The sequence below is a fragment of the Hyphomonas sp. J20-32 genome, assembly GCF_055808555.1.
Genome location: NZ_CM147873.1, coordinates 836,566 through 891,467, shown reverse-complemented (window position 1 = coordinate 891,467; position 54,902 = coordinate 836,566). Strand labels below are relative to the sequence as shown.

At 63.0% G+C, this 54,902-nt stretch carries 59 protein-coding genes (2 of these 59 only partly in view); 33 read left to right on the top strand and 26 right to left on the bottom strand.

All coding sequences use genetic code 11. From position 1 onward, the window contains the following. On the bottom strand, nt 1-533 hold the start of the coding sequence (locus tag AC0L7I_RS04345; RefSeq protein WP_473398319.1) for an aromatic ring-hydroxylating oxygenase subunit alpha. 607 nt of this gene lie to the left of the window's left edge; the window shows 533 of its 1,140 coding nt (coding positions 1-533); its start codon is at nt 531-533; its stop codon lies beyond the left edge, outside the window. A gap of 127 nt (nt 534-660) precedes the next feature. On the opposite strand from AC0L7I_RS04345, the gene AC0L7I_RS04340 reads away from it, so the two are divergent. From AC0L7I_RS04340 to AC0L7I_RS04305, 8 genes are all read left to right on the top strand, one after another. Beyond that, nucleotides 661-855 carry a hypothetical protein gene (locus tag AC0L7I_RS04340; RefSeq protein WP_473398318.1) on the top strand — a complete coding sequence of 65 codons (195 nt, stop codon included), beginning with the start codon at nt 661-663 and terminating at the stop codon, nt 853-855. Beyond that, nucleotides 852-1,712 (top strand): fatty acid desaturase, encoded by an 861-nt coding sequence (locus AC0L7I_RS04335; RefSeq protein WP_473398317.1) that lies wholly within the window; start codon nt 852-854, stop codon nt 1,710-1,712. Before AC0L7I_RS04340 ends, AC0L7I_RS04335 begins: the two co-directional genes overlap by 4 nt. A gap of 106 nt (nt 1,713-1,818) precedes the next feature. After that, complete coding sequence (locus AC0L7I_RS04330) at nt 1,819-2,619, top strand: DUF547 domain-containing protein (protein ID WP_473398316.1); 801 nt, start codon at nt 1,819-1,821, stop codon at nt 2,617-2,619. After that, entirely contained in the window at nt 2,606-3,355 is a 750-nt protein-coding gene (locus tag AC0L7I_RS04325; protein ID WP_473398315.1) for a TVP38/TMEM64 family protein, read from the top strand. Before AC0L7I_RS04330 ends, AC0L7I_RS04325 begins: the two co-directional genes overlap by 14 nt. Then, nucleotides 3,355-4,800 (top strand): dihydrolipoyl dehydrogenase family protein, encoded by a 1,446-nt coding sequence (locus AC0L7I_RS04320; RefSeq protein ID WP_473398314.1) that lies wholly within the window; start codon nt 3,355-3,357, stop codon nt 4,798-4,800. The genes AC0L7I_RS04325 and AC0L7I_RS04320 overlap by 1 nt, the downstream gene beginning before the upstream one ends. A gap of 15 nt (nt 4,801-4,815) precedes the next feature. After that, the gene (locus AC0L7I_RS04315) at nt 4,816-6,246 is read left to right on the top strand and encodes a sensor histidine kinase (RefSeq protein ID WP_473398313.1); all 1,431 of its coding nucleotides are present in this window, start codon (nt 4,816-4,818) and stop codon (nt 6,244-6,246) included. Next, nucleotides 6,243-6,890: a pseudouridine synthase gene (locus AC0L7I_RS04310; RefSeq protein WP_473398312.1), complete on the top strand. Its 648-nt coding sequence runs from the start codon at nt 6,243-6,245 to the stop codon at nt 6,888-6,890. The genes AC0L7I_RS04315 and AC0L7I_RS04310 overlap by 4 nt, the downstream gene beginning before the upstream one ends. A gap of 66 nt (nt 6,891-6,956) precedes the next feature. Continuing rightward, nucleotides 6,957-7,385, top strand: coding sequence for a hypothetical protein (locus AC0L7I_RS04305; protein WP_473398311.1), 429 nt, complete (start codon nt 6,957-6,959; stop codon nt 7,383-7,385). Here the strand turns inward: AC0L7I_RS04305 and hrpB are convergent. Next, the gene (hrpB, locus tag AC0L7I_RS04300; protein WP_473398310.1) at nt 7,378-9,822 is read right to left on the bottom strand and encodes an ATP-dependent helicase HrpB; all 2,445 of its coding nucleotides are present in this window, start codon (nt 9,820-9,822) and stop codon (nt 7,378-7,380) included. The two genes, AC0L7I_RS04305 and hrpB, sit on opposite strands and share 8 nt — an antisense overlap. Before the next feature lie 149 nt (nt 9,823-9,971). Between hrpB and AC0L7I_RS04295 the strand changes: the two genes are divergently transcribed. The 4 genes from AC0L7I_RS04295 to AC0L7I_RS04280 all read left to right on the top strand — a co-directional run bounded on the left by AC0L7I_RS04295 (nt 9,972) and on the right by AC0L7I_RS04280 (nt 14,056). Beyond that, entirely contained in the window at nt 9,972-11,273 is a 1,302-nt protein-coding gene (locus AC0L7I_RS04295) for a dicarboxylate/amino acid:cation symporter (protein WP_473398309.1), read from the top strand. A 78-nt stretch (nt 11,274-11,351) separates the two neighbouring features. Further along, nucleotides 11,352-11,996 carry a DUF937 domain-containing protein gene (locus AC0L7I_RS04290; RefSeq protein ID WP_473398308.1) on the top strand — a complete coding sequence of 215 codons (645 nt, stop codon included), beginning with the start codon at nt 11,352-11,354 and terminating at the stop codon, nt 11,994-11,996. Continuing rightward, nucleotides 11,996-12,739 (top strand): phosphatase PAP2 family protein, encoded by a 744-nt coding sequence (locus tag AC0L7I_RS04285; protein ID WP_473398307.1) that lies wholly within the window; start codon nt 11,996-11,998, stop codon nt 12,737-12,739. The genes AC0L7I_RS04290 and AC0L7I_RS04285 overlap by 1 nt, the downstream gene beginning before the upstream one ends. A gap of 12 nt (nt 12,740-12,751) precedes the next feature. Continuing rightward, nucleotides 12,752-14,056 carry an MATE family efflux transporter gene (locus tag AC0L7I_RS04280; protein WP_473398306.1) on the top strand — a complete coding sequence of 435 codons (1,305 nt, stop codon included), beginning with the start codon at nt 12,752-12,754 and terminating at the stop codon, nt 14,054-14,056. Here the strand turns inward: AC0L7I_RS04280 and AC0L7I_RS04275 are convergent. After that, nucleotides 14,019-15,071 carry a quinone-dependent dihydroorotate dehydrogenase gene (locus AC0L7I_RS04275; RefSeq protein WP_473398305.1) on the bottom strand — a complete coding sequence of 351 codons (1,053 nt, stop codon included), beginning with the start codon at nt 15,069-15,071 and terminating at the stop codon, nt 14,019-14,021. The two genes, AC0L7I_RS04280 and AC0L7I_RS04275, sit on opposite strands and share 38 nt — an antisense overlap. Next, nucleotides 15,072-15,413 carry a DUF952 domain-containing protein gene (locus tag AC0L7I_RS04270; RefSeq protein ID WP_473398304.1) on the bottom strand — a complete coding sequence of 114 codons (342 nt, stop codon included), beginning with the start codon at nt 15,411-15,413 and terminating at the stop codon, nt 15,072-15,074. It lies immediately after the preceding gene. A gap of 101 nt (nt 15,414-15,514) precedes the next feature. On the opposite strand from AC0L7I_RS04270, the gene AC0L7I_RS04265 reads away from it, so the two are divergent. Next, nucleotides 15,515-15,940, top strand: a complete 426-nt coding sequence (locus AC0L7I_RS04265) for a DUF4112 domain-containing protein (protein ID WP_473398303.1) — start codon at nt 15,515-15,517, stop codon at nt 15,938-15,940. Between the two features lie 2 nt (nt 15,941-15,942). Here the strand turns inward: AC0L7I_RS04265 and AC0L7I_RS04260 are convergent, their stop codons facing one another. Next, a complete protein-coding gene (locus tag AC0L7I_RS04260; RefSeq protein WP_473398302.1) occupies nt 15,943-17,706 on the bottom strand; it encodes a hypothetical protein in 1,764 nt (587 codons plus the stop codon). 172 nt (nt 17,707-17,878) lie between these two features. Between AC0L7I_RS04260 and AC0L7I_RS04255 the strand changes: the two genes are divergently transcribed. Beyond that, nucleotides 17,879-19,117: an argininosuccinate synthase gene (locus tag AC0L7I_RS04255; RefSeq protein WP_473398301.1), complete on the top strand. Its 1,239-nt coding sequence runs from the start codon at nt 17,879-17,881 to the stop codon at nt 19,115-19,117. 726 nt (nt 19,118-19,843) lie between these two features. On the opposite strand, the gene AC0L7I_RS04250 is transcribed toward AC0L7I_RS04255, so the two are convergent. Next, nucleotides 19,844-20,008: a hypothetical protein gene (locus AC0L7I_RS04250; RefSeq protein WP_473398300.1), complete on the bottom strand. Its 165-nt coding sequence runs from the start codon at nt 20,006-20,008 to the stop codon at nt 19,844-19,846. A 17-nt stretch (nt 20,009-20,025) separates the two neighbouring features. After that, nucleotides 20,026-20,823: a hypothetical protein gene (locus AC0L7I_RS04245; RefSeq protein WP_473398299.1), complete on the bottom strand. Its 798-nt coding sequence runs from the start codon at nt 20,821-20,823 to the stop codon at nt 20,026-20,028. A gap of 511 nt (nt 20,824-21,334) precedes the next feature. Here AC0L7I_RS04245 and AC0L7I_RS04240 point away from each other — a divergent pair. Beyond that, complete coding sequence (locus AC0L7I_RS04240) at nt 21,335-21,742, top strand: hypothetical protein (protein ID WP_473398298.1); 408 nt, start codon at nt 21,335-21,337, stop codon at nt 21,740-21,742. A 21-nt stretch (nt 21,743-21,763) separates the two neighbouring features. Here AC0L7I_RS04240 and AC0L7I_RS04235 read toward each other — a convergent pair whose 3' ends face one another. From AC0L7I_RS04235 to cobS, 5 genes are all read right to left on the bottom strand, one after another. Then, nucleotides 21,764-23,548: an alpha/beta hydrolase gene (locus AC0L7I_RS04235; protein WP_473398297.1), complete on the bottom strand. Its 1,785-nt coding sequence runs from the start codon at nt 23,546-23,548 to the stop codon at nt 21,764-21,766. A gap of 68 nt (nt 23,549-23,616) precedes the next feature. Then, nucleotides 23,617-25,611 (bottom strand): cobaltochelatase subunit CobT, encoded by a 1,995-nt coding sequence (gene cobT, locus AC0L7I_RS04230; protein ID WP_473398296.1) that lies wholly within the window; start codon nt 25,609-25,611, stop codon nt 23,617-23,619. A gap of 59 nt (nt 25,612-25,670) precedes the next feature. Next, complete coding sequence (locus AC0L7I_RS04225) at nt 25,671-26,513, bottom strand: sterol desaturase family protein (RefSeq protein ID WP_473398295.1); 843 nt, start codon at nt 26,511-26,513, stop codon at nt 25,671-25,673. A gap of 105 nt (nt 26,514-26,618) precedes the next feature. Then, nucleotides 26,619-27,290, bottom strand: a complete 672-nt coding sequence (locus AC0L7I_RS04220) for a dienelactone hydrolase family protein (RefSeq protein WP_473398294.1) — start codon at nt 27,288-27,290, stop codon at nt 26,619-26,621. An 11-nt stretch (nt 27,291-27,301) separates the two neighbouring features. Further along, nucleotides 27,302-28,285: a cobaltochelatase subunit CobS gene (gene cobS, locus AC0L7I_RS04215; protein WP_473398293.1), complete on the bottom strand. Its 984-nt coding sequence runs from the start codon at nt 28,283-28,285 to the stop codon at nt 27,302-27,304. Nucleotides 28,286-28,439: 154 nt separating this feature from the next. Between cobS and AC0L7I_RS04210 the strand changes: the two genes are divergently transcribed. Beyond that, nucleotides 28,440-29,075: a glutathione S-transferase family protein gene (locus tag AC0L7I_RS04210; protein WP_473398292.1), complete on the top strand. Its 636-nt coding sequence runs from the start codon at nt 28,440-28,442 to the stop codon at nt 29,073-29,075. On the opposite strand, the gene AC0L7I_RS04205 is transcribed toward AC0L7I_RS04210, so the two are convergent. From AC0L7I_RS04205 to rpmB, 4 genes are all read right to left on the bottom strand, one after another. Further along, nucleotides 29,072-30,733, bottom strand: coding sequence for an amidohydrolase (locus AC0L7I_RS04205; protein ID WP_473398291.1), 1,662 nt, complete (start codon nt 30,731-30,733; stop codon nt 29,072-29,074). The two genes, AC0L7I_RS04210 and AC0L7I_RS04205, sit on opposite strands and share 4 nt — an antisense overlap. 59 nt (nt 30,734-30,792) lie before the next feature. Beyond that, a complete protein-coding gene (locus tag AC0L7I_RS04200) occupies nt 30,793-31,005 on the bottom strand; it encodes a helix-turn-helix transcriptional regulator (protein ID WP_473398290.1) in 213 nt (70 codons plus the stop codon). 2 nt (nt 31,006-31,007) lie between these two features. After that, complete coding sequence (locus tag AC0L7I_RS04195) at nt 31,008-31,481, bottom strand: hypothetical protein (protein ID WP_473398289.1); 474 nt, start codon at nt 31,479-31,481, stop codon at nt 31,008-31,010. Between the two features lie 163 nt (nt 31,482-31,644). Next, nucleotides 31,645-31,938: a 50S ribosomal protein L28 gene (gene rpmB / locus AC0L7I_RS04190; protein WP_473398288.1), complete on the bottom strand. Its 294-nt coding sequence runs from the start codon at nt 31,936-31,938 to the stop codon at nt 31,645-31,647. Nucleotides 31,939-32,187: 249 nt separating this feature from the next. Between rpmB and AC0L7I_RS04185 the strand changes: the two genes are divergently transcribed. Next, nucleotides 32,188-33,081, top strand: coding sequence for a DUF3108 domain-containing protein (locus tag AC0L7I_RS04185; protein WP_473398287.1), 894 nt, complete (start codon nt 32,188-32,190; stop codon nt 33,079-33,081). A gap of 1 nt (nt 33,082) precedes the next feature. On the opposite strand, the gene AC0L7I_RS04180 is transcribed toward AC0L7I_RS04185, so the two are convergent. Then, a complete protein-coding gene (locus tag AC0L7I_RS04180; protein WP_473398286.1) occupies nt 33,083-34,108 on the bottom strand; it encodes an RluA family pseudouridine synthase in 1,026 nt (341 codons plus the stop codon). 89 nt (nt 34,109-34,197) lie between these two features. Between AC0L7I_RS04180 and AC0L7I_RS04175 the strand changes: the two genes are divergently transcribed. Next, nucleotides 34,198-35,907 (top strand): alkaline phosphatase D family protein, encoded by a 1,710-nt coding sequence (locus AC0L7I_RS04175; RefSeq protein ID WP_473398285.1) that lies wholly within the window; start codon nt 34,198-34,200, stop codon nt 35,905-35,907. A 6-nt stretch (nt 35,908-35,913) separates the two neighbouring features. Here AC0L7I_RS04175 and AC0L7I_RS04170 read toward each other — a convergent pair whose 3' ends face one another. From AC0L7I_RS04170 to AC0L7I_RS04155, 4 genes are all read right to left on the bottom strand, one after another. Continuing rightward, nucleotides 35,914-36,672 (bottom strand): SDR family NAD(P)-dependent oxidoreductase, encoded by a 759-nt coding sequence (locus tag AC0L7I_RS04170; protein WP_473398284.1) that lies wholly within the window; start codon nt 36,670-36,672, stop codon nt 35,914-35,916. A gap of 5 nt (nt 36,673-36,677) precedes the next feature. After that, nucleotides 36,678-37,004, bottom strand: coding sequence for a hypothetical protein (locus tag AC0L7I_RS04165; protein ID WP_473398283.1), 327 nt, complete (start codon nt 37,002-37,004; stop codon nt 36,678-36,680). A gap of 72 nt (nt 37,005-37,076) precedes the next feature. After that, nucleotides 37,077-37,244 (bottom strand): YdcH family protein, encoded by a 168-nt coding sequence (locus tag AC0L7I_RS04160; protein WP_473398282.1) that lies wholly within the window; start codon nt 37,242-37,244, stop codon nt 37,077-37,079. Nucleotides 37,245-37,358: 114 nt separating this feature from the next. Then, nucleotides 37,359-38,045: a GGDEF domain-containing protein gene (locus AC0L7I_RS04155; protein WP_473398281.1), complete on the bottom strand. Its 687-nt coding sequence runs from the start codon at nt 38,043-38,045 to the stop codon at nt 37,359-37,361. A gap of 142 nt (nt 38,046-38,187) precedes the next feature. Here AC0L7I_RS04155 and purE point away from each other — a divergent pair, with 142 nt between their 5' ends. The 8 genes from purE (at nt 38,188) to AC0L7I_RS04115 (ending at nt 45,040) form a co-directional block, all read left to right on the top strand. Continuing rightward, nucleotides 38,188-38,676: a 5-(carboxyamino)imidazole ribonucleotide mutase gene (gene purE, locus AC0L7I_RS04150; RefSeq protein WP_473398280.1), complete on the top strand. Its 489-nt coding sequence runs from the start codon at nt 38,188-38,190 to the stop codon at nt 38,674-38,676. Further along, a complete protein-coding gene (locus AC0L7I_RS04145; protein WP_473398279.1) occupies nt 38,673-39,752 on the top strand; it encodes a 5-(carboxyamino)imidazole ribonucleotide synthase in 1,080 nt (359 codons plus the stop codon). Before purE ends, AC0L7I_RS04145 begins: the two co-directional genes overlap by 4 nt. Nucleotides 39,753-39,756: 4 nt before the next feature. Further along, entirely contained in the window at nt 39,757-40,512 is a 756-nt protein-coding gene (locus tag AC0L7I_RS04140) for a creatininase family protein (protein ID WP_473398278.1), read from the top strand. Nucleotides 40,513-40,604: 92 nt separating this feature from the next. Continuing rightward, a complete protein-coding gene (locus tag AC0L7I_RS04135; protein WP_473398277.1) occupies nt 40,605-41,336 on the top strand; it encodes an ABC transporter ATP-binding protein in 732 nt (243 codons plus the stop codon). Continuing rightward, on the top strand, nt 41,333-42,091 hold the full coding sequence (locus tag AC0L7I_RS04130; RefSeq protein ID WP_473398276.1) for an ABC transporter permease subunit: 759 nt from the start codon (nt 41,333-41,335) through the stop codon (nt 42,089-42,091). The genes AC0L7I_RS04135 and AC0L7I_RS04130 overlap by 4 nt, the downstream gene beginning before the upstream one ends. Before the next feature lie 3 nt (nt 42,092-42,094). Further along, the gene (locus AC0L7I_RS04125; RefSeq protein ID WP_473398275.1) at nt 42,095-42,730 is read left to right on the top strand and encodes a GldG family protein; all 636 of its coding nucleotides are present in this window, start codon (nt 42,095-42,097) and stop codon (nt 42,728-42,730) included. Beyond that, entirely contained in the window at nt 42,651-43,994 is a 1,344-nt protein-coding gene (locus tag AC0L7I_RS04120; RefSeq protein ID WP_473398274.1) for a Gldg family protein, read from the top strand. The genes AC0L7I_RS04125 and AC0L7I_RS04120 overlap by 80 nt, the downstream gene beginning before the upstream one ends. Then, nucleotides 43,991-45,040: a DUF4340 domain-containing protein gene (locus AC0L7I_RS04115; protein ID WP_473398273.1), complete on the top strand. Its 1,050-nt coding sequence runs from the start codon at nt 43,991-43,993 to the stop codon at nt 45,038-45,040. Before AC0L7I_RS04120 ends, AC0L7I_RS04115 begins: the two co-directional genes overlap by 4 nt. A gap of 3 nt (nt 45,041-45,043) precedes the next feature. Here the strand turns inward: AC0L7I_RS04115 and AC0L7I_RS04110 are convergent, their stop codons facing one another. Together AC0L7I_RS04110 and acnA are read right to left on the bottom strand one after the other, a co-directional pair. Continuing rightward, nucleotides 45,044-45,718 carry a DUF1223 domain-containing protein gene (locus tag AC0L7I_RS04110; RefSeq protein WP_473398272.1) on the bottom strand — a complete coding sequence of 225 codons (675 nt, stop codon included), beginning with the start codon at nt 45,716-45,718 and terminating at the stop codon, nt 45,044-45,046. A gap of 123 nt (nt 45,719-45,841) precedes the next feature. Then, on the bottom strand, nt 45,842-48,529 hold the full coding sequence (gene acnA, locus AC0L7I_RS04105) for an aconitate hydratase AcnA (RefSeq protein WP_473398271.1): 2,688 nt from the start codon (nt 48,527-48,529) through the stop codon (nt 45,842-45,844). A gap of 85 nt (nt 48,530-48,614) precedes the next feature. Here acnA and ccmA point away from each other — a divergent pair, with 85 nt between their 5' ends. The 5 genes from ccmA to AC0L7I_RS04080 are packed head-to-tail and all read left to right on the top strand — an operon-like array spanning nt 48,615 to nt 51,313. Beyond that, the gene (ccmA, locus tag AC0L7I_RS04100) at nt 48,615-49,217 is read left to right on the top strand and encodes a heme ABC exporter ATP-binding protein CcmA (RefSeq protein WP_473398270.1); all 603 of its coding nucleotides are present in this window, start codon (nt 48,615-48,617) and stop codon (nt 49,215-49,217) included. After that, nucleotides 49,214-49,879 carry a heme exporter protein CcmB gene (gene ccmB, locus AC0L7I_RS04095; protein ID WP_473398269.1) on the top strand — a complete coding sequence of 222 codons (666 nt, stop codon included), beginning with the start codon at nt 49,214-49,216 and terminating at the stop codon, nt 49,877-49,879. The genes ccmA and ccmB overlap by 4 nt, the downstream gene beginning before the upstream one ends. A gap of 14 nt (nt 49,880-49,893) precedes the next feature. Continuing rightward, complete coding sequence (ccmC, locus tag AC0L7I_RS04090; RefSeq protein WP_473398268.1) at nt 49,894-50,631, top strand: heme ABC transporter permease CcmC; 738 nt, start codon at nt 49,894-49,896, stop codon at nt 50,629-50,631. Next, on the top strand, nt 50,628-50,795 hold the full coding sequence (ccmD, locus tag AC0L7I_RS04085; RefSeq protein WP_473398267.1) for a heme exporter protein CcmD: 168 nt from the start codon (nt 50,628-50,630) through the stop codon (nt 50,793-50,795). The genes ccmC and ccmD overlap by 4 nt, the downstream gene beginning before the upstream one ends. After that, a complete protein-coding gene (locus AC0L7I_RS04080) occupies nt 50,792-51,313 on the top strand; it encodes a redoxin family protein (protein ID WP_473398266.1) in 522 nt (173 codons plus the stop codon). Before ccmD ends, AC0L7I_RS04080 begins: the two co-directional genes overlap by 4 nt. Nucleotides 51,314-51,323: 10 nt before the next feature. Here the strand turns inward: AC0L7I_RS04080 and AC0L7I_RS04075 are convergent, their stop codons facing one another. Then, nucleotides 51,324-51,971: a MarR family winged helix-turn-helix transcriptional regulator gene (locus AC0L7I_RS04075; protein ID WP_473398265.1), complete on the bottom strand. Its 648-nt coding sequence runs from the start codon at nt 51,969-51,971 to the stop codon at nt 51,324-51,326. 125 nt (nt 51,972-52,096) lie between these two features. Here AC0L7I_RS04075 and AC0L7I_RS04070 point away from each other — a divergent pair, with 125 nt between their 5' ends. Further along, nucleotides 52,097-52,648: an NUDIX hydrolase gene (locus AC0L7I_RS04070; RefSeq protein ID WP_473398264.1), complete on the top strand. Its 552-nt coding sequence runs from the start codon at nt 52,097-52,099 to the stop codon at nt 52,646-52,648. On the opposite strand, the gene AC0L7I_RS04065 is transcribed toward AC0L7I_RS04070, so the two are convergent. Further along, nucleotides 52,645-53,283 (bottom strand): inner membrane-spanning protein YciB, encoded by a 639-nt coding sequence (locus tag AC0L7I_RS04065; RefSeq protein WP_473398263.1) that lies wholly within the window; start codon nt 53,281-53,283, stop codon nt 52,645-52,647. The two genes, AC0L7I_RS04070 and AC0L7I_RS04065, sit on opposite strands and share 4 nt — an antisense overlap. A gap of 79 nt (nt 53,284-53,362) precedes the next feature. Next, on the bottom strand, nt 53,363-54,223 hold the full coding sequence (locus tag AC0L7I_RS04060; RefSeq protein WP_473398262.1) for an EamA family transporter: 861 nt from the start codon (nt 54,221-54,223) through the stop codon (nt 53,363-53,365). A gap of 112 nt (nt 54,224-54,335) precedes the next feature. Here AC0L7I_RS04060 and AC0L7I_RS04055 point away from each other — a divergent pair, with 112 nt between their 5' ends. Further along, nucleotides 54,336-54,902: the start of an N-acyl-D-amino-acid deacylase family protein gene (locus AC0L7I_RS04055; RefSeq protein WP_473398261.1), read on the top strand. The gene runs 1,173 nt beyond the window's last position; only the first 567 of its 1,740 coding nucleotides appear in the window; its start codon is at nt 54,336-54,338; its stop codon lies off the right edge, out of view.

The following is a 54,902-nucleotide window of genomic DNA, read 5'->3' as shown; positions in this document are numbered from 1 at the left end:
TTCTCGAAATAGGTCTCGAACGTCTTGACCTGCGGGGCGAAGGGCGCGGCATCCGGGTCGAAATTGGCGAGGATGAAACCTTTCCATATCTCGGTACGCACCTGCGGCAGGCGGCAATCCGCTTCCGCGAAGTCGTCCGCACCATCCATCAGGGGAGCGCGAACGAGCTGGCCTGCCGTGTCATAGCTCCAGGCATGATAGGGGCAGGTGAAGAGCTTCCGGTTACCGTTGCCCTCGGCAACCTGCGCAGCGCGATGCAGGCAAGTGCGTGACATGACCCGGACCTCGCCATCCTGACCGTGCACGATCATGATCGGCTGGCCCATCAGGTCCATCGACAGATAATCGCCCGGCTGCGCTACCTGGTCGATACGTGCAAGCGGCAGCCAGCTCTTGCGAAAGATCCGGTCCGTTTCCCGTTCGAAGACGTCGTCCCGGATGTAAGCGTTGGGTGGGAGCGTGAATGCCTGCTCCAGAGGCAATCCCACGCGTTCCAGTTCATCGGCCGTGAGGCCCGCCAGCATATCTGTCATGTTGATCCTCCCGCGACAAAAATGACACATGCGTCAACTTTTGTCGAATGCAGGGCCGGAACTAGCGTACATCCTCGACAAAAGGTGACGCATGTGTCACCTTTTTGCCGCGACGGGAGGATCCGGAATGACATTCATCTTGAAGACCATCTTCCAGTATGGCGCGCTTGTATTTGCGTTCGGCTTCATCGCGCCCCTGACAATGCAGATCATCACGCGCGCCGGGATTGACCTGCCCTTCGGACTGACGCCGCTTGTGGCCGGCCTCAGTCTGGCCGTTGTCTGGGGCGGGATCGCCCAGTACCGGGGTCGCTGGGTATGACTGACATGCCGCTAGGCAATTCCGACGCCGACCTGATGCGCCGCGAACGCGAGATCGCCCGGCGGCATATTGGCAAGTTCCCCTGGCTGTCCGTCACCTGGGCCCTTCTAAACCTTGCGGTCTGGCTGTCGCTGTGGCCACTCGTTCTCACCGGCACGCTATCGGTCTGGATCGCGTTCCCGATTGCCACGCTGAACGTGATGCTGTGCTACCTGCCCTCGCACGAGGCCCAGCACGACATCATCGCCCGGCCTGGCGACCGCCTGCGCTGGCTCAATGAACTGGTCGGCCATGTCTCGACCATTCCGCTCGTATTGCCCTACCGGGTCGCCCGCCTGACCCATCTGGAGCATCACAAGCACACCAATGACCCGGACCTCGACCCGGACTATGGCACGCACGCCTCCGGCCCGCTCGCCGCGATCTGGAACAGTCTCCAGGCCCGCCAGCCCGGCGTCCAGAATGCCTATGGCGAAACCCTTCAGCGGATCGGGCGACCGGACGTCATGCTGGACGCGGCGCTGGCGACACTCGCTTACTATACCATCCTGTTTGCGATGGCCTGGAGCGGTCATGCGATCGAGGCCGCGCTCCTGTGGTGGCTGCCCCGGCATATCGGGCAGACCTATATCGTCTACTATCTCAGCTGGGCCCCGCATCATCCCGCCAAGGAAACGGGGCGTTACCGCAACACGCGCGGCTTCCGGGCCGCTTTCGGGAATATCGCTTCGATGGGCATGCAATATCATATTGTCCACCACCTGCACCCGCGCATCCCGCTGATCCGCACGCCGCGTGCCTTCCACGAGATGCGCGACGTGCTGGAGGCCCGCGACTGCCGCCTCGAAAACATCTAGGGTCACACAGCCGATCACGGGCGTTTGATCGCGCCTGCCACAAGCGTTACAGGCAAAGGTCGCGCTGACAGGATATATCTCGGTCTTCAATCGAAGGCCCGAATCCATGCCGCTATCCCGAGTCCTGCTTGCCGCCGCGCTGATGGCGATGCCGCTTGCCTTGCCGGCGCAGGCAAGGGATCTAGCGTCCGGCATCAAGGAAGACCCAAGCATGGCCAAGGCCCAGCACGCCCAATGGACGCGCCTCCTGGCGAAGTACGTCCACACGTCTGACAATGGCGCTAATCGGATCGACTATGGCGCCCTGAAAGCCAATGCGGCCGACCGCGCAGCGCTCGACGCCTATATCGACCGCTTCGCGGAGATGGACCTCTCCGGCACGAATGACGCCGCCTTCGCCGCGTGGGCCAATCTCTACAATGCCGTGACGGTCCGCTACGTCGTCGAGAAATACCCGCTCGGCTCGATCAAGGACGGATATTTCTTCGGCGGCCCGTGGAAAAAGATCATGGTCACCGTCGGCGGCGGGAAAGTCTCCCTCGACGATATCGAGCACAAGATCCTGCGACCGAAATTCCATGAGCCGCGCGTTCACTATGCCATCAATTGCGCCGCCATCAGCTGCCCGAACCTGATGGCAAAAGCCTGGGAGCCGGCGACGCTGGATACCGATCTCGACGCAGCGGCCCGCGCTTATGTCAACGATCCGCGCGGCGTGAACGTGACCGACAGGGGCCTCGTCGTCTCATCCATCTATGACTGGTTTGCCGCCGATTTCGGCGGTTCGAAACAAGCTGTCATCGACCATTTGCTGAAATACGCCGATACTGGCCTCGCCAAGCAGATCCGCGCCAACCCGAAGATCCGCTCCTTTGATTATGACTGGTCCCTCAATGACTCCGAATGACGCCCCGGCGCCCAAGCCGACCCCGCTCGCGATCCGTCTCTGGCCGCTCTACGTGATCGGCGCCGGCATTCTTGCCGCATGGGCCTTCGGCCTGTTCGACTATCTTTCGCTCGAAACCCTGCGCACCCGGCAGGACGCCTTGCGTGGTTTCGTCAGCGACCATCTCTTCGTGGCCGTCGCCGCCTATGTCCTGATCTACGCCGCCGCGACCCTGTTCATGGTCCCGGGCGCGCTCTGGATCACGATCGCAGGCGGCTTCCTGTTCGGCCTGATTGGCGGCACGCCTGCGACGATTGCGGGCGCGACCCTCGGCGCAAGTCTCCTTTTCTTTGCCGCACGCACGTCGCTAGGTGCAGCGCTGCACGAACGGGCCGGGCCCTTTGTCAAAAAGATGGAGCGCGGCTTCCAGGAGGATGCGCTTTCCTACATGTTCGCCTTGCGTTTCCTGCCGATCGTCCCGTTCCCGGTCGCCAATATCGCGCCCGCAATCCTTGGAGCAAAGTATCGCGAGTATGCGATCACGACCGCACTCGGCATCATTCCCGGCGTCCTCGCCTATACGTGGATCGGCGCGGGCCTCGGCGCGACCTTTGCCGCCGGCGAGGACCCCAACATTGCCAGTATCGCAAGAAACATGGCGCCAGCCGTTGTCGTCCTGGGCGTGGTGTCGCTGCTCCCGGTCGCCTACAAGAAACTCTTCTCAAAGAAAGCCGCCAGGCTCGAAGGGACAAACTGATGCACGATACGAAACTTGCGGTGACAGATGACAAGGCCGACCTCGTCGTCATCGGCGCCGGGTCCGGCGGCCTCTCCGCCGCAGCCGGTGCGGCCATGTTCGGCCTCAAGGTCGTGCTCTACGAAAAGCACGAAATGGGCGGCGATTGCCTGAACTATGGCTGTGTTCCATCCAAGGCCCTGCTCAGCGCCGCGAAGGCCGCCCAATCGGCCCGTGACGCCGGCAAGTTGGGCGTCAATGTCTCCGCACCAACGACTGACTGGGCAGCGGTGAAGGCTCATGTCCGTCACGCGATTGATACGATTGCCCCGGTCGACAGCCAGGAACGGTTCGAAGGCCTCGGCGTCACCGTCATCCGCGAAGCGGCCAGCTTCGCCGACCCGCGCACGATCACCTCCGCCACGACCCGCACCCGCGCCCGCCGAATCGTCATCGCCACCGGGTCGACCGCCTTCATCCCACCCATCGAAGGGCTCGCATCGGCGCCCTACCTCACCAACGAAACCATCTTCGCGATGCCGGACTTCCCGGAGCATCTGGTCATCCTGGGCGGAGGTCCCATCGGCATGGAAATGGCGCAGGCCTTTACCCGGCTAGGCGCGAAAACCACCGTGATTGAAATGGGCCGCGCGCTCGGCAAGTCCGATCCCGCGCATGCGGCCGTAGCCCTCGGCGCCCTGCGCGAGGAGGGCGTGACCGTTCTCGAAGGCCACAAGGCCGTACGCGTCTCTTCCGAAGACGGACATATCAGGGTGCATGCAGAACATGAAGGTGTCACCAGAACGATCGAAGGCAGCCACCTGCTCGTCGCCGTCGGCCGGCGAACCATGCTGGACGGTCTCAATCTCGACGCCGGTCGGGTCGATCATGACCGCAAGGGCGTCATTGTCGGCGACAATCTCCGTTCGCGCAGCAATCCGCGTGTCTGGGCCCTTGGCGATGCGGCAGGCCGTGAGCAATTCACCCATGTTGCCGGCTGGCACGCCTCGGTCTTCGCCCGCCGGGCCTTCTTCAAGCAGGGCACCAAGGCCAGCAGCCTGCCAATCCCAGCAGTGACCTATACGTCGCCGGAAGTCGCCCAGATCGGCCTGACCGAAGCGGAAGCCCGCGAGAAGTTCGGCGACAGTGTCGCAACTTCGTCGTTTGCATTCCACGAGAACGACCGCGCGATCGCCGAAGGCAAGACGCTGGGCGAAACCAAGCTCGTGATTCGCAAGGGTGCGCTTCTGGGTGCCTCCATTGTCGGGGAAGGTGCGGGCGACATCCTGCAGCTCATCAGCGTCGCCATGTCCAACGGGCTCAAGGTGCAAGACCTCACCAATTTCATCTCGCCTTATCCGACACGGGCCGAAATCGTGAAGCGCGCGGCCTCGGCCCACTTCACCGAAGCCCTCACCGGCAAGTCAGCCCGGCGCCTTGTCGGCTTGCTCCAGCGCATCCCGTAAGCTAGTTCAGCGCGGGTGAGCGACGAGACCCGGACCGCCCTTTCACGCGACCTGCCCGCACCTGCGCTCTCGCGCTGGTTCGAAAGCCTGTCCTTTCGCCTGTTCGCGCTGACAATCGCCTCGATCCTTCTGGTCGAAGGCCTGATCTTCGTGCCGAGCGCGTCGGGCTTTCGCAATGCCTGGCTGCAGGAACGCGTGCAGGCCGCCCGAACAGCCGCCCTGGCGCTGGATGCCGCACCCTCGCGCAGCGTGTCGGACGAACTCTCCGACGAACTCCTGATGAGCGCCGAAGTGCTCGCTGTGACAGAAATCGAAGACGACATGCGCGTGCAGCTCCTGCCGGCGCAGCAGGCGATCACTGGCCAGATGCACGGGCTTGACCTGCGCGGCTCGACCATGGTCAGCCGTTCGTTCTCCGCGATGGGTGCCTTCTTTGCGCCTGACGACCGCATCCTGGTCATCCTCGCCGACGGCTCGGCGCCGGGCCGCGTCATGGAGATCGTTGTGCCCCAGGCACCCCTCAAGGCCGCAATGCTGGCTTATGCCCGCCGGATCGCCGCGCTCTCGCTCCTGATCGCCTTTGTCGCGGCCACCATCATCTATGTCATGCTCCACTTCCTCGTCGTCCGGCCCATGCGCCGTGTCACGCTAAGCGCGGAACAGTTCCGCGACGACCCGGGCGCCTGGACCCGGCGCCTGCCGCCCACCCGCCGCCGCGACGAGATCGGACGGGCACAGAATGCCCTCGCCGACATGGAAGAAACCGTAGCGACAAGTTTCCGCAACCGGGCCCACCTCGCCGAACTCGGCGCGGCCGTCGCCAAGATCAATCATGACCTGCGCAATTCACTGGCTTCGGCGCAACTCGTCTCCGATGTCCTCGCCCGCTCGGAAGACCCGCGCGTGCAGAAGGCCGCGCCGCGCCTTGAGCGCGCACTCGAACGGGCGATCAGCCTTGCCACGCAAACGCTCGATTATGGCAAGGCCACACCGCAGGCTGCGCGACTGGAACCGGTCGCGCTCCATGCGGTGCTCGACGAATCCGCCGCCGAGGCGCTGGCCACACATCCAGGCGTCGACTGGGGCAACGAGGTGCCGGCGACCGTCAAGGTGAACGCCGACCCGGACCACCTTCACCGGATCGCAAGCAACCTCATCCGCAACGCCGCCGAAGCCATGGCGGCACAAAACGAGGGCGGATCGCGCATCACCGCCTCCCTGTCTCCGCTCGGGCTTGAACTGGCCGACACCGGACCGGGCCTGCCGGACTCGGCCCGCGCGAACCTGTTCAAGCCCTTTGCCGGAAGTTCGCGCAGCAGCGGCACCGGCCTCGGCCTCGTGATTGCCCGCGAACTCGCGCAAGGCATGGGCGGCGACCTGGTGCTGGCCACTACGGGTCCAGACGGTACGGTGTTCCGGCTCAGCCTGCCTGGGCTCGGCGCGTGAGCGGTTACGCGCCGCCTCAAGGCAAGCCCAGCTACATCCATATCGACCCCGACCTTGTCGTCATCGACAAGCCTGCCGAACTGCTCTCCGTACCCGGACGGGGCCCGGAAAAGGCCGACTGCGCGATATCTCGCGTTCAAGCCGACTACCCCGAAGCGCTGACCGTCCACCGTCTCGACATGTCGACCAGCGGGCTGCTTGTGTTTGCGCGGTCGAAACAGGCCCAACGGCGGCTGTCGATCCAGTTCGAAAAAGGCGTGATCGCGAAATCCTATGTCGCAGAAGTCTGGGGCGCGCCCGTTCCGGATTCCGGCGTCATCGACTTGCCGCTCGGACAGGACTGGCCCAACCGTCCGCGCCAGAAGGTCGATCATGCCAAAGGCAAACCCAGCCAGACTCAATACCAGGCAATTGGCACGCATGATCATGGCGCCCGCCTCGCGCTGACCCCGCTTACCGGCCGCACTCACCAGCTGCGCCTTCACCTGGCGGCCATCGGCCACCCCATTCTCGGCGACGATATCTATGCCCATGCCGACGCGCTGGCAGCAGCGCCCCGGCTGCACCTGCACGCTACGCGGCTTGAACTCATGCACCCCACCAGCAATGATCGCCTCCGGTTTGAATGTGTGTGCCCGTTCTGAATCCCATGCGCCCTTGACCTCACCCGTCTTTTTGTATATCGTTTTTCGATAATAGAGGGCCACGCCATGCACGCTGAAATCGTCCGCCTGTCGCTTCATCATGTCGATATCAAGATCGTGTCGGGCGATCGCATGCACGTCCTGCAATGGCGCCGGAACCTGCTCTGGGATGAAGTCCTGCTGAACGGCACTCGACAAGCGGCCAGCCACGGCCTCTGGGGCCGCGAGAACGTCTACGGACTGGTATTTGGCCGCGACCTTGACGGGTCCGGCGGCGAACAGGTGATGCTGCTGATCGATCCCGGTGTCGGCTATTCCAGCTGGACGACCAGCGAGCAGCGCCTGAAAGGCGTCCGCCTTGAAGGCAAGGACGGCCCGCTCGTCTCCTATGGCACGCTTGATCCCAAATCGCTCGAAAAGCCCGCGACCTTCTCCGACTGGATGAAGAAGACGATGGGCATCGACTGGGGCATGGGCACAGACCGCCCTAACTGAGCCTTTTCTTTGTTCGGCCTTCATGCGCACGCGCCGTCGCTGGCGCGTCCGGCCAGTCATGCTTGGGATAGCGCCCGCGCATGTCCTTCGCCATGTCGCGATAGCCATTCTCCCAGAAGCGCGGCAGGTCCTGCGTTGTCGCGGCGGGCTTCATGCCCGGCGACAGCAATTCCACCGTCACCGGCACCCGGCCCGATGCAACCGATGGATGGGTGCTGAGCCCGTAAAAGGCCTGGGCCCGCGCCGAAACCAGCGGGGCGCGCGGATCGACATAGTCGACCGACGCCGTCTGGCCCGAGGGTAGCGTCAGCGACCGCGGCGCATGCAGGCGCAGTGCATCCTGCAACTGCCAGTCAAGGGAATCGACAAGCGCGTCGCGCACATTGCCGTCGCTTGGCACACGAGCGCCCTGGCGTTTCAGCAATGGCATCAGCCAATGCTCGGCAGTCTCCTGCAAGCTCGCTTTCGTCAGGCCTGCTGGCTCGACGAGGCCTGCACGCTCGAGCACGCCCAGCCGCCCCAGCGTCTCGTCCACGACATGGCCCGCGCCAATCGCGCCAAAGCCTTCCGCCAACACGGCCTCCAGCATCGCCCTTGCGGCAACTTTTGGGGCCGGCTTCGGCAAGGGTGCTTCCGACAGGACGATTGCCCCCATTGCCTTCACACGGCGCGCCGTAAACCGCGCCGTTTTCGAATCGAACTCTGCACGTTCTTCGGTTGTTACCTTGCCCAGGGCCAGTACGTCCGTTTCGCTGAGCGGCGCGGCCAGCGTGATCCGCGCCTGCCCGCTCGCACCGCCAAGGTCTGCGACGACAAGCCACTCGGATTTGGCGAGGCCGTCCGTTTCCGGCAAGCTGGCGGCCCGGCCCGAGGCCATCAGGTAGACGCCCGCACTGCCGGGCCGTGCCCGCGCAATCTGGTCAGGCCAGGCCTTGGCCAAAAGGTGGGCGATGTCGCCCTGCGGGGCGGCGCCCTTTCCCCAGCTCCTTGCCTGCTGCTGCAGGGTCCGCGCGCGCGGAGACCTGTCCGCCCGGAACCGCGCCAGCCGGTCGCGTATGTCGGCAGAATTCCCGCCAATGCCGCGCTCCCCTGCCAGCGCTGCAATTTCGGCCGCCAGCGCACGTTCCCCCGCCGATCCGGCCCCGGCCACCAGTGCGGCCAGGCGTGGCGACAAGGGCAGCCCCGCCATCTCGGCCCCGAGCGGGGTCAGCCCCCCGCTGTCATCCAGCGCGCCGAGCTGCACCAGCATGTCGGTTGCCGCTCTCACTTTCCCGGCTGGCGGCACATCAAGCCAGGTGAGATTGCCTGCGTCGCGCTCGCCCCATTCGGCCAGCGCCAGCACGAGGCCGGACAGGTCACTGCTGAGAATTTCCGGTTGCGGCGCCGCAACCAGACCGCGCGTCGCCGCCTCGTCCCACAAGCGATAGCAGACGCCTGGCGCCGTACGCCCTGCCCTGCCCCGCCGCTGGTCAACGGATGCGCGCGAGGCCTTCACCGTGGTCAGGCGCTGGCCAAGGCCACCTGCATCGTCTTCGGCAACCCGCGCGAGCCCGCTGTCGATCACGATGGTCACGCCTTCGATGGTCAGCGCGCTTTCGGCTATGTCGGTGGCCAGCACGATCTTGCGCGTGCCCGCCGGTGCCGGGGAGACTGCCGCGTCCTGCTCGGCGGGAGACAAGGCGCCGAATAGCGGCGCCACCACACAATCTGCAGGCAAGTCTCCGAGCCGTTCGGCGACCCGGGATATCTCACGCGCACCGGGCAGGAATGCCAGCACGGATCCTTTCTCCTCCCGCAGCGCCCGGCGGACTGCTGCTGCCATCCGGTCCTCGGTCCTGTCAGTCGACCGCCCGAGATACCGGGTCTCGACCTCGAACTGGCGCCCGGCGCTCTCGATTACAGGCGCGTCAATCGCAGCGGCGACCCGGCCCGTGTCCAGCGTCGCCGACATGACCAGTATCCGCAGGTCCTCGCTGAGCACGCCTTGGGCTTCCAGCGCCAATGCCAGGCCCAGATCGGCATTGAGGCGCCGCTCGTGGAATTCATCGAAGATCACGGCCCCGACACCCTTCAGCTCAGGATCGGACAGGATACGCCTTGTGAACAGGCCATCCGTGATGACCTCGATGCGCGTGGCGGCTGAAACCTTGCGGTCCACCCGCGTTGTCAGGCCGACAGTCTGGCCCAATTGCTCGCCAAGGCTCTGGGCCATGCGCATCGCGGCCATCCGGGCCGCCACCCGGCGCGGTTCCAGCAGCAGGATACGCCCGGTGACGGTTTCCGGCATGCCGATCAGCCCCGCGAGCGCAAGCGGCACGCGCGTGGTCTTGCCCGCGCCCGGCGGAGCGGCCAGTACAAGGCGCCGCCCATCGCGCAGCGCCGAACAGACTTCGGCCAGCACGTCGTCGATGGGCAGGGGGGCGATATCGGCGCTCATGCGGCGCAGACATACGGTGCCACACGCAACAAGGGCAACGACTATTGCATGGGCAGCCTGCCGCCGGGCAAGGCAATCGCTGTCTCGGCATTTGCGTTCCCCGCAAAGCCAACCTACCGTCCCCGCTTCAGAATCGATGGGAGTGTCGAATGGGCTGGTGGTTTCAGATAGATTTGTGGAAGCGCGTCATCTCGGCGCTTGTCCTTGGCCTGGTTATCGGACTGGGAATGCGGGCCAGTTTGGGCGCCGATACGGCCAGCGCCATCGCCAATGACAATATCAAATGGATCGGAGACCTGTTCCTGCGCCTGATCCGCATGCTCATCGTGCCGCTGGTCTTTTTCACCCTCGTTTCCGGTGTGATTGCCATGGGCGATCCGAAGCGGCTCGGCTCCCTCGGCATCAAGACTCTCGGGCTCTATTTCGGAACCACGGCAATTGCAGTGACGCTCGGCCTGATCATGGGGACGATTTTCCAACCCGGCGCCAGCCTGAATGCCGAGTCCTTTGCCAGCATCGATACCAGCTTCATGGAGCAGGCCACCGACAAGGCCGAATCGGCAGGCGGGATCATTGACCGCCTGCTCCAGATCGTGCCGACAAATCCGATCCAGGGCCTCGCCGAAGGCGATATCCTGCAGATCATCTTCTTCGCCATCCTTTTCGGAATCGGGATCCTTCTGGCCGGAGAGGCAGGCAAGCCTGTGGCAAACTTCTTCGATAGCGCCTCCGAGGTAATGACCAAGGTGACCGAGTTTGTCATGGAGACAGCTCCTGTCGGCGTGCTTGCCCTGATGATCTGGATCATGGCAACGCAAGGCCTTGGTGTACTGCAGAGCCTCGGCACGCTGACCATTGCGCTCTATCTCACATGTGTCATCCACATTGTGGTCACCTATGGCGGCATCATCAAGGGGCTGTTGCGCCTGCCGCTGATCCCGTTTTTCCGGGGCATCACAGATGCGCAGGCCGTGGCCTATTCGACGGCGTCCTCCAGTGCCACCCTGCCGGTCACGATCACCTGCGCCGAGGAAAACCTTGGCATCGACAAGGCGGTTGCCGCCTCCGTCCTGCCGCTCGGAGCGACGATCAACATGGACGGAACAGCGGTTTATATCGGCATGGTGGCCCTGTTCGGGGCACAGGCGCTCGGCGTGGATGTGACACTTGGCCAGTATGTACTCGTCGCGCTGATGGCGACGCTGGTTTCAATTGGCGCAGCAGGCATTCCCAGCGCCGGCCTCATTCTTTCGGGCGCAGCCCTTGAACAGGTCGGCATCCCCCAAGCCATGGCCTGGGCGATCATCGGCTTCATCCTGCCTTTCGACCGGCTGCTCGACATGATGCGCACGTTGACCAACGTTTCCGGCGATACGGCCGTCGCAACTGCTGTCGCCAAATGGGAGGGCGAGCTCGACGAAGTCGTCTTCCGTGCCCGCGACCGTTTCTGAGTCGTCTACCTCTGGTCATGCTGCGTTCACCTCAAGGATGGTTTTACGCCGTTCAAGCAAAAACGGGAGACTAGAACGATGGCTGGAACCAACCTTTTCGACATGCTCACACAGGCCAGCGGCGGGGCTGCTGTTCAGCAAGTCAGCAAGCAAACGGGCCTCGCGCCTGACCAGACCCAGATGGCAATCAAGGCATTGTTGCCTGCCATCGCGGCAGGACTGCAACGCAATGTCGGCCAAAAGGGCGGACTGGAATCGCTGCTCGGCGCCCTTCAAAACGGCCAGCATGCGCAGTATCTCGACCAGCCTGATTCCCTTTCACGGCCCGAAGCCATCACGGATGGCAACGCCATTCTCGGTCACCTGCTCGGCTCCAAGGAAACCAGTCGCGCTGTGGCGGGTCAGGCTGCCCAGAAAACCGGGATCTCCCCGGATGTCCTGAAAATGGTCCTTCCCATGGTCGCCTCGATGGCGATGGCCTCGCTGTCGAAACAGGCCAAGAAGCCTGACGTCATGTCGGCCTTTGCAGGCATGCTCGGCGGCGCCCAGCCACAACCGGCACAGGCCGGACTTGGTGGCCTGCTGGGCGGGTTGCTCGGCGGTGAAAAGAAGCAACAGGCCGCGCCACAAGGCGCGCTTGGCATGTTGGGTGGCCTGCTGGACGCCGACGGCGACGGCAGCCCGATGGATGACATTTTCCAGATGGTCATGAAACGGAAGTAATGCCCTTGGTGGACCGCGCCGCAACTCGTTACCTTGCGTTCGGCGCGGCCTGCCTTTTCCTGTTTGCGGCGATGGCCCTTGGCGTGGCCGGCGCCTGGGACGTCATCACGCTTGATCTGGCCATAGCCGATTGGGTGGCAGGCTGGCGCAACCCGGCACTGACCGACGCCATGCTCGCCATCACATCGCTCGGCGATGGCGCCTATCTCAAACCCATGGGCGTACTCGTGGTGATCGCCCAGACCACGCAACGGGCTTGGCGCCCGGCTGCGGCCACCGCGACCGCATTCCTGTTGCTGCCCCTGCTGGTCAATCTCATCAAGTCCGGCGCGGCACGCTCCCGTCCGACAATCGATCTCTATGCCGGAGCCGATGGATTCAGCTTTCCCAGCGGACATGCGGCAAACGCCACCTTGATCTATGGCGCCCTGGCCTTGCTGGTGTTCCGGTCGCTGAAGGGCCCCACGCGATGGATCGCGACGGCGGTGCTTGCACTGCTCGCCGTCCTGGTCGCCGCCTCGCGCGTCTATGTCGGCGCACACTGGCCAAGTGACGCGCTGTCCGGGCTTGCCCTTGGCGGGCTGTTCTTGACCGGACTTGCCTGGGTCCTGGCACACCCGTCCCACCCCCCTGCCACTCCCCGCACCACACACCTCGTACTGGCCTGTTTCGCTCTTACCGCCCCCCTCTATGCATGGTACGCACTGCCCTTTGCGCACACGTTTTACGAGGCGCTCTCCTAGGCCCGGAACGCGATGCTAACCCGCCGGAAAATTCTCTCCCTCGCGATTCCCATCGTGCTGGCCCAGGCCGCTACAGCGACGACCGGTATTGTCGATACTGCCGCCATGGGCCGGTTCGGCGACAAGGCAGACCTCGCCGCCGTCGCCATCGCTGCCGTCGCATACAGCTTTATCTATTGGGGTTTCGGCTTCCTGCGCATGTCGACCACGGGCCTCTCGGCACAGGCCAATGGCCGCGGTGACAGGCCCGAAGTCCGCGCCATCCTGCTGCGCGCCCTGCTCCTCGGCGGCGCGATCGGGGCGGGCCTTTTCCTGCTGTCACCCTTGCTCAGGTGGCTCACATTCGCAGCCTTTGCAGGAACAACCGAAGTCGAATCGCTGGCCGCCGGCTATTTCAACGCCCGCATCTTCGGCGCCCCCGCCTATCTCATGGGCCTCGCCATATCCGGCTGGCTGCTGGGCACTGGAAAGACCGGACAGATGCTCGCCATGCAGGTCGTGCTTAACAGCGTGAACGTCGTACTGGACGTTTGGTTCGTCGCCGTTCTGGACCTTGGCCCGACAGGGATCGGCGCAGGCACGGCGATTGCCGAATGGACCGCGCTCGTGTTCGGCCTTGTCCTTGTGCGCAAGGGCTTCCGGTCACCCGCGCGCCTTGCCGATCCGGCCAAGCTGTCCGCGCTCTTTTCTGCCAATCGCGACATCATGATCCGCACACTGGCGCTGGTGTTCTGTTTCGGCTGGTTCGTGCGCTCCGGTACGCTGATCAGCACGGCCGCCACGGCGGGGAATGAAGTCCTGCTGCAATTCATCACGGTTGCCGCCTTCGTGCTCGACGGATTTGCCTTCGTTGCCGAGAAGGAAGCGGGCGAAGCCTATGGCGCGTCCGACGGCAAACGGCTGGCGCGGGCCATGCGGCTGACGTCTGAATTTGCATTCGGCTTCGGCGCCGTGTTTGCCCTTGCCTATTTCATCGGTGGCGGCTGGGTGATCGAAGCGTTCATCGCCGATCCTGAGGCGCGCCAGGCGGCCCTGGATTTCCTGCCCTATTGCGCCGCCGTTCCCCTGCTGGGCGTCACCGCTTGGCAACTGGACGGATTGTTCCTCGGCACCACGCAAGGCAAGGCGCTGCGCACGGCGGGTGTCATCTCGGCCCTGCTTTACCTTGCGACGGACATGATGCTGCGTCCTGCCTTCGGCAATGCGGGCGTCTGGGCGGCGTTCCTGACGATGTATGTCTATCGCGCTGCGGCGCTCGGCTGGTTCGTGCCGGGCCTGTTCAGAGGTCTTGCCCGACCGCCTGTTCCAGCGACGTAAAGCCATCCGCCTTCAGCAAGGCGGCCAGCTCACTGTGGATATCCGCCACGAGGCCGGGGCCGGAATAGACGAGCGCCGAGTAGAGCTGCACGGCATTCGCGCCGGCACGGATTTTCGCATAGGCGTCGGCCGCACTGGAAATACCGCCTGCGCCAATCAGGTCGAATTCACCCTTCAGCGCCTTCGCGAAGGCTTTCAGTATGTCTGTCGACGGACCCATCAGCGGGGCGCCCGACAGGCCGCCGGCCTGACCACGGTGGCGGCTTGTCAGGCTGTCAGGCCGGGCGAGCGTCGTGTTTGACACGATCAGGCCGGACAGCCAGGCGCCCTCCTTGCGCACCACGCCGGTAATGTCGCGAATGGCCTCTGCATCAAGATCCGGCGCAACCTTGAGAAAGACCGGCTTGCCGGATCGGTCGGCCGCGCCGCAGGCAGACAGCAGCGCCTGAAGCGAGGCCTTGTCCTGCAGGCCCCGCAATCCGGGCGTATTGGGCGACGAGATATTCACCGTGACGTAAGCGGCATGTGGCGCAACGGCCTCGATGCCCTTCACATAGTCGGCGATACGGTCCGTGCTGTCCTTGTTGGCGCCGACATTGGCGCCGAGCGGCACGGGCGCGCGATATTTCGACAGGCGCCGGACAAAATAGTCGAGACCGTAATTGTTGAAACCCATCCGGTTGATCACGGCCCGGTCTTCACTGAGGCGAAACAGGCGCGGCTTGGGGTTTCCGGGCTGCGGCCGGGGCGTGACCGTGCCGCATTCGATGAAACCGAAACCGAACCGGGCCATGGCTGAAGGCACTTCGCAATTCTTGTCGAAGCCTGCAGCCAGACCGACAGGGCCCGCGAGTTTCAGCCCGGACTTCGGCAGCATCGTTGCCAGAACAGGATCGAATCCCGGCGCGCGGATCGGCACGCCCAGGCCCTTTTCAAGGGCCTTTATCGTGGCGGTGTGGGCCGCTTCCGGTGGCAGCAGTTTCACCAGCGCTACGCCCAGATCCGTAAGGCCCATCTAGAAATCCTCCGGCAGGACGGGGGTGCCGCGGGAATCCTGCGCAAGGACCCATTGGCGGCAGGCGCGCTTGATTTCGAGACCGCCATAGAGATGAGGGAACAGGATGCCGCCCCGGCTGGGTTCCCATTTCAGGGGCGGAAGATCAGCGATCGCGAACTCGAGCAGGACCACGTCCTCCTGGCCCGCATAGTGCAGTTTCGCCGTTTCGGCGACGGTGTCGCGCGAGGAGAGGTGGACATAGCCATCTGTCCGGTCGAGTGCTGTCGCCGTCGCGCCAGCGGCTTTGGCCGTCTCCCAATCGGGCTGTGTCAGCAGCTTGTAGACATGTGTGTGAGTCATGTCGGGCGTTTCAGCAGGCTTTGGGCCGCGCGGCAACTCGTGGCTTGAGTCCCGGACGCATTGTGCGATCCTTTGGCTGTCGTGCTGGAAGGGAATGGACCATGGCCGAGGACATTGCCGATCACGCCTTCCTCAATGTCCGGCTGGAGAACGGGCGGACCGTGGAGGAAGAGCTGCGACGGCTCGGCGTGTTTTCGCGGATGCTGGACTCGCAGTTTTCGGTCCTGGGCGTCCGGTTCGGCGTGGATTCGCTACTCGGTCTCATACCGGTCGCCGGCGACGTTGCCACGGGAATAGCGGGCACCTATGCGCTGTTCACGGCGATGCGGCTGAAGCTGCACCCGATGGCGGTGGTTCAGATCGGATGGAACCTGCTATTCGATACCGCCATTGGCGCGATCCCGGTCCTCGGCGATGTTTTCGACTTCTTCTTCAAGTCAAACACCAAGAATTTCAGGGTGATAGAAAAGCACCTTACCCGCAAGGCACAACGCCATGCCCGACAGAAGGCCGCGTCCCGGGCCTGAGATCAGGTGAGCGGCAAGGCGCTGGTATCCGTCGCCCGCGCGAGAACCCAGCCGCCTTCCGGGGCCTCGCACGCCGCGAACCGGCCACGCTCCTGCCCGGGAAAGGCGTAGGCAATATCGCGGCACATGACCGAGACTTTCATCGGGACAACGTCAGAGACGAGCCGGACAACGGAATCGGTCGGCTGGGCCGTATATTCGATGGTTCGCACCGTCGGCTTGCTGGCTTCACGCGTTGTCGACCGCTCGATCAGGATGGTCAGGTCACGGCCATCCGGGGTTTTCAGGATCTGGGTAGTGCCGTCGGCCTGAGTGTCGACGAGGCGCAGGAAATCCGTCTTCAGGGTATTTAGCATATTGGAATCAAGGGTTTGCGCGGCAGTGAGTTCGGTGCGCTCGGCCACGAACTCGTCCACGTTGCGCGCCGTGACAGGAACGGGCGCGGGAGCGGTGTTGAAGGGGCGTACCGTGGGGGTGGCGCGGGTGTAGGACGGGGGCGGGACGGGGCGGGTGACGGGGGCGCTGAGGGCAGCAAGGACGATGCCGGAACCCGCAGGCTTGAGCGTGGCGGGCGGGGGAACGGCGCCCGTATGCGCGACCATCTGACGGGTGCGGCGCGGGGTGGGTGAGGAGGTGGCAAGACCAGTGTTGGTGGTGGGAACCGCGACGCTGGCCGTGAGGGCAGCGAGGCGCGTTTCCTCAGCCGCCGCAGCGGCGGCGAGACGCCGTTTCTGGTTCTCGACGGCGAGTGCGGCGAGGCGCTTCTGTTCGGCCTTCGCGTCGGCCTTGGCTTTCAGGTCTGCGAGGCGGCGGGCCTCGGTTTCGGCCTCGGCGAGGCGGCGTGTTTCGAGATCGGCGAGGCGCCTGGCCTCGGCGGCGGCGGCAGCGTCCTGCTCGGCCTTGACATTGGCGAGCCGGACCTTTTCCGCCTCGGCCACGCGGGCCGCTTCGGCTTCGGCGAGCCGGGTCTTTTCACGTTCGGCAGCGGCGAGGCGGGCCTGTTCGGCCTCGGCCGCCTGCTCAGCGGATTCAGCGACGCGGCGGGCTTCAGCGTCGGCAATGGCGCTGGCCGCGCGGAGCCTTGCCTGTTCGGCCTCGGCGGCGGCGGCTTCACGCTGGGCCGTCTCATAGGCCGCCTTGTTGGCGGCGAGCCGGTCGGCGAGGCCGCGATAATCGAACCATGGTGTGGCCGCAGCCCCTTCCGGCGTGGACGCTGCTGCCATGGCAACAGGCGAGGCCGCGCCGCCGCCGGGCGTGAGCGACGGGGGCAGTTTGGCCAGCGGGCCGGAGTCGGCCTCCTTGCCGCTATTCAGCGCGCTTTCGGCCGCCATGACCGACAGGCCGGCCAAGCCGAGCACGGCGAGACCGGCAAAGGCAAATTGGGACATATCGGCGAGGCGATTGCCGCCCTCATCATCCCCATCGCCGCCGCTGCCCGACAGGACGCCGCCCTTGCCATTCTTGCCGAGCGCGAGGAAGCCCGGATCGGCCGAGACGGCGCGCAATGGGCGGATCGGTCCGCGCGGCGGCGGATTGGCGGTCCGGGGCCGCGTCTGCGCCTGGTTTTCGATACCGGAAATGATGGCCAGCGTGGATTGCGGGCGCACGCCGTCGCGGGCGCGCAGGCGCGCGCGGAACGGCATGTCGAGATTGGCCCGCGCTTCCGCCCGTCGGCCAGCGTCCTGCGCGGCGCGCACCGTGTGGCGCACGCTGTCCGGAATCATCGGCTGGACCGGCTGCGGCTTGATGAAGTCCTTGGTGAACATCTGGGCGGTCTGACGCCCGGCAGGGCGCTCCTGAATTGAAAGGTGTGGGCCATTTATAGCGGCTTAAGGCTTCTTTAACCATAGGAAATGGCCCGGCGCCCGGCTTGTCACTGCCTGCTTCTGTCCTTAATGCAACACTGCTTGACCCTATGCACAATAAAGGTGCCCGCCCATGCCTGCCAAAGCCGCCCCGAAGAAAGTCGTCCTCGCCTATTCCGGCGGTCTCGACACGTCGATCATCCTGAAATGGCTGCAGACCGAGTTCGGCGCCGAAGTGGTGACCTTCACGGCCGACCTTGGCCAGGGCGAGGAACTGGAACCGGCCCGCAAGAAGGCGCTGGCCGCCGGGGTGAAGCCGGAAAACATTTTCATCGAGGATGTGCGCGAGGAATTCGTGCGCGATTTCGTGTTCCCGATGTTCCGCGCCAATGCCGTGTATGAGGGCGTCTACCTGCTGGGCACCAGCATCGCACGGCCGCTGATCGCCAAGCGCCAGATCGAGATTGCCGACATGGTGGGCGCCGATGCGGTGTGTCATGGCGCGACCGGCAAGGGCAATGACCAGGTGCGCTTCGAGCTTGGCTATTACGGCCTGAATCCGGACATCAAGGTGATTGCGCCGTGGCGGGACTGGGACTTCAAGTCCCGCACGGACCTCCTGAAATTCGCCGAACAGCACGGCATCGAAATCGCCAAGGACAAGCGCGGCGAGGCACCGTTCTCGGTGGATGCAAACCTGCTGCACTCCTCGTCCGAGGGCAAAGTTTTGGAAGACCCGGCGGTGGAAGCGCCGGAATTCGTGCACATGCGGACGATCAGCCCGGAAGAGGCGCCGGACAAGCCCGAGACCATCACGATCGGTTTCGAGCGCGGCGATGCCTGCGCGATCAATGGCGAGGCGATGAGCCCCGCCACGATCCTCACGACGCTGAACGCCTATGGCAAGAAGCATGGCATCGGCCGGCTCGACCTGCTGGAAAACCGGTTCGTGGGCATGAAGTCGCGCGGCATTTATGAAACGCCCGGCGGCACGATCCTGCTGGTGGCGCACCGGGGCATCGAACAGGCCACGCTCGACCGCGGCGCAAGCCACCTGAAAGACGAGCTGATGCCGAAATATGCCGAGCTGATCTATAACGGCTTCTGGTGGAGCCCGGAGCGCGAAATGCTGCAGGCCGCCATCGACCATTCCCAGCGCTGGGTGACCGGCGAGGTGACGATCAAGCTTTACAAGGGCCAGGCCTACCTGACGGGCCGCTCGTCACCTTATTCTCTGTACTCGGAAAAGATCGTCACCTTCGAGGACGATCACGGCGCCTATGACCAGAAGGATGCGGAAGGCTTTATCAAGCTGAATGCGTTGCGGCTCAGGCTGCTGGCGGGACGGGACCGGAAGTTCGGGAAGAACTGATTAAAGACTGCTCTCTCTTATCTGACCGGACCTATCTCAGCATTTATAACAGTGGCTTCTATTATCGCCGTGATTTACCCATTGCAGATGGCAGACCGGGATTGGCAAATTTGTTTCGACGCCATGTTCGCAGCCCCAAATGTCCCTCGCGGTCTGGCCGATTTGACGTGGAGACAGCAGTTTCTCGAGTTTGGAAGGGCGTTAAACCCGTTCACCGCGTATTTCGTAATTCCGGTTGGGCTGAGCTTTAATCCGTTCGTATTGGGCGCATACAACGCTCGATTATTTCGAACCAGGTGCATCTGGCTACTTGGCCTTATGCTTACCTGTTCGGTAAGCATTTATATTTCTGGCCGATTGGACGCTTCGACGTGGCACGATTGTGACCGCAAGGGCACTGAATTGGCGATCCTCATAATTCCGCTTTTTATTTGTGCAGTAGCCGGATGGATCGCTTGTGTAACTTTTTTGATTGCGAAGGTCACCAATTGGCTCAGCACACGTAGGACGGGGTGAGCACGATACCCACCACCTGCATCCGCCGTTTAACCTGCCCGGCGAGATACACTTTGCTAACCCACCCTACGATTTCCTCCCGCTCTCTCGGCGCGCGTCATCCCGGAATTTGCGCGCGCAAATATCCGGGACCCAGTTTGGTGCACGCGCGCAGACCATAGGTCCCGGACAAGCCCTGCGGGCTTTCCGGGATGACGTGCCCGGCGTATCTCAAAACCGCCATACGGTGGTCATTTCCCAGCCGGTCGGCTCATCGCCCTCATATTCACAGGAGTCCACAATGCCGGATTTCAGGCGCATCTCCCGGACCGCACGCATTTCTTCCTCGGTCGTGCCTGCTGGAAACGTGCTCACTTCCCTGATCGATTTGGCCATTTTATTCTTCCTTTCTTCTATGGGCTGGGTTGGGTCAGTTTTTCGATCGCGGTCTGCCAGGCGTCGAATGCGGCATCGTCATTCGAGACGGCCAGCTGATTGAAGATGAACTTAAGAATGTTGCGGCTGTCCGCTTCGTTCTGGGTCGCGAATCCGGTCGGGAACCGCGCGTCAAGAACTGTGATTGCAGCCGGCGGTATCGCCGCTGGCGGAGCAGCAATCAGGCCCTGCATCTGGCTCTCCGTCAGCTGGTCCAATGCCTGGTAAATGTTGGTCTGAACCACTTGCGTATTCTGGATCAGTCGTTTGCTGGGTGTCAGCTGTAGTTTGATTTCAAAGTCGGCATCGGCTTTTTGCTGTCCGGCATCGGCTGTGATCGCCGCCAGTGCGCCAGGCACCGATCCTGCAACATAATAGGCTTCCAGATCAGACAGGGCGACCGCCAAAGGATACTCGTCATCGCTCAGCTTCAAGCGTTTGAGGATTTCTGCGCGCACCTTTGTCCGCTGGGCGCGCATCATGGCGATGACGGCATTCTGTGTCTTGTCACGGTAGACATTCGAGTCGACGGAGGCGCTGGTTGCGTCGAAGGCACCTGAAACCCCCGACAGGATCTGGCTGGTTTGCCCCGCGCTCGTCAGAGAGCCCGCCATCCCGAGGGCCGATTTGAATGTGTCCCCGCCGACGAGCAAGGTCGAACGCTGGGAAAACATGGATTTCTCGAATTCTGCAAAGCGAATGTCGATGATCTGCATACGCGCAGTAATCGCCTCGTCACGGTAACTCATCTTGTCTGTGGCAGGCAGATTATACACCCTGATCATCTCCTCCATGGTGTATTTTGCGCTTAGCGTTGACACGGCCTCTTGAGCCGTCCCGTCGCGCTTTGGATAACCTTGCAAAGACGTGCAACCTGTTATTGCCAGAATCGCTGCAAGGCAGGCTGCTGTCATGAGGCGTTTACGAAGCATTTTGGGTGTTCCTTTTCCTACGGCCGCTTTGCGAGCGTCCGGTCGCCCGGCGGGAGCAACCACTATCGCAGGATAACGCCTAGGTGTTGCAGGCGATGTGACCGCGATCACGGATGCGGAAAATGCAAGGATGGCTCACGCGGAGTGATGCCACCCGCTCACTCTCCCGTATGATCTGCGCGGCAGGATACGCTTCGCTATCCCACCCTGCGGGACCTCTTCAGACGCTCCGAGCACGTCATCTCGGAATTAGCGCGAGCAAATATCCGGGGTGCCGTCTCTCAAGCGGAAGCGCTGGGTCCCGGACAAGCCCTGCGGGCTTTCCGGGATGACGGGAGGGGGATAGGCTGAGCCCATGAAATCCCACGCGATCACCTATTGGACAACACCGCCGATCTCGGTGATGACGTATTGGGTGCACCGGGCGCTGGATGGGGAGAGCGTTTCGCGCGCGACGCGGTTCGATCCGCCACGGCCGGGGCCGGTGGGCGGCAAGGGCTGGCCGGTGTTGACTGTGGCGGTGGACGGGGTGGAGCTGGTGTTCACGTCACTGGCCGAACTCGACACCTATGTCGATGTCATGTCGCGAAAGCCCCCGCCCTCGAGCCGCGCGCTGTCACGCGCCTTTCCGATTGGACCGAACTCGCACTGGCTGAGCCGGTTACCGAAAAAGGCAAAGTCCGTGAAGCACCGCGAGACGGCGGTGAAATACTTGCGCGAGATACGCGGCGAGTTTGCGGCGGTGGCGGAGCGCTCCGGATAAGCCGCTTTTCAAACGCTGCTTCTATTTGAGGCTCTCGACAATCTTGAGCGCCGATTGCCAGCGGGCGGCGTCTTCCGTGGGCGCACTGGCGCGGGCGGCAATGTCTGTCAGCGCCTTTTCAAGGCCGAGGCGGCGGACAGTCGTCATCGCGATAGAGAAATCCTCCGTATCGCAATAGTCGGCGCGGGGCGTGCCGAATATCCAGGCCGTGCCGGACTTGATTTCCTGCTTGCCAAGAATGCAGCGCTGTTCCGGCTCGAGGCTGAGCCAGGTGATGGCCTGGAAGTCTGAGAAGGCGGCACCGAAAATGTCCGTATGACCGAGGCCGCCATTGGAGCCCTGCGTCGTGTCGACCGTGTTGAGACCGGCGAGCAGGACCGGCTCTGTGGCATCCCCTGCACGGCGGCCCGAGCCGTTGAAGCGGCGCGAGGCCTGGAGCGCGCGATCCTTCGAGCTGGCATAGAGGGTCATGTCCTTGGCGAGTCCGTCGACGCGGCTCATCAGGGTGATGAACTCTTCGGCATCGACATCGGGCGAGGCGAACACGACCTGGTCGAAGGGCTTGGGCACGGCGCGCTCGTCGTCGGCCATTTCCTGCAGGGCCCGGACGAGGAATTCATTGCCCATGGAATGGGCGACGATGTTGACCCGTTCCGCGCCGGTCTGCTCGGTGAGCACGTGGAGGAAGTGCTCGAGATCGTCGATTGTCTGTTGCGTGATCTGCTTGCGGTCGGCCTTGTAGCCGAAAATGCTGCCGGCCGAGGGCCAGGAATAGAGCACGGGCGCGCCGTCGATCTCGAGGTCGACTGCGAGCTGGGCGGTGCGTTCCACGGCGGTGGGGAAATCATTATTGTAGCCGTGGATGAAGATGAAGATTTCGCGGCGCTGCGACCGGGCGAGCTCGATCCGCACATTGGCGAGGAATTCCGCCATGCTTGCGTCAAGCCTCATGTCGCCGAGGATGACGTATTTTGCCGGGTTGGGGCGCCGGTCGAAGGTGAACAGGCCGGGCTTGGGAATTTCGCCGAGCGCACGGTTGCGTGGCACCGAGACCATCACGCTGCCGGTCTGCAGCGGGGCGGACTTGCCGCCAAAATAGGTTTTCGCGTCGAGCACGGGGCGGCCATCGACGCGTTTCAGCCTGCCGCCTTGCGGCGCGCGATTGGTGCCGAAGAAGACGCGGACGAGGTCGAAATCCGGTTCGACGCCGCCGATGGCGCTGGCCGATTCGCTGGCGACGGCGACGGGACGCTCGCGCGCGCGTTCGACGCTCTGGATCAGGGCGGCGTTGACCTGGAGGCCGGTAATGTCGGTGATGCGGGCCGTATCGAGGCCATTTTCCACGGCGAAGGCGAGGAGCGGGGCGAGACGGGGATGATCGGCGCCCAGATGGATGCGGACGAGGCGGGCGGCGCTGGCGATCTCCTCGGTGGCCCGGGCCGTATCACCGGCCCCGAGGGCGATCTCCGCCATGCGGGCGCGCAGGTCGATCTGGTAGGCGAAATTGGGCGGGGTTTCGGCGCTCGCGGTGGTGAGGACGCGGTGATAGGCGGCCAGGGCCGCCTCGGCCTGGCCGGCCTCGGCCAGGATATCGCCAAGATCGGTGCGCAGGTCGCCTGTGACATCCGGATCGGCCAGCAGGTCGCGGGCGAGGGCGACTTCCTGTGCGGTATCGCCAGCCGCCTGTGCATCGCCCAGCAGGACGAGCCGGTCGGGCGCGGGCTTTGAGGCGCAGGCGGCGAGGAGGACGGCCAGCCCGGCCAGCATGAGCGTCGTCAATGGCGTGCGGATGAAGTGTTTCGGCATCTGACCTGTCCCCTGTTTGCGCCATACCACCCTAGCATGAAGGCAGAAATATGGGACAGGCCCCGTGCCTAGGATTTGGGACCCTTGACCGCCTGCAGCGTGGTCGTTTTCACGTCGCGCCCCAAGCCGACCTTGCGGCCGCCATAGCTGGGCGCGCCGCTGGCCGCGCCGGAAACCGCGCCGCGCACGGTGCGCTCGGTGAGCGGCGGAATGGCCATGGCCTTGGGATTGGGGGCGTTCTCGTCGAACAGGCTGGCCAGCTGTTCGGTCATCGCGCCGCCAAGCTGTTCGGCGTCGACAATGGTCACGGCGCGCTTGTAATAGCGGGTGACGTCGTGGCCGATGCCAATGGCGATGAGTTCGATCGGGCTGCGGGTCTCGATCTCCTCGATGACCTGGCGCAGGTGGCGTTCGAGATAGTTGCCGATGTTGACGTTGAGCGTGGAATCGTCGACCGGCGCACCGTCGGAAATCACCATCAGGATCTTGCGCTGCTCGGTCCGGGCCAGCAGGCGGTCGTGCGCCCAGAGCAGGGCCTCGCCGTCGATATTCTCTTTCAGCAGGCCTTCGCGCATCATTAGGCCGAGATTCTTGCGCGCCCGGCGCCACGGGGCGTCGGCCTGCTTGTAGACGATGTGGCGGATATCGTTGAGGCGGCCGGGGCCGTTCGGCTTGCCGGCGCGGACCCAGTCTTCGCGGGCGAGGCCGCCCTTCCACGCCTTGGTGGTGAAGCCGAGGATCTCGGTCTTGACGCCGCAGCGCTCAAGCGTGCGGGCGAGGATGTCGGCGCACAGGGCCGCGACCATGATCGGGCGCCCGCGCATGGAACCGGAATTGTCGAGCAGGAGCGTGACAACCGTGTCGCGGAAATTGCTGTCGTCTTCCTGTTTGAAGCTGAGCGGTGCGGTCGGATCGGTGATGACGCGAGTGAGGCGGGCCGTGTCGAGCACGCCTTCTTCGAGGTCGAAGCTCCAGGAGCGGTTCTGCTGGGCCATCAGGCGGCGCTGCAGCTTGTTGGCGAGCTTGGAGACGGCGCCCTGCAGGCCCTGAAGCTGGTGGTCGAGATAGGCACGCAGGCGGGTCAGCTCTTCCGGGTCGCACAGGTCGGGCGCCTGGGCCACTTCGTCATGCGCGCGGGTAAAGACGTTGTAGGTGAAGCGGTCACGCTCGTCGCCGTCGCGGAAATTGGGGCGCAGGGGCTTTGAGCCGTCGTCGCTGTCATCGGCGTCGTCGTCGGCTTCGAGGTCGACATCCTGGTCGACGCTGACATTGGTTTCTTCGCCGTCGATTTCCTCGCTGTCGCCCGCTTCCATCTGCTCCGAGGAGGCGCCCATCGGCTCTTCGGATTCCTGGTCCTGCTCGCCTTGCTGGGACTGCTCGTCCTCGCTGTCCTGTTCCTGCTGCTCGTCTTCGGACCGGGCATCGTCGCCCGGCTGGTCGCCGGCGGTGAGGTCGCGGATCATTTCGCGAATGGTCTTGGCGAAACCCGGCTGGTCGTGCAGCTGGGCGATCAGCCTGTCGAGCGCGCCGCCCGTGTCCGCCTCGACCCGTTCGCGCCAGACATCGGCCACGCGCGCAGCGGCTTCCGGCAGCGGGCGACCGGTCAGCTTTTCGCGCAGCAGGAATTCGAGCGCCGGGGCGAGAACCGCCTCGGGTTCCTCGGCGCCGATCGCAAAATCGCCTGACTTGCAACGGAATTCGAGGACGGCGTCGAGATTGATGGCGGTGCCGCGCATGGCATTGGCGCCGAGGCTTTCGATGCGGGCGTGCTCGGCAGCGTCATAGACCTTGCGGGACAGGTCTCCCTGTGGCCGGTTCTGGATGTGTGCGACTTCGTCATGATGCGCGCGCCGCAAGGCAATGGCGTCGGCCTCGCCACGAATGCGAGCGGCCACGGGTGCCGGCACGTCAATCGGCGGCGGGCGAAGGACGATCCGCTCGCCATCAGCGCCCGCATCATTGCCAAAACCGACTTCAACGTCGCGGTCCGCAGTCATCGCCTTGGTCGTCGCGGCGAGCGCCTGCTTGAAGAGTTCCTGCGGGGTGGTTTCGGTCTTGGCCATGACGATCACTTAGCGCGCGAGATCGCATTTGCGAAGAGGGATGCCGGGTTGCCGCAGCGCTACTCCGGACGCAGCGCGCTTCCTGCCCGCTCGGCCCCTGCACGCCGAGCACCCATTGCCTTCACCAGTCCCGCCCATTCCCTGAATGGAAACACCAGCAGTTTCAATACATTATCACCCGGATTTCCGGAAAACCCGGTCGGGAGCGCCTTGGCAGGCCCCGGCATGTGATAGGTTCCGAACGCCAGATCGAGAAAGGGAAAGAAGAGCGCGAAATTCTTGTTGTAAGCATCCGCGCGATCGACATGGTGCCAGCGGTGGAAGCGTGGTCCGGCAATGACATGGCGAAGCGGGCCGTGTGACCAATCCAGGTTTGAATGGACGTAGTATTGGTGAGCCTCACGCAGCAATCCCAGGAATGCGACATCACTGATCGACAAGCCGCAAAAATGAGCGACGATCGCGCCGGTTGGAATAAGCAGGACCCATTCAAGGATATGGGCGCGATTTGCGGACAGGAAATGCATGTCCGTATCGGAATGGTGAACGGCATGCATCGGCCAGAGCCAGGCGCTGGCATGCGACAGCCGGTGCATGGTATAATTTGCCAGATCAAAAACCAGCAGCGCCATGACGGCACGTACAAGCCATGGCGCATCTTGCCATGCCTGCGCCGGCACGTGCGGCACGTCCTTGAGCAGGCTCAGCAGAAAGGCCGTGGCTGCCAACGGAACAGCCAACGCCGCCATGTTGAATGCCACAATGGCCAGATTGACAGCGCCGCTGCGGCGCAGGGAATCGCGCCAGTCCAACGCACTGCGACCGGCCTTGAGCCAGGCCAGCACTGTGAACGCCGCGAAGAAGCACAGGATGAGTTGTGCCTTCTCGGACAAAAGCATCATCACTGAGTGAGCATATTCCGACATATGCCCGGATCGCACATCAGCGTGAAATCCGGGTTAACCGGGTTCGCAATTATTCCCGGCCATGAATTACCGTGCCCGGCTTCAACGGATCATCGCCCGGTCAAACAGCTCTAGCGTTCGCTGGAACGCAAGGGCATCGGCCTGAGGATTGTAGTCATCCGAGCCGCGCCGGGCAAAGCCATGGCCGGCCTCATAGACATGGACAGGAACATCGTGGCGCGCGGCCATGAAGGCTTCGACGCCCGCCATTGGAATATGGGCATCGTCGCGCCCGAAATGGGCTATCGACGGACAGTTTGGTTCAACATCCTTAAATGTGGGCAAAAGGCTGCCATAATAGGCCGCCGACGCGGCAAGCCCGCTGAGCCGGCAAGCCGCAAGATAGGCAATCGACCCGCCATAGCAAAATCCGGTGATGAACACAGGACGTTCCAGCGCGTCCACGCAGGCACCGATATCCGACATGGCAGCGTCCAACCCGTTGGCCCGCGCATAACCCCCGCCTTCCGCGATGGCTTCCGCAGAATGGTCTTCGCGGGCAAAGCCGGGTTTCTGGCGATCGAACATTGAGGGCATGAGCACTTCATATCCTTCGGCGGCAAAGCGCTTTGCCGCATCGAGCATGAAGGAATTGATGCCAAAAATTTCCTGAACGAGGATCAGGCCGCCCTTGCGCGCGCCCTTCGGTTCGACGCGCATGGCGCCAAACTCAAAGCCGTCATGGCTTTTCAGGGTCAGCCTGATTGGATTCATGTCTTTCGTCTTCAGGCAACCTTCACCATGAGGGCGCTTTCCGGCAGTTCCTCGGCAAAGCAGCGTTGGTACATTTCAGCGACCAGAGGACGTTCAAGTTCGTCGCACTTGTTGAGGAACGTCATGCGGAACGCATGGCCGAGATTGCCGAAGATAGCAAAATTCTCTGCCCATGTAATTACCGTCCGCGGACTCATCACGGTGGACAGGTCGCCGGCCATGAAGGCGTTGCGGGTGAGGTCGGCCAGCGTCACCATCTTGGCCAGCGTGTCATCATCCACACCGGTCGCCTTGGACTTCACGATTTCGACCTCGGCATCATGTTCCAGATAGTTCAGCGTGGTGACGATGCTCCAGCGGTCCATCTGGCCCTGGTTGAGCTGCTGCGTACCATGATAGAGGCCTGTCGTGTCGCCGAGGCCGACCGTATTGGTTGTGGCGAACAGGCGGAAATGCGGGTTTGGCGCAATGACGCGGTTCTGGTCGAGCAGGGTCAGCTTGCCGCTGGCCTCCAGCACGCGCTGGATCACGAACATCACATCAGGGCGGCCCGCATCGTATTCGTCGAAACAGATGGCAACCGGACGCTGCAGCGCCCAGGGCAGGATGCCTTCGCGGAATTCGGTGATCTGCTTGCCATCCTTCAGGACGATCGCATCCTTGCCGACCATGTCGATCCGGCTGACATGGCTGTCGAGGTTGACCCGGATCATCGGCCAGTTGAGGCGGGCCGCAATCTGCTCGATATGGGTCGACTTGCCTGTGCCGTGATAGCCCTGGACCATGACGCGGCGATTGTGTTCGAAGCCAGCGAGGACCGCCATCGTGGTCTGCGGATCGAACCGGTAGGCAGGGTCGATTTCAGGCACGTATTCGGTGCGTTTCTTGAAGCCGTGGACCGTCATTGTCGTGTCGAGGCCGAAAACCTTCTTCACGTTGATCTTTTCAGTCGGCTTCATGCCTTCAAGGGCATCGGTATCGCTCATTACAGTCATGGAGTTCTGTCTCGTCGGGGAGGATTTATCGTTTCAGACTAGGTTCTAGCACGCGAAGCGCCGACGCCTAGTGCGACGTAGGGTAAAACGCATTCCGGGTTCCAGGCCCGGCGAACGGCTTGACCCAGTCCAATCTGGTCCGTTAGCTCGCCTCATGCGTGAATTCGTTCTTCATGGTACGCCCGGATGGGGCTCAGCGCTGGTTGAAGCGCAGCTCGATTTCTATGGACTCGACTATCGGTTTGAGCTGGTGGGCGACCTGTTCAGGGACGCATCCGCGCGCGCGAAACTGGAAGGCGTGAACCCTCTGGCCCAGGTTCCCACGCTGGTCTTGCCCGGCGGCGAAGTCATGACAGAGAGCGCGGCCATCACGCTCTGGCTTGCGGCGCATACCGGTCGGGACGATCTTGTGCCGGGACCGGGAGCGCCCGAACAGGCGGCGTTCCTGCGCTGGCTGGTGTTCCTGGTGACCAATATCTACCCGACCTTCACCTATGCCGATGATCCCTCACGCTTTGTCAGCGTTGAAGCAGCGCGGGCGCCGTTCAAGGCGGCTGTGAATGACTATGGCAAACGGCTCTGGGCAATTGTCGAGGGAGAAGCCGGTGCACCCTGGTTCCTCGGTGAGCGGTTCTCGGCCATCGACCTTTATATCGGCGTGATGCGCCACTGGCGGCCCAACCCGGACTGGTTCGCGGCCCATGCGCCGAAACTGAATGCCATCGCCCTCAAGGCGCAGGCCTTGAAACCGCTTGAGGGATTCTGGCAGCGGAACTTCCCCGAAACCTAGTCTTCTGCGCGCCAGACAACCTCTCCGCCGATCATCGTGAGCAGCGGTTTGGCTTCGAGAATCTCCGCCTCGGGAATTGTCATCAGGTCGCGGTCGAACACGGTGAAGTCGGCGAGCTTGCCGGGCTCGATCGTGCCGAGATCGTCTTCCTCGAACGCTGCATAGGCCGCAGCCGAGGTGAACAGGGCCAGCGCTTCTTCGCGCGTCAGCGCCTGTTCGGGATGCCAGCCTTCGCCGGATTCACCCTTGAGGCTCTTGCGCGAAACGGCGGCGTAGAACTCGATCAGGGGCGAGCCGACTTCGACCGGAGCGTCCGAGCCGCCCGCAATCACCGTTCCGTTTTCGAGCAATGTCTTCCAGGCATAGGCCCCGGCGAGACGGTCCATTCCGAGGCGCGCGGGCGCAAAGAAGAGGTCCCCAATGGCGTGCGAGGGCTGCATGGAGGCAATCAGGCCATCGGCGCTGGCGCGCATCAGGTCTTCCACCGCAAAAATCTGGGCATGTTCGATGCGCCAGCGATGGGACGCGTCATAGCCGCCTGCCTCAACGGCTTCGAGGATGCGGCGATTGGCGAGGTCTCCGATGGCATGGATGGCAAGCTGTACCTTAGCTGTGTCGGCGCGGGCCATGATGGCGGCAAGGTCATCCGGCTCCATCAGGGCGAGGCCGGACGTGTCGGGCCGGTCGCTATAGGGCTTGACCAGCAGGGCGCCCCGGCTGCCCAGGGCACCGTCCATGTAGATTTTCACCGCGCGATTGGTGATCGTGTCGGTTTCCATTTCACGATTGGCCGCGATCTCGAAACCTTCGGCGTCGAGCGCGTTGTAAAGCCGGATCGGCAGGCGGCCTTGCGCGTCGAGTTCGGCCATCAGCGGGATCTCTGCCGGCGCCACGCTCATATTGTGGCCGCCCGTCCAGCCGCGCGAGGCATAGAGTTTTGCGCCGGTTTCAAGCGCGACCTTGAGGCCGTCTGTGTCGGGCACGGTGATCAGGGGTGCGACAAGCCCCATCGCGTTGTCGATGAGGAGGCCGTTGGGGGTGCCGTCCGGACCACGCTCGATGCGGCCACCTTCAGGATCAGGTGTCTCCTTTGTGATCCCGGCGGCCGCGAGCGTGGCCGCGTTCACCACCATGGCATGCCCGTCGGAGCGTTGGAGAATGACCTTGTGCCCCGGACTGACCGTGTCGAGATCGGCGGCCGTGGGCATGCGGGCCTCGGGCCAACCGGTTTCGATCCAGCCGCGCCCGTAGACAACAGAGCCCGGCGCCTTGTCCTGCAGTTCTGCCTCGAGCCGTGTCAGCAGCTCTTCAATCGATGCCGTGCCTTCGAGATTGAGCGTCAGTTCGCGCTGGCCAACGCCGAGCAGGTGGACATGGGAATCGGTGAAGCCGGGAAACATGACCCCGCCCCTGAGATCGATCAGGTTGACCTCGTCTTCACTCCAGTCGGCGGACATTGGCGGAACAGTGGCCTGGATGCGCCCGTCCGGACCGACGATGACGGCCTCGACGGTCGGCTGGTCCGGGTTGCCGGTATAGATCGTGCCACCAGAAATAACCGTGATTTCCGGGGCGACGACAGCCTCGGGCGCGGGCGCGGCAGGGGCGCCGCAGGCGGCCAGCAGGAGGGTGGCAAGGGCGAGGCAGGGGGTGCGCATGGGGCATGCCTTCCGGTCAGGTTTGGATGCTTCGACCTGAAAGCCCCCCCGCCGCGCTGTCAAGGCTCGAAGGAGAAGACGTCCTCGAAAGGCACGCCGAACGCAAAAGCTATGCGAAACGCCAGCTCAAGTGACGGGGCATATTTCTCCTGCTCGATGGCAATGATGGTCTGGCGCGTGGCGCCCACCGCCTCGGCGAGCTGCGACTGGGTCATGCCATGCTCTCCCGTGCGCAGCGCCTTGATACGGTTCCGGACTTTACCCTTGGCCATGATCAGACCCTGTACAGGACGAGCGTGGCGGCCATCTTCACCATGTGTGCGGCAAACAGCAGGGCGAGCAGGGTAAACACGACGCCGCTGGTCGAGATGATATCGAGTGGCGCAAAGGGCGAGCCGGTAAAGGCGCCCTGCAGGATGAGCTGGAGCACCAGCACATTGACCAAAGCGACGAGGAACCAGTGCGAGATGAGTTCGGCGCGGCGCTCGATCATCTGGTCGCGCTCGTCTTCAAACTCGGCGCTGGCCGCAGCCGCGCCGCTCAGCATGGTCGCGCCAATGGCGGCCCCGGTCGTCACGACGATTTCCCCAATGATCATGCCGATGGTGGCGATGACATAGGTGGTGAGCATATGGCCCGCCGGCACGTCCACAACCTGCCAGCCGTCAAGGAACCGCATCTGGATGAACCAGAGGACGATGCCGGCAATGATGAAGGATCCGAGAGCGCGAATTTCCGTACGTGACATGATCTTTCCTTTCCCAGCCATGTAAGATATGTTTTACATAGGGACGGGATCGGAAAGTGTCAAACATATTTGACATTTTTGGGCCAGCCTGGAATATTGCGCGCAAACAAAAACGCGCCCCCGAGGGAGCGCGTTTTTCGGTTTGCCGGTCGCCGGAAGGCGATCAGGCGTCGGCAGCGACCGCTTTCTTGGCGATATCGCGCTTGATGCGGAGAGCCTTGGTGGACAGCTTGTCGTCCTTGGCTTTGGCCAGGAAGCCGTCGAGGCCGCCAAGCTTGTCCACGGTGCGCAGGGCTTTCGCCGCGATGCGCATCTTGAACTTCTGGTCGAGGGCTTCGGAATGAAGCGTCACGTCGATCAGGTTGGGCAGGAAGCGACGCTTGGTCTTGACCTGGGAGTGGCTGACCAGGTGGCCAACGATCGGCTTGGTGCCGGTAAGTTCACATTCGCGGGACATGGCCTCGCTCCGATTGCATGTTCAGGGTTGTCTCGAAGGCGCGTCGTTACAAGGCAGGAGGCCCTCATGTCAACTCCGAAGCCACAGGCAGGCGCACAGTTTTACAGCCCCGTGTCATGCCCTGTCACGAATATTGACTGCAACCGCGTTGTTGAATGGGGCATTATGGGGGCAATCTTGTTCAGGCGCCGTTGGCGACCCATCCTTATATAGGGGATGACAAGGACCAGTTCCGAAGGATTTTACCTGATGAAACGCGCTATCCTGCTTGCTTCCGGACTGGCCCTAGCTGTGGCCGGCATTGCCGTGGCCGATACGGCAAACCGCGCCAGTACGCCCTCAACCGCCCTGCTGGCCAATGTGAAGGCGGGCACCCCGACACGCATGATCTATGAACTGGAGGCGAAAGCCTATGTCCTGTTCATACCGGCGACTGGCCGGGCGAGCTTCGATGTCGCGATGCAGCCGGACAATTACCTGATCAATTCGCGGGTCAAGGTGACCGGTATTGCCGACTGGTTCGTGAATTATGACATGGTGCTGCAGGCATCGGGCTATACGCGCGGCAATGAGCTGAAGACCTATTCCTATGTCTCGCAGAACCGCGACGGGAAGAAGAACCGCAAGGTGAACCTCACCATCGGGCCGGACAGTTTCAAGATGAAGGCCGAGCCCGAGTTCGGGAATCTCGGTGACCCGGCCGCGACGACGCAGCAGGTGTTGAAAACCAATGACCCGATCACGGCGCTGATCACGTTTGCGCTGGAAACGCGCGCACCGGGCGCCGATCCCTGCGGCGGGCCGATCCGCATTTTCGACGGGCGCCAGCTGACTTACCTGCACCTCAAGAATGCCGGCATGAAGCATGTGAAGTCTGACGCCTGGTCGGGCGAGGCGATAGAATGCCACGTCACGATGGAAAAAGTGGCAGGCTACAAGAAAGGCGAGTCCAACAAGGACAACCTTTCGGGCATCGACGGGCCATTGCGCATGTGGCTGGCCCCGCTGGAGAACGGTGTGACGGTTCCAGTGAAGATCCAGGCCGATACCGACAAGATCGGCAAGATCACGTTGCAGGCAAAAAAACTGCGTTTCGAACCGATTGTGATGGAAGAAGCCGCCGCCACTCCGGGGGGCGGCTGACCTAGCCGCGATCATCCTCGGGCAATTGGCGCAAGGCCGCCAATAGCCCTGCCATGTCATCCGGGATCGGGGCCTCGAAATGGAGCGTTTCGCCCGTGACCGGATGGTCGAAGCCCAGAATGGCAGCATGCAACGCCTGGCGCTCGAACGCGCGGGCCGCCGCTTTTGCGGCCTCATACTTCTCACCAGAGCCCCAGGCGGTAATGCCTTTTGACCGGCCATAGACCGGATCGCCGATCAGGCTGGCGCCAACATGGCTCATGTGGACGCGGATCTGGTGCGTGCGGCCGGTTTCCAGCGTGCACTTGATGAGTGCGGCGGCGGGCAGGCCGGTACCCTTGTCGCGCAGGCCGAAGGTTTCCAGCGCCTTGTAATGGGTGATCGCATGGCGACCATGCGTGCCATCGGGGTTGCGGACCACGGCCATTTTCTTGCGGTCGCCCGTGGCCCGGGCAATCGGTTCGTCGATCGTGCCAGCCAGGGGCCGCGGCGCGCCGCGCGTCACCGCGAGATAAGCGCGCTCGATATCATGTTCGGCAAACAAGTTGGAGAGGCCGACATGGGCAGCCTCGGTCTTGGCAGCAACCATGACACCGGTAGTAAGCTTGTCGAGGCGGTGGACAATGCCGGGCCGCTCCACGCCGCCGATGCCGGGCAATTGTCCCTCGCAATGATGGAGCAGGGCGTTGACCAGCGTGCCATCCCAGCTGCCGGGCGCCGGATGGACGGCCATGCCGGACGGCTTGTTGATGATGATGAGGTGTTCGTCCTCGAACAGGATATCGAGCGGGATGTCTTCCGGTTGCGGCACGGCGGGCACCGGGGCGGGCAGCGCCAAAGTGTAGACGCTGCCGACAACGACCGCCTTGCGGGGATCGTCCGTTGCCGCGCCGTCGATGGTCACGGCGCCCTCCTTGATCAGGGACTTGGCGCGTGAGCGTGACAGTGCTTCGGCCTTGTCGGCCAGGAAGCTGTCCAGTCGCAGTCCGGCGTCTTCGGGGCGGGCAGTGAATGTGATCTTTTCCATTATCCGGCCTTATAGACGTGAAGTGGTCTGCGCGTCATGGTGCTGTCGTAGTCGCAATTTATAAGCGGCACGAACCCACGGAGGATACCATGAGCGCAGTTACCAGACGCGGCCTGCTCGGCGCCGCTGCTACCGGAGCCCTTAGCCTTGCGGCGTGTGCGACGCCAGCCACAAGCGCACTGGCCCCGGCCGCCGCGGCTTATGAAGGCGAGGTCGAATTCGGCCACGGCGTCGCCTCGGGTGATCCGCTGCCGACCAAGGTGATCCTCTGGACACGCGTCACGCCGAAGACCGGCGCAGGCCCAATCCCGGTCCGCTATGATGTCTATGGCGAGAGCGATGCTACGACGCCGCTCGTGTCCGGACTGGTAACCGCAGACGCGTCCCGCGACTTTTGCGTGAAGGTCGATGTGAAGGGTCTCAGCCCGGCAACAGCGTACCTCTACCGCTTCACGGCGCTGACCAGCGGGGGCGAGATCACCTCGCCGGACGGACGCACCCGAACGACGGCAGCCACTGGCAACGCACCGGTGAAGCTGGGAGTGGCGTCCTGCGCAAACTGGCAGTTCGGCGTGTTCAATGCCTACAAGGCGCTGGCCGCCGAGCCCGGTCTCGACGCGATCGTGTTCCTTGGCGACTATCTCTATGAATACGGCATAGACGGCTATGGCGCGGAAACCGCGCAGGCCCTCGACCGCCTGCATGATCCGATTACGGAGGTCGTCACCCTCGGCGATTACCGGATGCGCCACGCCCAGTACAAGTCCGACCCAGACCTCCAGGCGGCGCATGCGGCAGCGCCCTGGATCTGCACATGGGACGATCATGAAAGCGCCAATGACAGTTACAGGACCGGCGCCCAGAACCACAATCCGGAAGAGGGCGAAGGCGACTGGTCGGACCGCAAGCAGGCCGCATTGCAGGCCTATTTCGAATGGATGCCGATGCGCGAGCCGGAATCCGGAGATATTACCTCGGCGGTCTGGCGCAGCTTCAGCTTCGGCGATGTGGCCACGATCTACGCGACCGAAACGCGCCTGACGGGCCGATCGCCGACCATCGGCTGGCCTGACGTGATCAGCGCAACGACCGACCCGGACGAAATCGCCGCACAGGCCATGGCCCACATGGCTGTCATGAATGATCCTGCCCGCACGATGATGGGCGCGGCGCAGGAATCCTGGCTGGGCGAAACCATGGCCAGGTCAGTGCAGGCCGGGAAGACCTGGCAGGTGCTGGCCAACCAGGTGGTGATGGCGCGCGTTGCCATGCCAAAGCTTCAGGAAACGCTGACGCCGGAACAAATCTCCGATCTCGACCATCCCTTCGTGCGATCCATGATCGGTTTCTCGGCGCTTGGCCTGCCGATGAATCTTGATGCCTGGGATGGCTACCCCGCCGCACGCGAGCGGCTGTATGACAGCGTTCAGGCGGCAGGCGGGCGTCTCGTGACGCTGGCTGGCGACACGCACACGGCATGGGCCAACACGCTCTATGACGCTGAAGGCGCCCGGGTGGGCGTGGAATTCGGCTGCACCTCGATCACGTCACCGGGAACAGGCAACTATCTTCCCAACGTACCCGATCTGGGTGAGCAGTTCGCAGACGCCAATACGGAAGTTGAATGGCATGACCCGTTCGGCCACGGCTATACGATCGTCACGCTGACGCCGGACCGGGTCAGCGGCGAGTTCGTCAAGGTTTCGACAGTGCTTGAATCGGATTACACGGCAGAGCGCGTCGCAACATTTGCAGCCGTTCCGGAAGGCAAAGGCGTATCAGCCCTCAGCAAAGCCTGAGATCGACTAGTCGAGCAAACCTGAAAGGGCCCTGCGGCCCCCGTCGAGCCGCAGCGCTTCGCCCGTTATGAACGCTGCTTCCGGAGACGCGAGGAACCGGCAGGCGTCGGCAATTTCGTCGGCCAGGGCTGTCCGGCCAAGCGGCGTACGGCGCATGGTCCACGTCTGGACGCGTTCCTCGCTGGGCCGCACGGCGACAATCGCGTTCACCCGGATCGAGAGATCGGCCAGTTCGACTGCACCGGCGCGCATTACGCCCAGAACGCCGCCCTGCGAAATCGTTTCGGTGAACTGGCCCGGCATCGACGCAATTGCCGAATAGGCGAGCACGAACGTTATCGTACCTTTCTGACGCAGTCGCTCGACACCGACAGTTGGAAGGTCCTCCTGTTCGGCGATACGCTCGGCGAACACCTGGAGGGCCAGCGCGGTGCCCCGGATCGATTTGGCGATCGCCTTGTCGAATTTCTCCGTCGAGAAATTGAGCAGCGTATCGGGCTCTTCAAGTTCGGGAATGATCACGGCGTTATCAATGCGGCCAAAGCCTTCGACCGCAGCGGTGAAGGCGTTGCGCAAGCCGAGCCGCGTATGGAGCTCACCGTGATGGAGGATGACGTCTTCGGGTACGGCATTGCGCGCGGTTACGAGACGCTCGGCACCCGGATCTGCCGCCAGGACGCGGTGGCCGGTTTCGCTGAAACGGCGCGCGATGGCATCGCCGACTTCCCGGCCGAGGCCGAGTATGGCTGTGACGGGGACACCCATTTCGCCTAGTCTCCGGACGGGTCGGAGGATTGCGTGGTGACACGACGCGGATTGCGAATGTCATCGCCGAGTATGGCGAGCCGGTCGTTCAACCTGTGCAAGGCGGCAAGAATTTCGCCAAGCAACCTGACCGTGACGAAGAGGAAGACCAGGACGACAAAACCGACAACCAGCTTCGTCAGCGCCACCAATGGATGACCCTGAAACAGGGATACGGACGCATTCAGAAGGACGAGAAGCCCGGCAGCCAACAAGGCGAGACCAAGAATGGCGGTCGCCAACTTGACCGCACCGAGTGTCATTGGTCGATCCTGGTCAAAAATGTCTCTCATGGGTCGTCCTCCGCCCGTTGCCTGCACCAATGCCTGGCGCGTTGGCGGAGGACTTGGTCCGCCTTTACCGCGCTAGCTGGCTTCCAACCATCGCAGCTGTTCTTTAAGCTTCAGTTTCTGTCGCTTCAAATCCTTTAGCTCAAGCGGGTCTGCCGATGGGTGTTTCTGGGTCTCGGAGATTTTCTCGTCCAGTTTGCGGTGCTTGTTGGCAAGCTCACTGATCCGACCGTTGAGCGACATGGGCAGTCTCCTTTTGCGGTTAAGAATTTGTGTCCTTATTGCCACACTAAATCACAGAAGCTGACCCGCGTTAAGGGCCCGAACGAAGGATTTCGCGAGTTTAACGTGGATACGTCAGACGTGGAGCGGGCGAGCTGATTTCCTGCGTGCTTTTTGGGCAAACATGTCCTGGTCGCCCAGGGCGATCAGCGTGTCGGCCCCCTGCCCTGTCTGCCATTCCGCAATTCCGCAGGACGCCCCGACACGGACCGGCGGCACGTCATTTTCATTCCCATTGCAAACCACGATCTGATCGATCAGCATCGTAAGCTGCGCTGCCTTGGACATTGTGTCGGCATGACTGGCCTGGGCAAGCACAACGCCGAATTCGTCGCCACCAAGTCGGCCGACAATGTCTGTTTCCCGCGTGTTCTGCAGCAGGATATCCGAAACGCGCATCAGGACGTCGTCCCCGGCTGCGTGGCCGAATACGTCGTTGACCTTCTTGAAATGGTCGAGATCAATGAAAATCAGGGACAAGGGTGTACGGAACCGGTCGGCGAGCGCAATCTCGCGCCGAACTTCCCGTTCAAACGCCCGGCGATTGAAGACCGGGCACAAGGCGTCATTGTCGGCCAGCAGCTCTGCGTCGGAAAGCTCGATACGCAAACGGGAAACCTCGTCGCGCAGCGCTATCACTTCCTCGCTCAAGGCCTCCAGCGCGGCCCTCTCGCGCACGCCAAGCGTGCCGAGATCGACACAGAGAATGTCAAGCAAAGCGCGGCGCTGGTCCTGCGAGTTCTGATGGAATTCTTCCGTCATTGAGCAAGGTTATACCCGATTTGAACATAAGGGGAGACGGCAGGCTGACGAATTACACATGGGGCCTCGATCAGGCGCCGGTTGACCGCAGGCGCGGCTTTCCTATTGTGCGCGCTTTCCGGCGGCGAGGATTCCGAAAGCCATGACCACATCCCCCAAAGTCGGCATCATCATGGGCAGCCAGTCGGACTGGCCGGTGATGCATCATGCCGCCTCGATCCTCGACGAGATGGGCATCGCGCATGAGGCAAGGATCGTCTCGGCGCATCGCACGCCCGACCGGCTGACGGAATACGCCAAGGCGGCCAAGGGCCGGGGGCTGAAAGTGATCATCGCGGGCGCTGGCGGCGCCGCCCACCTGCCGGGCATGACGGCGGCCATGACGCCGCTGCCGGTGCTTGGCGTGCCGGTCCAGTCGAAAACCCTGTCCGGCCTGGACAGCCTGCTCTCGATTGTCCAGATGCCGCGGGGCATTCCGGTCGGCACGCTGGCCATTGGCGAGGCCGGTGCGGTCAATGCGGGCCTGATGGCCGCCGCGATCATCGCACTTGAAGACAAGCATGTGGCAGCGAAACTCGATGCCTATCGCGCCGCGCAAACCGACGCCGTGGCCGAGGCACCCCAGGGATGACAGCCTTGCCTCCTGGCGCGGTCATCGGGATCCTTGGCGGCGGACAACTCGGCCGGATGCTGGCCTGCGCGGCCAGCCAGCTCGGCTTTGACGTTCACATATTCTGCCCGGAATCGGACGCGCCTGCAGCGCGGGTCGCAATGAAGCACTGGCAGGCCGACTATAGCGACAGCGAAGCATTGTCGGGATTTGCCCGCGCCTGCGATGTCGTCACGCTGGAATTCGAAAACATCCCGGTCAGCGCCGTCGACGCGATTGTCGCGACCGGAACGCCCCTGCACCCGGGCGCAAAATCGCTCGCCCTGTCTCAGGACCGGGCCGACGAGAAGGCCTTCCTGCAAGGCATTGGCATCGCCACGGCGGATTATCGGGTCATCGATTGCCTGGCCGATATAGCGCCCGCGCTCACTGAGCTTGGCGGCAAGGGCGTGCTGAAGACCCGGCGGGACGGGTATGACGGCAAAGGTCAGGCCTGGCTGCGAGGCGAGAGCGATGTCGCTGCAGGATGGGACGCCGTCGGCCGGGCCCCGTGCGTGCTGGAGGCGGCGGTCGCATTTGAGTGCGAAATATCGGTCATTGTTGCCCGTTCCAGCACCGGCGAAACTGCCAGCTGGGCACCGCCAAGGAACATCCATGAAGACGGCATACTGGCGCGCTCAATCGTGCCCTCGGGCATCGACCGGGCGGTCGAGATCGAAGCGCGCCGGCAAGCGGTCATGCTGGTCGACGCGCTGGGCCATGTCGGCGTGCTGGCGCTTGAATTCTTTGTCATGGCGGATGGCCGCCTGATTGCCAATGAATACGCCCCACGCGTTCACAATTCGGGGCACTGGACACCGGAAGCCTGCCAGACTGGCCAGTTCGAGCAGCACATCAGGGCCATTGCCGGGTGGAAGCTGGGCGATACGCACCGGCTTTTCGACGCGGAAATGACGAACCTGATCGGCGAGGCGGGACATTTCGATCCTTCACGTCTCGCCTCGAACGAGACGCTGACCCTGTATGGCAAGCGCGAGGCGCGCGCCGGCCGCAAGATGGGCCACATCACGCGCCGTCTGGCCCCCAGAAAGGACTGACCCCATGCTGCTTCCCGTGTCGACCTGGCAGGACATCGAATCCTGGCTCCAGAAATCCCGCACGATCGTCATCCCCATCGGCTCGATGGAGCAGCACGGGCCGAATGGTTTCATCGGCACCGACGCGCTCTGCCCGGAAATCATTGCGCGGCATGCCGAGAGCCTTGCGCCGGACGACATGCTGGTCGGGCCGACCTTCAATGTCGGCTGCGCGCAGCATCATCTCGGCTTCCCGGGAACCATCACCCTGCGGCCTTCGACCATGATCGCCGCCATGGCGGACTGGACCGAAAGCCTCATGCGGCACGGATTCGAGCGGCTCTATTGGTACAATGGCCATGGCGGGAACATTTCGACGATCGAAGCCGCGTTCAGCGAGATCCATGCGCGGCGCAGCTTCGACCCGCGCGGCGAGGACAACCGGCCCGGCCTCAGCCTGAAGCGGCGCGACTGGTGGGACTTCAAGGACGTGATGGGCCTCTGCAACACGCTCTATCCGGTCGGCCATGGCAGCCACGCGACGGCGTCTGAAGTGTCGGTGACCTATTTTGCCTATCCCGACCGGGCGCGGCCCGAGGTCGAGATGAGCCCGAAGATTGCCCCGAACGGCAAGATCGGCGACGCGGTCCAGTACCGGCGCGACTTTCCCGATGGCCGGATCGGCTCTGACCCGACGCAGTCAAATGCGGCCGACGGAGAGAAGATCGTCGAGGCGGCAGCCCGGGCCATGATCGATGACGTGATGCGGTTTTCTGAATAAGCTGTAACCTGCGAGCGCAGCGCAAACTCTGGCCACATGTCCAGAAGGGCGGTATCAGAACAGGCTTCCAGAAAGGCGTGCGAACCGGATACATGCTCGACATTCAGCGGCTGGAAAAATCATTTGGCGCCAAGCACGCGGTCCGCGGGGTCTCCTTCCGGCTTGAGAAGGGAACCGTGCTCGGCTTCCTCGGCCCGAACGGCGCTGGAAAATCGACCACGATGCGCATGATTGCCGGGGTGCTGGAACCGGATGCCGGCGACGCGCTAATCGATGGTAAATCCATCCTGACAGACCGTCGCGAGGCCCAACGCGCCCTTGGCTACCTGCCGGAAGGCGCGCCGCTCTACGAAGACATGACGCCGCCGGAATTCCTCGTGTTCATGGCATCGGCCCGGGGCATGAAAGGCACGGCGCGCAAGGATGGGGTGGAGCGGGCGATTGCCGATGCTCGCATCTCGACCGTGTGCGACCAGCGAATCGGCTCCCTGTCGAAAGGCTATCGCCGGCGTGTCGGGCTCGCCGGCGCCATCCTGCACGACCCGCCCGTCCTGCTGCTCGACGAGCCGACTGACGGGCTCGACCCGAACCAGAAACGTGCGGTGCGGGCGCTGATCGCGCGCATGGCGCCGAACAAGGCGATCCTGATCTCTACCCATACGCTGACCGAAGTGCCCGCCATGTGCACCCGCGCCATCGTCATTGACCGGGGAATGGTCGTGGCTGACGACGCTCCGGACGCCCTCGCCAGGAGATCCGAGGACGGCTCGCTGGAGAGCGCTTTCATGCACCTGACGGACCAGGCCGAGGCGGAATCGGCATGATGTCCTGGTTGAAAGAGCAGTTCAGCGGCTTCACCGCGACTTATCGGCGCGAACTGGGCGCCTATTTCGCCACGCCGATGGCCTATGTTTTCCTTGCCGTGTTCCTGCTGGCGTTGGGCCTGTTCACCTGGGAAGCCTCCCGCTTTTTCGACACGGGATCGGCTGATCTGGCGCCCTTCTTCGTCTGGCACCCCTGGCTGTACATGATATTCCTGCCGGCACTCGCGATGCGGCTTTGGGCGGACGAGCGAACGGCGGGTACGGACGAGTTGCTGCTTTCATTGCCAATCGGCATGCCGGCGCTGGTGCTCGGCAAGCTGCTGGCGGCGTGGACAGTTGCCGGTGTCGGTCTCGCGCTGACGGCGCCGATGTGGCTGACGGTCAACCTGCTCGGCAGTCCGGACAATGCGGCCATCGCGCTGACCTATATGGTCAGCTTCCTGATGGCGGGCGCCTATCTGTCCATCGGCGCTGCCATTTCCGCGCTAACCGGCAGCCAGGTGACCGCCTTTGTCATCAGCGTTGTTGTCGCTTTCGTATTTACGGCGGCTGGCTGGCCGCTCGTCCTTTCCGGCGTGCAGTCCGTGTTCGGTACGGGAACGGCGGAACTCGTCGCGTCTTTTTCGTTCCTGACCCAGTTCGAGGGGGCCCAACGCGGCGTGCTGGAATTGCGCGCCATTGTGTTCTTCCTTGGCTTCACCGCTTTCTGGACCGTGCTGAACGGGCTCTGGGCCGCTCGCCAGAGGCTCGGATAGGCGATGAAAGCTAAGCACTATCTTCTCGCCGCGACGGCGCTGGCTGCCACGATCTTCGTGTCGGGAAACCTCGTTGTCCAGAATGTCCTGTCGGGCGCGCGCGTCGATTTCACCGAGAACAATCTCTATACGCTGTCCAAGGGCACGAAGGATACGCTGGCAAGCGTGGCCGAACCCGTGGAGATCACCTTCGTCTATACACGCAGTGTCGGCCAGGAGTATCCGGCAATACGTGCGTATGCCGAACGTGTGCGCGAATTGCTGGAATCCTATCGCAGCCAGTCCGGCGGACAAGTCATCGTTCATGAGATTGACCCATCGCCATTCTCGAAGGCCGAAGACGAAGCGCTGGCGGCAGGCATCACGGCGGTCGGCACCAATGGCACCGACCCGCTCTATTTCGGGATCATCGGACGCAATGCAGTCGACGACCAGCGGGTCATTCCCTTCCTTGCGCCCGAGCGGGAAGTGACTCTGGAATACGATCTGACAAGAATGATTGCGCGCCTTGACGACCCGGACCCGCCACGAGTTCGGGATACTCTCGACACTGCCGGGCATGACCGCGCCGGGCGGCGAAGGCGGCTACACGCTGCTGGCGGATATTACAAAGTCGTTCGACGTTGTTCGGATATCTGAGGAATTCCAGTCTCTGCCGGACGACCTGGACGTGCTGTTCGTGGCACACCCGCCAGACCTGTCCGCGCGCCAGGAATGGCTGATCGACCAATATATCCTGCGCCATGGCCGCGCCGTCATCATGGTCGACCCGGCGGCGAAAACCGCCATGGGTGGCGGTATGCTCGGCGCGTCCCGCGACCATCCACGGTCTGATCTTGGCGCCCTCGGCAAGGCGTGGGGCGTCACCCTGTCCCAGGATGCCGTCGCAGACGCCGCGAACGCCTTGCCGGTGCCGGTCGATACGGGCAATGGCCGCATGGAGGAGCTCGCACATCCGCTTTTCATCGGCGCGCCCGCAAAGGACATGAACGCAAACGACCTGATAACAGCAGACCTGACGCGAAACGTGAACTTCGGCGCCCCCGGCGCCTTGCTCGCCGAACACCTCCCCGAGGGTGAAGTTTTCTCGCCGCTCATCACAACGGGTCCCAGCCCTTCCTATATCGACGCCGAGAAAGCCGCACGGGACATGACGCCCGGTGACGTATTGAAATCCTATAAGACGTCGCCGCAACCTCTCGTTCTGGCCGCGCGCCTGTCAGGATCGCTGACCACGGCCTTTCCAGCCGGCGCGCCGGCTCTGGACGAACCAACCGACCCGGGACTGGCCGAACTGGCGCGCGCCGAGGCCGCGAACGCTCCGCCGCACATTTCCAGGAGCGAGACTGATGCGGAGATCGTACTGATCGCCGATGTCGATGCCCTGGCAGACGATTTCTATATCATTCCCGGACGCGATGTCGTGGTGGCCGACAATGGCGCACTGGTTCTGAACGCAATCGATGCCCTTTCAGGCGGCGGGGAACTGTCTCGCCTCAGGTCGCGCGCACCCAGCCTCAGGCCGATGACGCGAATTGACCGGATGCGCGAAAGCGCGGAAGCCAGGTATTTCCGCCAGCAGGCCGAACTCGAGAACCGGCTCGCGACAGCACAGTCCCGGCTGGAGGAGCTGCAGGATATCAGTGCAACAGACGGCTTTTTCTCCGGCGACCTCGAAGCCGTCCTGTCTCAGGACGAGCGAGCGGAACTGGCCAAGCTGCGCGCGGACATCGTCGAACTGCGCGAGCGGCTTCGGAGTATTGAGCGGGACTATCGGCGCGATATTGACCGGCTGGAAGGCACGCTCAAACTGATAAACATCTGGGGTGGGCCGCTGCTGATCGGGCTGATCGGCCTGCTTGTATGGCGCCGCCAGGCTTTCCGGGAAGGTCGGGGCACATGACCGGTGTTCCGTCCCAAAGGCGCGTGCGGCGCCTGCAAGTGCTCGGGGCGGTAGCGGGCGCGCTGACCGTGCTGGCTGTCCTGGTCAGCCTCGGCGGGCGGCATTCGCCGCAACGCTCCGAGCGCATCGGGGATCCAGTCCTGCCGGAATTCGCGACCGTGCGCGCCGAGGCGAGCGAGATCAGGGTTACGCTGGCGGATGAAGCCTACAGCCTGATCAACGGCCCGGACGGCTGGACACTTGGCGGAACCGACGGCTACCCCATTCGCGCCGACAGGCTGGCCGACCTCGCCAGCGGGCTCGAAACCCTGACCTGGGGCGAAGGGCGCACGCGCGATCCCGGCAAGATGAACCGTATCGGACTCGGCGACCCACGCGATGGCGGCACAGGCGCCCTGATTGAAATCGTGAACGAAGCCGGTACGGTCACAGCCGCGCTGCTGACTGGTCGCAAAGGCCCCAACGTCTATGCCAGGCTGCCCGGCGAAGCTCAGGCATTCCGCGTCGATGGCGACCTGCCGCCCCTGTACAATCACGACGCCTGGCTCGATCTCGACATCATCGACATCCATGAAGACGCCGTGTCGGCCGTTCGCCTCTATGACGCCAGCGGCAACAGCCTCTACCTCCAACGTTCGGTCGGCAGCAGCGAACGAAGCTTTCGACCAGCCCCGCCGTATCAGGATTATCGCCTGGTCAGCCGTATCGCGGCCTCAACGCCTGCATTGGCCCTCACGCGACTGCAGCCTATCGGGGTAAAACCCGCCGCGAAACTGACAACGCGGCCAGCCGCGCGCCACATCACCGAAACGCATGACGGGCTGGAAGTGGACCTGAGAGCCTATCGTGAACCGGACGGTTACTTCGTCACGCTGCGTGCGATCGAGGCGGGTGAGGGTGCCCAACGTGGCAGCACAATCAACCAGAAGGCGGTCGGATGGGCGTTCGAGGTAACTGAATTCGACTGGAATGACTTCACGCCTTCCATCGCATCGATTGTGCGACCACCCGTGCCGGATGAAATAGACGCGCCGAACCAGCCCTGAAGCCTAGTTCCTGATATCCATCGCAGCGAGGACACGGCCGAAGCCAGCTTCCTGAACAACAAGCGCACATGTCGCTTTGCAGACAGACGGATCGATCTCGACACGTCCGCCGATCCACGGCCCGATCGAGGTAACATTCGTAACCGGATGGACCATGTTGGTCGGGTTGGCATCGCCGTCGAGGTAGTCAATCACGAAAATATCGGTGAGGTCGGTGACCGATCCCGTCAATTCGATCTTCTTGCCTTTTCGGACGAGGCGCGCCGGCGAAGGGGTGGAATCACCGACGCGTTCGAGAGCGGACTCGACCTGCGCCGGCTTGCTGCCCGGACATTGCTCGACACCGTTGTAGACGGTCTGGGGCGTATAGGGCCCGCGCAGCCGGAACTTGTCGACATAGGCGCGCTGGCGATCCTTGGACTCGGCCATGGCCATCGGGTCTTTTTCGCCGAGATAGTCCCAGTAATCGACCGACCAGGTGAGGATCAGCACGTCTTCGCGCTTCGCATCGACTTCCCTCATGGTGCGATGCGCTTTCGGACAGGCCCGGCAATTGTGCGACGCAAAGAGCTCGACCAGAACGGGCGCCGGACCTTCGACAGGCACAGATGTTTGCGCTGCCGCCGGATAAGCGATCAGGGCAAGAAGCATCAGGAAAGGCAGGTGCGATCGTTTCATTCCGGTCCCGTTATAGGCCCATGCCAAATCGCGTGACAATCACAGGGGTGTGAGGACTGTAAAAAAGCCCTCCGCGACGAAACGCGAAGGGCTTTGATAATCGTGCGACCTGTCGGCAATCGACTACAGGGCTTCGCGCGCGAGATTGCGCAGCACATAGTGAAGAATGCCGCCATTACGATAATAATCGAGCTCGTTCTCCGTATCGATACGAAGAGTCGTTTTTGCGGTGAAGGTCGTGCCGTCTTCGCGCGTGATTTTCACATCCATGGTCTGACGCGGTTTGATGTCGGCGATGCCGTTGATCGAGACCTGTTCCTTGCCGGTAAGGCCGAGCGATTTGGCACTTGCGCCGTCCGCGAACTCAAGCGGCAGAACGCCCATTCCGATCAGGTTGGAGCGGTGGATCCGCTCGAAGCTGCCGGCAATCACAGCGCGCACACCCAGAAGGATCGTGCCCTTGGCAGCCCAGTCGCGCGAAGAGCCGTTGCCATAGAGGTCTCCCGCAAAGATCACCAGCGGCACACTGTCCTTCTGATAACGCATTGCAGCATCATAAATCGGCATCTGCTGGCCGTCCGGATAGTGGACTGTCACGCCCCCTTCGACGCCCGGCACCATCTGGTTCTTGATGCGGATATTGGCAAATGTGCCCCGCATCATGACCTGGTGATTGCCGCGCCGCGAGCCATAGGAGTTGAAATCGATCGCGCTGACCTGATGGGCCTGGAGATACTCGCCAGCCGGGCTGGACGCCTTGATCGAACCGGCCGGCGAAATGTGGTCGGTCGTGATCGAGTCGCCGAAAAGGGCCAGGACACGCGCGTTCTCGACATCGGTCGGTGCATCGGGCTCAAGCCCCATGCCCTCGAAATAAGGAGGGTTCTGGACATAGGTCGAGCCGACCGGCCAGCTATAGGTCTGACCGCCGGACACTTCGATGCCCTGCCAATGCTCGTCGCCCTTGAAGACGTCGGAATAGCGTTCCGCAAACATTTTCGGAGTCACGGCGACGGCCATCACTTCAGCAATCTCATGCGATGTCGGCCAGATGTCCTTCAGATAGACATCATTGCCGTTCTTGTCCTGACCCAGCGGATCGGTCGTCAGGTTGATGCGGAGCGAACCGGCAATCGCATACGCGACAACGAGCGGCGGGGAGGCAAGGTAGTTCGCCTTGATGTCCGGGCCGATCCGGCCCTCGAAGTTGCGGTTGCCTGACAGGACCGAGCACGACACCAGGTCGCCATCGGCAATCGCCTTGGCAAGTGGCGGAGCGAGCGGGCCGGAGTTGCCGATACAGGTGGTGCAACCATAACCGACAAGGTTGAAGCCGAGTGCGTCCAGATCGTCCGACAGGCCAGCCTTGTCGAGATAATCGGTGACGACCTGGCTGCCGGGAGCGAGGGAGGTCTTGACCCATGGTTTGCGGGTCAGGCCGAGCTCATTCGCCTTGCGCGCGACGAGGCCGGCAGCAATCAGAACGCTCGGGTTCGACGTGTTCGTGCACGATGTAATGGCCGCGATGAACACATCGCCATGCGTCACCGTATAATCTTCTCCCTCGACGGTGATCGGCTCGGCGGCATCCGCCTTCTTGCCGAACTCCTTGACCATCGCGTCGGCGAAAGCCGTGTCGCCGTCCGACAGCCCGATGCGATCCTGCGGGCGTTTCGGGCCGGAAATCGACGGTACGACCGCGCCAAGGTCGAGCTCCAGCGTGTCCGTGAAGACCGGTTCGGCCTGCTCGGGACGCCAGTAGCCCTGCGCCTTGGCATAGGCTTCAACCAGAGCCACGCGGTCCGCGTCGCGGCCCGTGTTTGACAGGTATTTGATCGTGTCGTGATCGACCGGGAAGAAACCACAAGTGGCGCCATATTCCGGTGCCATGTTGGAAATCGTGGCCTGGTCTTCCAGCGTCAGGTTGGAGAGGCCCGGACCGAAGAATTCGACGAACTTGCCGACAACGCCCTTCTTGCGCAGCATCTGGACAACCATCAGCACGAGATCCGTCGCGGTTGCTCCTTCTGCCATCTTGCCGGACAGTTTGAAGCCGATGACTTCGGGGATCAGCATGGAAACGGGTTGACCGAGCATGGCGGCTTCCGCCTCGATCCCGCCGACGCCCCAGCCAAGGACCGAGAGTCCGTTGATCATGGTCGTGTGGCTGTCCGTGCCAACACATGTGTCCGGATAGGCAACGGTCTCGCCGCCTTCCTCTTTGGTCCAGACGGTCTGGCCGAGATATTCGAGGTTCACCTGGTGGCAAATGCCGGTGCCCGGAGGCACAACGCGGAAATTCTTGAACGCGGTCGAGCCCCAGCGCAGGAATTCATAACGCTCCTGGTTGCGCTGGTACTCCATCTCGACGTTTTTCTCGAAACTGTTGGCGCCGGCGAAACTGTCAACCATGACCGAGTGGTCGATCACGAGATCGACAGGAACCTGCGGGTTGATCGCTTCGGCTGAGGCGCCGAGGTTTTTCGCGGCATCGCGCATGGCGGCAAGGTCAACCACCGCCGGAACGCCGGTGAAATCCTGCATCAGCACGCGCGCCGGGCGATAGGCGATCTCGTGGCTTGTCGCCCCCTTGTTGTCGAGCCAGGCCTTGAACGCGAGAATGTCATCCTTGGTGACCGTCTTGCCATCCTCGAAGCGCAGCATGTTCTCCAGCAGCACTTTCAGCGAAGCTGGCAGGCGCGACACATCGCCAAGGCCGTTTTCTGAGGCTGCGGCGAGCGAATAATAGGTGTACGTCTTGCCAGCAGCGGTAAGCGTGCGTTTGGATTTGAAGCTGTCGAGAGACGGCATGCGGGAGACCTCGCGTCTTGATGTGATATGTGGTGCCGCAGCGGCGCGGCGCGTTGCCTCGTGTCATATAGATGGTAAGGGCCTGATGCAATTGGGACAAAGGGTCTATTCGGGAGATGATGTGCGGCTTTTAACAGCGTCCGGACTGGGCATCCTGCGCGGCGAGCGGGTGCTGTTCGAAGAGGTGTCGCTGGAGCTGGCGCCGGGCGACGCAGTGGTGCTGAAAGGCCCCAACGGCGCAGGCAAGTCCACTTTGCTGCGTATGCTGGCAGGGCTGACGCGGCCGGAAGCCGGAATTGTGAGCCGGGAAGCTGCCCATCACTGGGTCGGCCATCGCGAGGGACTGAAACCCCACGAGACGCCGCGATCGCACCTGAAACACTGGGCCAAGGCCTGGGGAGCTGACGCCGATATCGGCGCAATTCTCAATGAAATGGGGCTATTGCGGCCTGCGGACGTGGCCGCGCGCTACCTGTCAGCCGGACAGAGGCGGCGCACGGCGCTGGCGCGCCTATTGCTCGAATCACGCCCGGTCTGGCTGCTGGACGAGCCGTTCACGGCGCTGGATGCGGAAGGACAGGAACGGGTCCTCGCCATGGTGGCATCACACCGCCAAGGCGGCGGCGCGGTGGTGGCAGCGGTGCATGGCGATGCGGGTTTCGCGGCGAGCCGGGAAATGGTGCTGTGAGCCCCGCCCCAATCTTCTCTGCCTTCCGGCAGGCGCTCGGCGAGGCCTGGGCGGGCGGCGCGGGCGCATTGCTGCCGCTCGGCTTCTTTGCCGGCGCCGCCGTTCTGGTACCGCTGGGTATCGGAACTGAACCCGGCATGCTGCGCGCGGTCGGCCCAGGTATTCTCTGGGTATCACTCGCGCTATCCAGCCTGGTCACACTGGAGCGGGTCTTCCAAGCCGATGTCGAAGACGGCGCACTGGACCTGTGGTTGCAGGCAGGCGCACCCGTTTCGGCCATCGCTGCTGCCAAGACGTTCGCGCACTGGCTGACGGCCGGGCTGCCGCTGGCGCTGATGAGCCCGGTCCTGGCGCTGATGTTCCAGGCCGAGGCGGGCGCAGACCTGCTGGCCGGCGCGCTGATCTATGGCCTAGGCGGGCTGGCCTTCTTCTTTTGGGGCGGGGTCGGTGCCGCCCTGTCGGCAACTGTCCGGCGTGGAGGATTACTTATCGCCCTGATCGCCCTGCCCCTGTATGTGCCGACAGCAATTTTCGGGTCTATGGCAATGAGCGGGGCAGCAGGCGGAGACAGCGCGCCCCTGTTGCTGGTCGCGACGACACTGTTCGCACTGGCGCTGGCACCGTTTGCCATGGCTGCGGCGCTGCGCTTGGCGGCAGATTGAGGGAAGGGTATCTGATGGGCATGTTATCAGCCTTTGCAAATCCGCACCGGTTTCTCGCGCTGTCGAGCTGGCTGGCGCCTGTTTTCTATGCGCTGAGCGCCGCCCTGATCGGATGGGGCGTGTGGCAAGGCCTGTGGATGGTGCCGAAGGATGAGTTCCAGGGCGGCGACATCATGCGGGTCATGTTCATCCATGTACCTGCCGCCTGGCTGGCCATGGCCAGCTATTCGGCCATGGCGATCGCGAGTTTCATCTGGTTCATCTGGCGCCATGAGCTGGCAGACATTGCTGCCAAGGCGATCGCACCGCTCGGCGCGACATGGACCGCGCTTTGCCTCGCCACGGGGTCTGTCTGGGGCAAGCCGACATGGGGCACATGGTGGCAATGGGATGATGCGCGGATGATGAGCGTCCTGTTCCTGCTGTTCCTGTTCCTGGGCTACATGGCCCTGCGCGCGGCCATGGATTCGCGGCAAAAGGCGGCCCGCGCCGGGGCGATCCTTGCCATGGTGGGCGGATTGAACGTGCCCCTGATCAAGTTCTCGGTCGACATGTTCACCTCGCTGCACCAGGATTCCAGCGTCATCACGTCTGAAGGGCCGAAAATGGCGGCTGTTTATCTCGGGCCCCTGCTGATGAGCGGACTGGGGCATTCCCTGCTCTTCGGCGCCCTGGTGATGACCCTGATGCGGGCGGAAATCTGGACGCGCCGGACCGCGCGCCAGCGTGCCAGACTGCTGGCGGGCGCATGATGGATTTCCTGCCGCACCTCGATAAGAATGCCGCCTATATCTGGGCCTGTTACGGGCTGGGCCTCGTATTGGTCGGTGGCGCTGTGATCGGCGTCATCCTGAAAGCCCGCGCCGCAAAGTCTGCGCTCGACCGGATGAATGCCCGCGACGAGGATGCGTCATGAAACGCTGGCTGGCCGCAATCCCTGTGGTGGTGCTGATTCTGTTTGCGGGCCTGGCGCTATCGCAGTTGCTCAGCCCCAAGAAGGGCGACTTTGAGCGGATTTCGCGGGTGGCGCCGGACCGTTCATTCGAGACGCTCGATGGTGGCGCCCTGACCTTCGCTGCGCCGCCTGGTGATCAGAGCATCGTGGTCAACCTTTTCGCCAGCTGGTGCGCGCCGTGTGAAGCCGAACATCCGCAGCTTGTCGCGCTTGCAAACGCCTTCCCGGGACGGGTCTATGGAGTCCTGTACAAGGATTCAGAAGCCAATGGCCGTGAATTCCTGGACCGGATGGGCAACCCTTTCACCGGGGTGGCACTGGACCCGGACGGGCAAGGCGGGCTGGATTTTGGCTTGACCGGCGTACCGGAAACATTCGTGATCTCAAGCGAAGGCGAGATCCTGGTACATGTCACAGGGCCCCTGGACCCGGACGATGTACGTGAGGTGAGCGGGGCGCTGAACGCGCCCCGCAACTGACCCCGAAGTCTTACTTCTTTTTGCGGCGGACCGGCTTGGCCTTGGCTTTGGCTTTAGCCTTGACGACCGGCTTCGGCGCTGGTGCCGCGACGGCCTTCGGCGCAGCCTTGGCTTTCGGCTTGGCCTTTGCTTTCGGTTTCGCTTTTGCCTTTGGCTTGGCCTTGGTCACGACTTTCGGCGCAGCTGCTGGCTTTGGCGCAGCGACGGGCTTGGCGGCGGCCGCTTCAGCGTCTTCAACCAGTTTCGAGAGGCCCGACAGGAGCGCGTCCTGCTTGGTTTTGGGCATGGCTGCGAAAAGGGCAGCGTCGGCGGCGTCTACCGCAGGCTGTGCTTTTTCGAGCGCCTTGCGGCCCTTGGCCATCAGCGAAACGGACTTCGCACGGGCATCGGCCTTTGATGCAACGCGCTTGATGAGACCGGCCTTTTCCATCCGGGCGACCATGTCGGCCAGCGTCGAGCGGTCAATGCCGGTTGCGTTCACGAGATCCGACTGGCTGACGCCCTCATTGCCGGACAGGGCAGCGAGGACCGAGAACTGACGAAGCGTGACGCCGGCGGCCTTGAGCGCGACGGCTGAGTGGTTGGCAGCGATCTGTTGCGCGCGGTGCAACAGGTGGCTGGGCGATTTATTGAGTTTGAAGCTGGTTGTGGAAGCCATGATATTGTCTACTTTCATGTTTTGGCGCGGTTTCCCGCCGGAAATAGGTTGATAGATTGCTTAAAGCAGGAGGCCCGTGTGCGGATCAACTGTTTTCTCCATAAGAGGGATAGGCTGAAGATTTGATGACGGAGGACTTAGCAAATGGTTCCATTTCGCCAGATTTCAGGCTCGATGTGCCTGAAGGCGACGATCGCACGCGGCGAATTTGCAACACATGCAGCTTTGTCGACTATGTGAACCCGAAAATTGTCGCCGGTTCGGTGGTGACACGCGGTGACAAGATTTTGCTCTACCGCCGGGCGATAGAGCCTCGCAAGGGTTTCTGGACCCTGCCAGCAGGTTTCATGGAGGAGAACGAAACCGTCGAGGACGCCGCGCGGCGCGAGGCGCAGGAAGAGGCGTGTGCTGATATCAGGATCGAACAGGTTCTGGCGGTCTATTCCGTGCCGCGCATCAGCCAGGTTCAGGTCATGTTCCGGGCAAGCCTCGCGTCCAGCATTGCCGCTGGCCCCGAAAGCGAAGAAGTCGGCCTGTTTTCGTGGAAAGACATTCCCTGGTCCGAACTGGCCTTCCCGACGGTCGTCTGGGCGCTGACGCACTATGCTTCGACGCGGCACCTCAGTGCATTCCCGCCGTTCACCAACCCGCCAGGAACGGAGAAGCTGACGCGCTAGGCGTCATCCGGCTCTGAAGGAGCCGTCATATGCTTCAGCGTGTAGGGTGTATTGGCCAGCGCAAAGAGGAAAGTGACAACGATATTGCCCAGCTTCCAGTTGGCCCACGTTGCCTCGGTGAAACTGCGCCACAGGAATTCATTCCATATTGCCATCGCAATAAAGAATAGTCCCCAACGGATCGCCAGGGTCTTCCAGGCAAAATCCGGTAGTGCGAATACGGTGTGAAACAACATTTTCCAGATGTTCCGCCCGACTGCGAGGCCGCCAAAAATGACACTGGCATAGATCAGGTTTATGATCGTTGGCTTGACGAAGAGAAAGATTTTCGACTGGAGCAGGATGCCTGCAATACCAAAACTGCCGATCAGGGCAGACGAGACAAGCAGGAAGGGCGGGATTTTTTGCCCCTTGATGAGTTTCTGGATGACAACCGCAAATGTCATCACGATCAATGCGCCAGTGGCCCAGTAAAGCGCGCTGTCCTTCGTTAACAGGCCATCGCCCTCCGGAAAGCGCAAAAGCACATTATAGATCAGGATGAAGGCAAGCGTCGGGCCGAGCTCGCTCCAGATACTGCCAGCGTTCCTCGTGGCAGTGTTGTTGGCGACCGGTGTTTTTGAAGTGTCTGTCATGCGGTATCTTACGCGGCCGAGCCGCCCCTGGATGAGTTGCGACTGTCTTGCATAAAGCGGCACGTACCGCCAGACGCGATCATGCCCCGACCTGCATGAGCACGAGACCGCAGGCGAGGACTGCGGCCGCAATCGTCCGCCGGGGGCCGAAACCTTCGTGCAGAAGGATGGCGCCGAACCCCGCAGCAAACACGACTGACGTCTCGCGCAAGGCGGTCACAATTGCTGCATCGGTCAATGTGTAGGCAACGATGGCCAGTCCGTAGGAAACCGAGCCCAGCAGGCCTGCAATGATTCCGCCGCGCAATTGCGGCCGGATGGATGCCATGACCCGGCCCTTCCGCTGCCAGAGTGTCACGACGGTGACGCCGATCCAGTCGATCAGGAACAGCCAGACGACAAAAGTGAACACATTGGGCATCGCCCGGGCCGCGCGCGTGTCGGCGACGGCGTAGAGCCCGACCCCGATGGCTGTCATGACCGACCAGAACAGGGCTGCGCGGTCGAGGCGGCGCGCGTGAAGGGTCGTCGCGGTCGGCAGGGCAAAGACAATAATCGCAGCGCTGGCCGCAACGAGGCCGGCAATCTGCCAGGGAGACAATGCCTCATGCAGCGCGACGCTTGCGATGACGGCCGTTGCCAATGGCCCGAGACCGCGCATGACGGGAAAAACCAGCGACAGGTCGCCCCGGTGGAGCGCCCGGATCGCGCTGAACTGGTAGAACCAGTGGACCACCATCGATATGGCGATGAGCGGAAGGGTATCGGGCGGGGGGAGCGGCACGAAGAAGGCGAGCGGCAGTACGCTGAGCGCCATGGCGCCCGAGACCAGCATGCGGGATGTCAATATATCGCCACCGCGTTTTACAAGGACATTCGTCGCCGCCAGCGAAATGGCGGACACGAGGCAGATCGCGACGGGGAGGAGCGTGCTGGCCATGGCGGGCGGTGTATGCGCGGGTTTGGACGTTGGGGAAAGCCCGACGCCGCGTCAGGGTTTGACTAATGCGGCCTGAGGTTCATGCTCTCCGAAAAAGAGGGAGACGAAAGCCATGGCCACCCACGATATCATCCTGCGCGGCGGGCTCGTATTCGATGGCAGCGGCGCGGCGCCGTGCGAGATGGATGTCGCCGTCGATGGCGGCGTAATCACGGGTTTGGGCAAGGTAAACGGCAAGGGCCGCGAAGAGATCGACGCGCGCGGCCAGATCGTCACGCCGGGCTTTGTCGATATCCACACTCATTATGATGGCCAGGCAACATGGGGCAGCGAGATCAGCCCGTCCTCCCTGCACGGCATTACCAGTGTCGTTATGGGAAATTGCGGGGTCGGGTTTGCACCGTGCCGCGCGGAAGACCATGGTCGGCTGATCCGCCTGATGGAAGGCGTTGAGGATATTCCGTTCCCGGTGCTGGCCGAAGGGCTGCCCTGGGCCTGGGAGAGTTTTCCGGACTATCTCGATTTCCTTGGCGAGCGCGAATTTGATGTCGACATGGCCGCCCAACTCCCCCACGCGGCGCTGCGCGTGTTCGTGATGGGCGACCGGGGCGCCAATCGCGAAGATGCGACGCCAGCCGAAATTACCGAGATGGCACGACTGGCGAAAGAGGCTGTCATG

Coding starts and splice junctions, on each gene's coding strand:
- AC0L7I_RS04210 (WP_473398292.1), top strand. CDS start 28,440: ATGCGTGAATTCGTTCTTCATGGTACGCCCGGATGGGGCTCAGCGCTG.
- AC0L7I_RS04060 (WP_473398262.1), bottom strand. CDS start 54,223: ATGGCCAGCACGCTCCTCCCCGTCGCGATCTGCCTCGTGTCCGCCATT.
- AC0L7I_RS04120 (WP_473398274.1), top strand. CDS start 42,651: ATGACCGCGCCGGGCGGCGAAGGCGGCTACACGCTGCTGGCGGATATT.
- AC0L7I_RS04075 (WP_473398265.1), bottom strand. CDS start 51,971: ATGGCTTCCACAACCAGCTTCAAACTCAATAAATCGCCCAGCCACCTG.
- AC0L7I_RS04145 (WP_473398279.1), top strand. CDS start 38,673: ATGACAGCCTTGCCTCCTGGCGCGGTCATCGGGATCCTTGGCGGCGGA.
- purE (WP_473398280.1), top strand. CDS start 38,188: ATGACCACATCCCCCAAAGTCGGCATCATCATGGGCAGCCAGTCGGAC.
- AC0L7I_RS04280 (WP_473398306.1), top strand. CDS start 12,752: ATGCTAACCCGCCGGAAAATTCTCTCCCTCGCGATTCCCATCGTGCTG.
- AC0L7I_RS04180 (WP_473398286.1), bottom strand. CDS start 34,108: ATGGAAAAGATCACATTCACTGCCCGCCCCGAAGACGCCGGACTGCGA.
- AC0L7I_RS04320 (WP_473398314.1), top strand. CDS start 3,355: ATGCACGATACGAAACTTGCGGTGACAGATGACAAGGCCGACCTCGTC.
- AC0L7I_RS04080 (WP_473398266.1), top strand. CDS start 50,792: ATGAAACGCTGGCTGGCCGCAATCCCTGTGGTGGTGCTGATTCTGTTT.
- AC0L7I_RS04125 (WP_473398275.1), top strand. CDS start 42,095: ATGAAAGCTAAGCACTATCTTCTCGCCGCGACGGCGCTGGCTGCCACG.
- cobT (WP_473398296.1), bottom strand. CDS start 25,611: ATGGCCAAGACCGAAACCACCCCGCAGGAACTCTTCAAGCAGGCGCTC.
- AC0L7I_RS04290 (WP_473398308.1), top strand. CDS start 11,352: ATGGCTGGAACCAACCTTTTCGACATGCTCACACAGGCCAGCGGCGGG.
- AC0L7I_RS04155 (WP_473398281.1), bottom strand. CDS start 38,045: ATGACGGAAGAATTCCATCAGAACTCGCAGGACCAGCGCCGCGCTTTG.
- AC0L7I_RS04130 (WP_473398276.1), top strand. CDS start 41,333: ATGATGTCCTGGTTGAAAGAGCAGTTCAGCGGCTTCACCGCGACTTAT.
- AC0L7I_RS04135 (WP_473398277.1), top strand. CDS start 40,605: ATGCTCGACATTCAGCGGCTGGAAAAATCATTTGGCGCCAAGCACGCG.
- AC0L7I_RS04270 (WP_473398304.1), bottom strand. CDS start 15,413: ATGACTCACACACATGTCTACAAGCTGCTGACACAGCCCGATTGGGAG.
- AC0L7I_RS04330 (WP_473398316.1), top strand. CDS start 1,819: ATGCCGCTATCCCGAGTCCTGCTTGCCGCCGCGCTGATGGCGATGCCG.
- AC0L7I_RS04305 (WP_473398311.1), top strand. CDS start 6,957: ATGCACGCTGAAATCGTCCGCCTGTCGCTTCATCATGTCGATATCAAG.
- ccmA (WP_473398270.1), top strand. CDS start 48,615: ATGCAATTGGGACAAAGGGTCTATTCGGGAGATGATGTGCGGCTTTTA.
- AC0L7I_RS04195 (WP_473398289.1), bottom strand. CDS start 31,481: ATGTCACGTACGGAAATTCGCGCTCTCGGATCCTTCATCATTGCCGGC.
- AC0L7I_RS04070 (WP_473398264.1), top strand. CDS start 52,097: ATGACGGAGGACTTAGCAAATGGTTCCATTTCGCCAGATTTCAGGCTC.
- AC0L7I_RS04140 (WP_473398278.1), top strand. CDS start 39,757: ATGCTGCTTCCCGTGTCGACCTGGCAGGACATCGAATCCTGGCTCCAG.
- AC0L7I_RS04340 (WP_473398318.1), top strand. CDS start 661: ATGACATTCATCTTGAAGACCATCTTCCAGTATGGCGCGCTTGTATTT.
- AC0L7I_RS04325 (WP_473398315.1), top strand. CDS start 2,606: ATGACTCCGAATGACGCCCCGGCGCCCAAGCCGACCCCGCTCGCGATC.
- AC0L7I_RS04275 (WP_473398305.1), bottom strand. CDS start 15,071: ATGGGCCTTACGGATCTGGGCGTAGCGCTGGTGAAACTGCTGCCACCG.
- ccmD (WP_473398267.1), top strand. CDS start 50,628: ATGATGGATTTCCTGCCGCACCTCGATAAGAATGCCGCCTATATCTGG.
- cobS (WP_473398293.1), bottom strand. CDS start 28,285: ATGACTGTAATGAGCGATACCGATGCCCTTGAAGGCATGAAGCCGACT.
- AC0L7I_RS04115 (WP_473398273.1), top strand. CDS start 43,991: ATGACCGGTGTTCCGTCCCAAAGGCGCGTGCGGCGCCTGCAAGTGCTC.
- AC0L7I_RS04335 (WP_473398317.1), top strand. CDS start 852: ATGACTGACATGCCGCTAGGCAATTCCGACGCCGACCTGATGCGCCGC.
- AC0L7I_RS04235 (WP_473398297.1), bottom strand. CDS start 23,548: ATGCCGAAACACTTCATCCGCACGCCATTGACGACGCTCATGCTGGCC.
- AC0L7I_RS04065 (WP_473398263.1), bottom strand. CDS start 53,283: ATGACAGACACTTCAAAAACACCGGTCGCCAACAACACTGCCACGAGG.
- AC0L7I_RS04200 (WP_473398290.1), bottom strand. CDS start 31,005: ATGGCCAAGGGTAAAGTCCGGAACCGTATCAAGGCGCTGCGCACGGGA.
- hrpB (WP_473398310.1), bottom strand. CDS start 9,822: ATGAGCGCCGATATCGCCCCCCTGCCCATCGACGACGTGCTGGCCGAA.
- AC0L7I_RS04160 (WP_473398282.1), bottom strand. CDS start 37,244: ATGTCGCTCAACGGTCGGATCAGTGAGCTTGCCAACAAGCACCGCAAA.
- AC0L7I_RS04185 (WP_473398287.1), top strand. CDS start 32,188: ATGAAACGCGCTATCCTGCTTGCTTCCGGACTGGCCCTAGCTGTGGCC.
- AC0L7I_RS04250 (WP_473398300.1), bottom strand. CDS start 20,008: ATGGCCAAATCGATCAGGGAAGTGAGCACGTTTCCAGCAGGCACGACC.
- AC0L7I_RS04295 (WP_473398309.1), top strand. CDS start 9,972: ATGGGCTGGTGGTTTCAGATAGATTTGTGGAAGCGCGTCATCTCGGCG.
- AC0L7I_RS04205 (WP_473398291.1), bottom strand. CDS start 30,733: ATGCGCACCCCCTGCCTCGCCCTTGCCACCCTCCTGCTGGCCGCCTGC.
- AC0L7I_RS04225 (WP_473398295.1), bottom strand. CDS start 26,513: ATGATGCTTTTGTCCGAGAAGGCACAACTCATCCTGTGCTTCTTCGCG.
- rpmB (WP_473398288.1), bottom strand. CDS start 31,938: ATGTCCCGCGAATGTGAACTTACCGGCACCAAGCCGATCGTTGGCCAC.
- AC0L7I_RS04165 (WP_473398283.1), bottom strand. CDS start 37,004: ATGAGAGACATTTTTGACCAGGATCGACCAATGACACTCGGTGCGGTC.
- AC0L7I_RS04255 (WP_473398301.1), top strand. CDS start 17,879: ATGCCTGCCAAAGCCGCCCCGAAGAAAGTCGTCCTCGCCTATTCCGGC.
- AC0L7I_RS04240 (WP_473398298.1), top strand. CDS start 21,335: ATGAAATCCCACGCGATCACCTATTGGACAACACCGCCGATCTCGGTG.
- AC0L7I_RS04110 (WP_473398272.1), bottom strand. CDS start 45,718: ATGAAACGATCGCACCTGCCTTTCCTGATGCTTCTTGCCCTGATCGCT.
- AC0L7I_RS04220 (WP_473398294.1), bottom strand. CDS start 27,290: ATGAATCCAATCAGGCTGACCCTGAAAAGCCATGACGGCTTTGAGTTT.
- AC0L7I_RS04175 (WP_473398285.1), top strand. CDS start 34,198: ATGAGCGCAGTTACCAGACGCGGCCTGCTCGGCGCCGCTGCTACCGGA.
- AC0L7I_RS04265 (WP_473398303.1), top strand. CDS start 15,515: ATGGCCGAGGACATTGCCGATCACGCCTTCCTCAATGTCCGGCTGGAG.
- AC0L7I_RS04170 (WP_473398284.1), bottom strand. CDS start 36,672: ATGGGTGTCCCCGTCACAGCCATACTCGGCCTCGGCCGGGAAGTCGGC.
- AC0L7I_RS04285 (WP_473398307.1), top strand. CDS start 11,996: ATGCCCTTGGTGGACCGCGCCGCAACTCGTTACCTTGCGTTCGGCGCG.
- AC0L7I_RS04260 (WP_473398302.1), bottom strand. CDS start 17,706: ATGTTCACCAAGGACTTCATCAAGCCGCAGCCGGTCCAGCCGATGATT.
- ccmC (WP_473398268.1), top strand. CDS start 49,894: ATGGGCATGTTATCAGCCTTTGCAAATCCGCACCGGTTTCTCGCGCTG.
- acnA (WP_473398271.1), bottom strand. CDS start 48,529: ATGCCGTCTCTCGACAGCTTCAAATCCAAACGCACGCTTACCGCTGCT.